The sequence below is a fragment of the Paracoccus luteus genome (assembly GCF_004522155.1).
Lineage (GTDB): Bacteria > Pseudomonadota > Alphaproteobacteria > Rhodobacterales > Rhodobacteraceae > Paracoccus > Paracoccus luteus.
On record NZ_SDEA01000017.1, the window covers coordinates 1 to 53,673 of the forward strand.

The following is a 53,673-nucleotide window of genomic DNA, read 5'->3' on the forward strand; positions in this document are numbered from 1 at the left end:
CCGCGCCACGATGCGCTGGGCGACCTCGCGCTGGAACATCAGCGTCAGCGACTGCCAGAAGGGCGGCCAGGCGGGCGGCGTCAGCCAGCCGACCAGCAGCTCGGTCCCGATGTTATAGGGCAGGTTCGCCGCGATGCGGACCGGCGGCGTCACATGCGCCAGCGGGTCGATCTGCAGCGCGTCGCCGTGGATGATCGTCAGGCGGCCCGGATAGGCGGCGGCGATTTCCTGCAGCGCGGGGATGGCGCGCGCGTCCTTTTCTATCGCCAGCACATGGCGCGCCCCTTCGGCCAGCAGGCCGCGGGTCAGCCCGCCGGGGCCGGGGCCGACCTCGATCACGTCGCATTGCGTCAGGTCGCCCGCCGCCCGCGCGATCCGCGCCGTCAGGTTCAAATCCAGAAGGAAGTTCTGCCCCAGCTGCTTTTTCGCCCGCAGGTCGTGGCGCGCGATGACGTCGCGCAGGGGCGGCAGGCCGTCGATGGCGGTCATGCGGCGGACGCCGGGGGCATTCTGCCCCCGCCTCGCCACTGCCGTGGCCTTCCTCGCTGAAAACAGTCCACCGGACTGTTTTCCGGGCGCTCGGAAGCCCGCGGGATATTTCCGGCCGGAAGATCGCTCATGCCGCCTCGCGTGCGCGGGCCATGTCCCACGCCATCCGCAGCGCGGCGATGGTGCTGGACGGATCGGCCCGCCCTTGGCCCGCGATGTCGAAGGCGGTGCCGTGGTCGGGCGAGGTCCGCACGAACGGCAGGCCCAGCGTCACGTTCACGCCGCCCGCGAAATCCAGCGTCTTGATCGGGATCAGCCCCTGGTCATGATAGGCGCAGACGGCGGCGTCATAGCGCGCGCGGGCAGGCGCGTGGAACATGGTGTCGGCGGGCATCGGGCCGGTCACGTCAAGCCCTTCGGCCCGCAGCCTGTCCAGCAGGGGGGCCATCCACTCGGCTTCCTGCCGTCCCATCGTGCCGCCTTCGCCCGCGTGGGGGTTCAGCCCGGCGACCGCGATGCGCGGCGCCGGAATGGCGAAGTCGCGGATCAGACCGTCGCGGGTGATGCGGATTGCGCGGGCCAGCACCTCGGGCGTCAGCGCGCCGGGCACCTGTTCCAGCGGGATGTGGATCGTCGCGGGCACCACCCGGCAGGGCGGCGCGACGGTGGTCGAGGCGAGCATCATCACCACATCGGCCCCGCCCGCCAGATGCGCCAGATATTCGGTGTGGCCGGGAAAGGCGAAATCCGCGCCCGCCTTCAGCGCATGCTTGCTGATCGGCAGGGTGACAATGCCGCCCGCGACGCCGGTCATGGCCAGATCGACGGCGCTGGCGATGACGTCGATCACGCCGCGGGCGTTGGCGGGGTCGGGCCGGCCCGCGACGGCCGGGGCGGCAAAGCGGTGCGGCAGGACCGCCAGCACCCCGGCGGGCACCGGATCGCCCGGCCGGTCCACCGCCCGCCACGCGGTCTGCGGCGGCAGATGCGCAGGGTCACCCATCCAGACGAACGGCACGCCCGACGCCAGCGCCAGCGGCGCCAGTTCCGGCCCGATGCCCGCGGGTTCGCCGCAGGTCAGGATCAGCGGTGCCGGCATCGCCCCGGTTCCCCCGCGCCGGTCATGGCCGCCGGATGATGGCACCGGCGCGCAGTTCGGCCAGATAGGCGTCGGCGGCCGCGTTGATCTTGCGGTTGAAAAGCGCCTCGCGCATCGCCGCGCGCGAGGTCAGGGGCGGCTCGGCCGGGCGGGCCACGCCCGCGGCGATGGCGGCATCCTCGGCCGCGTTCTGCGCGTTCGGCGCCTCGGCCGCGCCGGGCGGGGGCGAGGGGCGGACCGCGCCCGGCACCAGCGGCTGGGCCAGCGCCTCGTCGGCGATCAGCGAGGGCTGGCGGCCGCACAGCATCACCAGCCGCGCGCCCGCGCCATAGTCGATCACCGCGCCCTCGTTCGGGTCCAGCGAGGCCAGCCGCTGCGCGATGTCGCCGGGAACCGCGCCCAGGGCTTGCGTCTGGCGCGCGATCGGGTCGCCCGCAAAGCGGTTCGCCTCGACGAAGACCTGTTCGCAGCTGTCGGCGCGGGCCAGGATCTGCGCGCCGGTCGCCGCGTCGGGCAGCGCCAGCGTGACGTAATCGACGGTCTGTTCGCCCGCGCCCGCGCGCAGCCGCCCGCGCGTGTCGCGCAGATAGAACAGCACCACCGCGCCCGGCACGGTCAGCGGCTGGCTGACCTGGCCCGGCTGCATCGACAGGATGATCTGCACCAGCGACGGCGGCAGATTGTCCAGCGGCGTCCAGTCCAGCCGACCGCCCCGCTGGGCGCTGGGGGTGGCGGAATACTGGCGGGCGGCGGCGGCGAACTGCGCCTCGGTCGTGATGGTCGCGGCGAGTTCCGCGCCGCGGGCGGCGACGGCGCCTTCGCTGCCCTGCGGGGCGGGCATGACCATTTCCGACAGCAGCACCTGGGTGACGATCGGGGTCTCGATCTCCTTCCTCATGGCCTGGTCGATTTCCGCGTCGCTGACCCGGACGGTGGGCAGGATGCGCTGGCGCACCACCTCGCGCCAGGCGACGCCCGACTTGACGAAATCGCGATACGCCTGCCGTTCGACGCCGTTTTCGGCCAGCTGCCGGGTGAACTGGTCCACGTCCATGTCGGCGCGGCCGGCGAACTCCGCTAGCCCTTCCTCAAGCCCCTTGTCGCTGACCGTGATCCCGATCGAGCGCGCCGCGTCCAGTTTCAGCCGGTCGTCGATCAGCGCCTTCAGCGCCGCCTCACGCTCGGCCCCCGGGGCGCGCAGCAGGGTCATGAAACGCACGCGCTGGTCCAGTTCGTATTGCGTCACGGCCGAGTTGTTGAGGAACACCAGCGGCGTCAGCGGTCCGTCGGCCCGAACCGCGCCGGGCGCGACCGTGCCCGCCAGCAGCGCCGCCACCATCGTTGCCTGTAAGATCCGCCGCATCGCCATCCCCATCCTGGTCTTGCGCGCGACCCTAGCGCAGGCAGGCGCGCCGCGCCACAGTCCGCGCGCCCGCCGTGTCGTTGCCGGGATCGCGCCCGAACCCGCCCAGCCGCACCGACAGGCCGACGTCGGTGTCGGCGCGCACGTCGTCGGAGGCCGTGAACCGGCGCGACACGGCGAAATCGACCGTCACGCATTCGTTGCGGTATTGCAGCCCCAGTTCCGCCGTCTGCGCCCGGTCGGCGTTGAAGTCATAGCGGCCCTCGGCGCTGGCCCACCAGCCGGGCGCCATCTGCCAGCCCGTCGTCGCCGTCACCTCGGACACGTCGGACGCGCGGTCGGGTTCGGTGTCGGCGTCCAGCCACAGATAGCCCGCGGACAGCTGAAAGCCGGGGCGCAGCCAGCCCATGCGCATTTCGCTGCGGTGCATGTCGAAATCGTCGTCGAACAGCGCCCGGCTGGCGACGGCCAGCCCCTGGTTGCCGGTATAGGTCGCGGCCAGCAGCCAGTCGGACCGTCCCCCGCCCAGAAAACCGCCGCGGTCGGCGAACACCGGGGCGTCATGGTCGCGCAGGACGCGGCCGGCGGTGACGCCCACCGACCAGCCGGTCGGGTCGATCCGGGTCCAGGTCAGGCCGAGATTGGCGCGCAGCCCGGTTTCGCGGGCGTCCCAGCCGGGCATCCGGTCCAGCGAGAACAGGTTGCCCTCGTCGAACTCGACAAGGCGGCTGTCCTCGTTCGGGATGTCGTCGGCGTCGTCGCGGTCCGGTGACCAGACCAGCTGCGCGACGGGTTCCAGCACATAGGTCGCGTCGCCCGCATGGGCCATCAGCGGCCAGCGCAGTTCGGCCGCGACCGTGGGATCGGCCCGCGCGGCGGTGCTGTCAAAGCGGCTGTCCTGGCGGATGCGGAACAGGTCGGCGTCCAGCCGGGTCTGCACCGCGCCCAGCACGCCGCCGCCCAGCACCGCCTGCCGGCGCCAGTCCACCCGCGCCGACAGGCGGGCCATGTCGCGGCCCACGATGTCCTCGCCCGCGCTGCGGCGGTGGGCGTGGGTGGACAACGTGACGCCCCCCTCGCCGCCGATGACGGGGGGGCGAAAGCGGCGTTCCCACAGCGCGTTGGCGACCAGGCCGGGCGAGGTTTCGTCGTCCTCCTCGTCGCGCAGGGTCTGATAGTTGCCGATCCGCGCCGACACCAGCCGGTCGCGGCCGACGCGTTCCAGGGTCACGCCGCTCCACAGGCGGTCGGCGTCGGTGATGTCGTAATCCAGCAGATAGGCGCGGTCGGACGCGGTCTGGACCTGCACGCCCAGCCGGTAATCGTGCGGCAGCGCGAACCGGGCCGCGCCGAAGACATAGCCGCGCGTCTCGCCGGGCAGGATGTCGTCGCGGCTGATCGCGCCGTTCAGCTCCATCGCGCCGGCGGCGAAGGCCTGGCGATAGCGCAGCTCCATCGTCGCGGTGCGGCTGGCCGAGACATAGGGCGTCACCGTCACGTCGGCGCTGTCGCCCAGCGTGACGAAATACGGCAGCTTGACCCCGAACCCCAGCCCCGAGGTGGTGCGGAACCGCGGCGTCAGGAACCCGGTCATGCGGTCCACCGTCGGGTCCGGCGCGCTGAGGACGGGCAGCGCCCCCACCGGCAGGCCAAAGGCGCGGAACTGCGCGCCCTCGAACCGCAGGCGGCGCGTCTCGGCGTCGTGGGTGATGCGGCGGGCGCGGATTTCCCACAGCGGCACCGGATCCGAGGCGCAGACCTGGCAGGACGAGGCGACGACATGGGTCAGCGTCGTCATCCGCCCCTCGCCGGTGCGGCGGACCTCGGCGGCGGCCAGCTGCAGCTCGCGCGCAAGGACCAGCCGCGCGCCCACCAGCAGCCCGTCGCGCAGCCCCTCGTCCAGCTGGGCGGCGTCGGCGACCAGCACGGTTTCGTCGGGGGTGCCGGCCTTCTCGGGTTCGGACAGGTGGATCGGCCCCTCGATCGCCATCGTGCCCGCGACGCTGTCATAGACGACGCGTTCCGCGACCAGCCGCGCGCCCTGGAACCAGACGACGACGCCGCCCGAGGCGGTCAGCACCCGGTCGCCCGACAGATCGACGCGGTCGGCCAGCAGGGTGGCTGCGCCCGCGTCCGGCGGCGCGGTGTCGGGCAGGACGATGCGGGCGGGCGGGGGGTCGGCCGCGCGCGGCAGGGTCGCGGGCGCCGTGCCATCGGCCAGCGGCGCGTCGCGGGGGCCGGTTTCGGTCGGGGCCAGCGCCGGCCCCTCGCGGTTGCCCCACAGCGACAGCAGGCCCTGCGCCGTTGCGGGCGGCGCCCCCGCCAGCAGCAGCGCCAGCGCGCCAGCGGCCAGCGCGCAGCAAGGGGCGACGCCCCGCCGGGGCAGGGGGCCGCGCCGGATGCCGGCCAGGCGGGTGCCGGTCAGCCCGCCGGGTCGGGTGCCGGACAGGCCGGCGGGTCGGGTGCCGGGCGGGCCGGCGGGCACAGGGTCGCGCATCATCCGTCCTCAAGCCTCAGCAGCGCGGCCAGCGCCAGCAGGACGGCCGCCGCCGGCGGGGCAAACGCCGCCGCCGCCGCGGGCACCTGCCCGGTTTCACCCATCACCTGCGCCAGGTTGCGCAGAAAGAACAGCCCCACGCCCGCGGCGAATGCGGCCAGCACCAGCACGCCCGTGCGCCGGCCGCGCGGCGGGCGCATGGTGAACACCGCCGCCAGCATCACCATCGCCGCCATCAGCGCCGGGCGGGCCAGTTCCTGCATCAGCCAGACGCGGTGGCGCAGCCCCGAAAACCCGGCCCGCTCCAGCCCGGCGATGAAATCGGGCAGCTGCCAGACCGGCACCGCCTCGGGCGCGCCAAAGCCGTCGCGGATGCGGGCGGCGGTCAGTTCGGTGGGCAGCGTCAGCGTGTCGGCGGTGCGGGCGGTGCGTTCCGGGTTGGGGGCGGTCAGCGGCCATTCCTTGACGTCGCGCAGCGTCCAGCGCCCGGCGTCCAGCCGCGCCTCGCGCGCCTCGATCCGGCGCACGGGACCGGAATTGGCGTCGAAGATCAGGAAGGTCGCGTCGAACAGCGCCGTCGCGTCCGAACTGGCGCGGGCGGCGCGGATGACGATCTGCCCGGGCCGCGACGCATCCGCCCCGGTTCCGGGGCCGGGTGCCGCCTGCGTGCCCTGCCGCAGCCAGACCGCGCCCCGGCCCAGCGACACCGCCTGCCCGTTGCCCGCGCCGGAATTGGCCGAGGCCGCGTCATAGCGTTTCGTGGTCCCCGCGACGATCGGGTTCAGGATCATCACCGCCAGCACGCCCGCCAGCGCCGCCGTGATGGCGGGCGCTGCGACGATGCGCAGTCCCGACCGCCCCGCCGCGCGCATCGCCACCAGTTCCGACGACCGCGACAGCGCGACGAACAGCGCGATCCCGGCCAGCAGCGTGATCAGCGGCAGGATGCCATAGAACCCGCCCGCGATGTTCAGCGCCGCCAGCAACGCGGCGCGGCCGAGGCCCAGCCCCTCGTCGCCAAAGCGGCGGATCTGTTCGATCAGGTCGATCAGGAACAGGATCGCCAGGAACACGCCCGCCACCAGCAGGAACATCCGCAGGAACCGCCGGGCGAGATAGCGGGGCAGGATCATGCCGCGGCCCCCGTCAGGGGCGCGGCGCGGCGGCGCGGGCGGCGGCCGCGCGCCGCCATCCACAGCGCCCCCGCCGCACCCAGCGCGCCCACGACGGGCGGCAGATACAGCATCGGCCACAGCGAGGGGTCGGCCGCGGTGCGGCTGGCCGCCGCCGTCCCCAGCCCCTGGACGGCCAGCAGCGCCACGACGGCCACCACCACCTGCCGCCAGACGCCAAAGCGGGAATAGCCGCCGGTCAGCAGCAGCGCGAAGCCCAGCATCGCCGACACCGGCGCGTTCAGCGGCTGGGCCAGCCGCTCATGCGCCTCGGCCCGGGCGCGGGGGGCGCTGGCGCCGGTGGCGGCCAGCAGATCGGCGTCGGGCGACAGCAGCCGGGCGGTGGCATAGTCGCGCAGGTCGCGGCCCTTGCGCCCCGACGAGGCGAAGGCGTCGCCCACGTCCCAGGTCAGGTCGGCGAAGCGCGTCACCGACAGGCGCGGCGGCCGGCCGTCCTGCGCCCGCAGGTTCTGCGACATGCCGCGGATCATCACCAGCCGCGGGCCGGTGTCGGTGCGCACGACCAGCGCCTCTTCGGCGGTATAGGTCGTCTGGTTGGCGGGGTCGCGCGCGTCTTCCAGAAACAGGTCCAGCAGGCGGCCGTCCGGGGCGATCTGGCGGATATACAGGGTGACGCCCTCGCCCGGATACTGGAAGACGCCGGGGCGCAGAAAGCGCGCGGTGACGTTTTCCGCGATCTCGGCCTGGCGGTCGGCCAGGCGGGCGCGCGCCATCGGCACCATGCCGTGGACCAGCGCGGCCACCATCAGCCCGACGGTCAGGCCGAAGACCAGCACCGGCCGCGCCAGCCGCCACGGCGACAACCCCGCCGCCTGCATCGCCACCAGCTCGGATTCGCCCGCCAGCCGGTTGGTGCCATAAGCCGTCGCCGCGAAGGCCGCGACCGGCAGCACCAGCGAGATCACCAGCGGCAGCGTCAGGGCGGTGAACTCCAGCACCACCAGCGCCGACTGGCCGTCCTGGATCAGCTGCTCGAACAGCTGCACCGCGCGGTTGATCCAGTAGACCGACACAAGCACCAGCGCAAAGAACCCGAACAGCGTCAGGAACTGCGTCAGCATGTAACGGTCGATCCGGGCCATTGGTCACCTTTCGCGGCCCGTCCTGATTAGCCGCACCCGGCCGGTCGGGAAAGCCCCGAGGGCAGGCCGCGCGGCGCAACCGGGGACAACCGGGGGCCAGCCCCCGGGCCCCCGGGATATTTCCGGCCAAGAGATGGGCGAAACAAGGGGCGTGCCGGGGCGGGCGCCTCTGGCAATGGCGGCGGCGGGTCGCTAGGCTTTGCCGTTCAGCGAGGAAAGGCCCCCATGACACACCCCGTCGAGATCCGTTTCCAACCCGCGGCCGACGCCGATCTGTCCGGCCGCGCGGGCCGGCTGGCCCTGATCGTGGGCGAGAACGACCGCCTGCCGCGCGGGCTGCCGCGCCCCGCCCATCAGGCGCTGACGCGGGCGCTGGGGTCCAAGGGCTGGGCCGCGGTCAAGCCCGGCGCGGCGTTCGAGGTGGCGTTCCCCGCGGGCCTTGCCGCCGATGCGGTGCAGCTGGTCCGCCTGCCCGCCCGCGCCACCGTGACCGAGGCGCGCAAGGCGGGCGCCGCCATCGGCGCGCGCATGGGCAAGGGCGCGGTGACGGTGGTCGCGGGCAACCACAGGCTGGCCGCCGAGATCGCCCTGGGAATCGCACTGCGCGGCTATGACTTCGGCGTCTACAAGTCCGCCAGCGAGGCGGAGGCGGCGACGGCCGCCGGGGACGCGCCCGCCGTGCCGCCGCAATCCGTCTCGGCCACGGGTGCCGCCGCCGACGCGCTGCTGGCCGATGCGACCGCGCCCGACGCGCCCGAAGGCCCCGCGAACGGGTCCGGGCCGCCGCAGCCCGACAAGGCCAGCGTCACCATGCTGTGCGCCGACCCCGAATCGGTCGCCCGCGCCGCCCGCGACGGCGCCGCGCTGGCCGAGGGGATATTCTTCACCCGCGACCTGGTGAACGAGCCGGCGAACGTCCTGACCACCACCGATTTCGCCGACCGGCTGCTGGCCATGCGCGAGCTGGGGCTGGAGGTCGAGGTGCTGGACGAGGACGAGCTTGCGCGCCTTGGAATGCGCGCGCTGCTGGCGGTGGGGCAGGGGTCGGAAAGCCCCAGCAAGGTCGTCGTCATGCGCTGGCAGGGCGGCGGCGACGCGCCGCCGTTCGCGCTGGTCGGCAAGGGCGTCGTCTTCGACACCGGCGGGATTTCCATCAAGCCCGCCGCGGGGATGGAGGAGATGACGATGGACATGGGCGGCGCGGGCGTCGTCGCGGGCGTCATGCGGACGCTGGCGCTGCGCCGGGCGAAAGCCAATGTCGTCGGACTGGTGGGGCTGGTCGAGAACATGCCCGACGGGCGCGCCCAGCGTCCCGGCGACATCGTCCGGTCGATGAAGGGCGACACGATCGAGATCATCAACACCGACGCCGAGGGGCGTTTGGTGCTGGCCGACGTGCTTTGGTATGCGCAGGACCGCTTCAACCCGGCCGCGATGGTGAATCTGGCGACGCTGACCGGCGCCATCATCGTCGCGCTGGGCCATGACAAGGCCGGGATGTTCGCCAACGACGACGCGCTGGCCGCCGACCTGCAAAGGGCCGCCGACGCCGAGGGCGAGGGGCTGTGGCGGATGCCGCTGGCGCCCGCCTATGACGAGCTGATCAAGTCGCGGCTGGCGGACGTCAAGAACTCGGGCGGGCGGTCGGCGGGGTCGATCACGGCGGCGCAGTTCCTGCAGCGGTTCGTCCGCAAGGACACGCCCTGGGCGCATCTGGACATCGCGGGCGTGACGCTGCCGCCGGGGGAAACCGCGCTGGCGCCCAAGGGCGCGACCGGCTGGGGCGTGCTGACGCTGGACCGGCTGATCCGCGACCGGTTCGAGCAGGGCTGAGCGGCCCCCGTGGGCGCGGCGCTGTTCTATCACCTGACGCGGTCCCCGGCCGAGGCGCTGGTGCCCTCGCTGATCGGCAAGTCGCGCGCGGCGGGCTGGCGGGTGGAACTGCGCGGCACCGGGGCGGACCGCATGGCGGCGCTGGACGAGCTGCTGTGGCAGGCCGAGGGGTTTTTGCCCCACGGCCTGGCGGGCGGCGCGCATGATGCGCTGCAACCCGTGCTGTTGACGACCGGGGGCGCGGGCGTGGGCGCGGATTGCCTGATCGCGCTGGACGGGGCGGCGGTCGATGCGGCGGAATGCGCGCCGGCGCAGCGGGTCTGCATCGTCTTTGACGGCAACGACCCCGCCGCGGTCGAGGGGGCGCGCGCCCAGTGGCGGGCGCTGACGGGCGCGGGCGTCAGCGCGGAATACTGGTCCGAGGCGGCCGGGAAATGGGAACGCAAGGCCTGACGCGTCAGCGTTCCAGCACCAGCGTATCACCCTGGAAGCCCACGCGGGCAAATCGGCGCAGATAGTCCATGCCCATCAGCGACCGGTGCAGGTCGCCGCGGATGACGACGGCGGGAACGCCGGTGTCCTCGATCTCGCCGATGCTGATGCGGTCCAGGCGGATGGTGGCGGTTTCCACGATGCCGTTCGCCGTTCGGGCCTGCCCGGCGAAGGCCAGCCGGTCCAGGTCGATGCCGATCCGCTGCGCGTCGCGTTCGCGCAGCGCCAGCGACGAGGCGCCGGTGTCCACGACGAATCGCACCGGGACGCCGTTCACCTGCGCGACCAGGTGGAAATGCCCGTCGCGGCCCAGCGGAACGTCGATGCGCGTCGCGCTCACGACCTGTTGATCGGGGGCAATTTCGCGGCGCAGGTCGTCCCACAGGCCCGCCGCCGCGATCAGCGCGACGAAGATCAGCCCCCATGCCAGCACGCCCCGCGCGGTGCTGCCGGGGCTGCGGCGGAACTCGACCACCAGAAAGCCGCCGATGGCCAGCACCAGCAGCGCAAGATAGATCAGCCGCGCCCAGTCATGGCTCATCGAAACAGCCCCGTTCCTGCCAGCCCGTCCACGATGAACTGGACCGACAGCGCCGCCAGCAGCATCCCGAAAAGCCGCGTCACCACCATCGTCCCGGTCCGCCCCAGCGCCCGCGCCAGCGGCCGCGACAGCGCGAACAGCACCAGCACCAGCGCCAGCACGGCCAGCATCACCAGGTTGACCGCCGCCCAATGCGCCCAGCCGGGCCGCTGTTCCACCAGCAGGATCATGCTGGCCAGCGCCCCCGGCCCGGCAAGCAGCGGCGTCGCCAGCGGAAAGACCGACGGGTCGTGGTCCTCGTCGGGGGTCCGCCCCTCGCGACGCTGGGTGCGGCGTTCGAACAGCATGTCCAGCGCGGTCAGGAACAAAAGGATGCCGCCCGCGATACGGAACGCGGGCAGCGAGATGCCGATCCCCGCCAGCAGCTGCGCGCCCCACAGCCCGAACAGCACCATCAGGACCAGCGCGATGCCCACGGCGCGCCAGCCGATGCGGCGCGCGCGCGCAGGCGTCATCCCCGCCGTCAGGGCGATGAACAGCGGCGCCAGCCCGATCGGGTCGATGACCACGAACAGCGTGACGAATGCGGCAAGATAGACCGGGTCCAGCATCGGGGCCTTGGTTCCTTGCGGGCGCGCCGCGGACGGCCGCCGGGGGCTGCGGCGTTCGCGCGCCGTGTTTGGGTCTTTCGGACGGGGCGGCCAGGCCCTATATGCGGGACACGGCCACAGTGCCGCAAGGGGCCGCGCCCCGATGCGCGCCCGCCCCAGGGAACGGAGAGAGAGATGCACGCACCTTCACCCATGGCGCTTTTGCTGATCGCCATCGTGGTCCTGGTCCTGTTCGGCCGGGGCAAGGTCTCGTCCCTGATGGGCGAGGTCGGCAAGGGGATCACCGCCTTCAAGCGCGGCGTCAAGGACGGCGCCGAGGACATCGAACGGGCCGCTGACGCGCCCGCCGCCGACCGCGCCACCATCGCCGCCAGCCGCACCGCCGAGGATCTGGACGCCGCCGCCGCCCGCGCCCGCGCCGAGGCCGATCGCGTGCAGGCCGAGGCCGACCGCGCCCGCGCCCGCGCCGCCGAGGGGCTGCGCGACGTCACCCCCCGCGACGACGCCCGCCTGTAACGCAAGGGCGGACGCGCAATGCTGGACGTCGGCTGGACCGAGCTGCTGCTGATCGGCGTCGTGGCGCTGATCGTGATCGGTCCCAAGGATCTGCCGGTGATGTTCCACACGCTGGGCCGCATCACCGCCCGCGCCCGCGGCATGGCGCGCGAGTTCAGCTCGGCCATGGAGGACGCGGCTAAGGCATCCGGCATGGACGAGGCCCGCAAGGAGCTGCGCGACCTGCAAAAGATGACCAGCACCCGCGCGCTGGGACTGGATGCCCTGGGCCGCGCCGCCGACAAGTTCGAGAAATGGGATCCGCTGCAGCCGATGCGCGACCAGACCGGCGCCGTGCCCGACCCTGACGCGGCCCCCCCGGCGGGCCTGCCCGCCAGGGCGGACGGCGCGCCGGCGGCCGCCGGGCCTGCAGCCGCGCCTGTGACTGCGCCCCTGCCGCCCGCGCAGACCGCACCCGCGATACCCGCAGCGACCGTGGCCCAGGCCTCCGCCGCATCGGGCGCGCCCATCCCGGCCGAGGCGCCGGGCGCGCGCCGCCTGCACGCGGTGCGCCGCAGCGAGCGGGGCTGAGCGGTGGCCAAGACGACCGACGACATCGACGACAGCTCGGCCCCGCTGATCGAGCATCTGGCCGAACTGCGCAACCGCCTGATCTGGTCGGTGCTGGCCTTCGTGATCGCGGCGGTGATGTGCTATTTCGTGTGGCAGCCGGTGTTCAACTTCCTGACCCACCCGATCTGCGGGGCGCTGGCCAAGCGCGGGCAGGAATGCGGGCTGATCATGCTGAAGGTGCAGGAAGGCTTTTTCCTGGCCATGCAGATCGCCATGTTCGGCGGCTTTATCCTGGCCTTTCCGGTGATCGCCTATCAGCTGTGGCGGTTCATGGCGCCGGGCCTCTACCGGTCCGAGAAACAGGCGTTCCTGCCGTTCCTCATCGCCTCGCCGATCATGTTCCTGCTGGGCGCGGCCTTCGCCTATTTCGTCATCCTGCCGTGGGCCTTCGACTTTTTCCTGGGCTTCCAAAGCGGCCCGCTGCAGCTGCCCGACGACCCCAAGGCCCCGGTGACGACCCAGCCCGAGATGGCGGGGATCGTGTTCCAGGGCTCGATCAGCGAATATCTGTCGCTGACGACCAAGTTCATCCTGGCGTTCGGCCTGTCGTTCCAGCTGCCCGTGGCGCTGACGCTGATGGGCAAGGCGGGGCTGGTGTCGGCGGCCGGCCTGTCCTCGATGCGCCGCTATGCCGTCGTCATCATCCTGGTGCTGGCCGCGATGGTGACGCCGCCGGACGTCATCAGCCAGGTCGTGCTGTTCATCGTGATCTATGGCCTTTACGAAATCGCGATCCAGCTGGTGAAACGCATCGAGACCAAGCGCGAGGCGCAGTTGCGCGCCGAAGGCCTGTGGGTCGATGACGACTGATCCGGCACCCGCGGGAACGACCGGCCACGCCCTGACCCGCATCGCCGATGCGCTGGACAGGCTGGCCCCGCCGCCCGCGCCCGCGCCCAGCTTTGCCGAGGCGGACGCCTATGCCTGGCACACCGCGCCCGACCGGCTGGAACCCGTGCCGCGGGTGGCGCGGGTGCCGCTGGCGCAGCTCGTCGGCATCGACCGCGCGCGCGACACGCTGCTGGCCAACACGCTGCAGTTCGCGCGCGGGCACGCCGCCAACAACGCCCTGCTGTGGGGCGCGCGCGGAATGGGGAAATCCAGCCTCGTCAAGGCCGTCCACGCCGAGGCGGTGGCGCGGGGCCTGCCGCTGGTGCTGGTGGAAATCGCCCGCGACGACCTGGACTCGGTGGCGCGGCTGCTGGCGATGCTGGCCGAAAGCGACCGCCGCTTTGTCCTGTTCGCCGACGACCTGTCGTTTTCGCACGACGACACGCAGTATAAATCGCTGAAAGCGGTGCTGGACGGCGGGCTGGCCGGGCGGCCCGGAAACGTGGTGCTGTATGCGACCTCGAACCGCCGCCACCTGATGCCGCGCGACATGATCGACAACGAACGCGCCAGCGCCATCCACCCCGGCGAGGCGGTCGAGGAGAAAGTGTCGCTCTCGGACCGCTTTGGCCTGTGGCTGGGGTTCCACCCGTGCGCGCAGGACGAATATCTGGCGATGATCCGCGGCTATTGCGACGCCTATGGGCTGGACGTGGCCCCCGAGGTTCTGCGGGCCGAGGCGATCGAATGGCAGGCGACGCGCGGCGCGCGGTCGGGCCGGGTCGCGTGGCAGTTCTTCACCGACCTGGCGGGCCGCCACGGCCTGTCGGTCTAGGGGGCGCGGACCCGCCGCCGTAAACCTTTCCGCAAGCATTCGCTGCCAGTCTGCCGGGAACGGACAGGCGATTCGGGCGGAACGGATGCAGGCGGCGGCACCATCTTCGGCAGACGACGGCCGGGCCGGGTCATCGGCCCTGCTGCGCGCGATCCGCCGCACGCGGGCGGCGGCGCCCGCCGCCGTGCCGCCCACGCCGGTGCGGACGCCGGAACGGGCGATCGCGGCGGCGGTGTCGCGCGCCGCCGACCGGGTTCACGCGCTGCCGCTGTTCTTTGACCGCATCGCCACCGGCCATGTGATGGTCGCGGAACTGGCCGAGGTGTTGCCGGACAGGCCGCTGATCCTTCTGGTGCAGGGCCCGGGCGACGCGCTGGGGGTGGTCGCGGTCTGCCCCGGACTGCTCGCCTCGCTGATCGAGATGCAGGCGCTGGGGCGCATCACGGCGCGCCCCGCCCCGGACCGTCGGCCGACCCGCACCGATGCCGTGGTCTGCAACGATTTCGTCGATGCCTGCCTGCTGGAACTTGCGGCGGAACTGGCCGGGGTGGCGGGCTTCGGCGGCGTGGCGGGGTTCCGCGTCGCCAGCTTTCTGGACGATCCCCGCCCGTTGGCGCTGTTGCTGGACGACATCCCCTATCGCCGGGTCGAGGTTCACCTGCGCGCCGGCCCGGCCGGGCAGCGCGACGGCGTGATGTTCCTTGCCCTGCCGCTTGTCCACGCCGCGCCGGAGGGCGCTGCGCCCGTTGTCCCGGCGCTGGTTGCGCATGACGCCGGCGCGGCGGAAAAGCCGGGCCGCGTCGCGGCGGGCATCCTGGCCGACACGGTCCGCGGCGCGCCCCTGACGCTGCAGGCGGTGCTGTGCCGCCGCAGCATCACCTTGGGCGAGCTGCGGGCGCTGGCGCCCGGCGACCGCATCGCGCTGCCCCTGAACGCGCTGGACATGGCGGTGCTGGAAACCCCGGCCGGCCAACCCCTGCTGCGCGGCCGGCTGGGAGAGATGGCGGGCCGCCACGCCCTGCGCCTGTCCGCCCCCGCCGGCCGCGCTGCCACGGGCGCGATGGCCGCGGATTTTGCGGCAACGCCCGGCGACGCGCTGCCGGCGGCAGGTCTTGCGGCAACCAACGCCGCCTTGGCGATGTCCGTGGCCGGGACGCCCGACGCGCACGGTGCGCCCGCGCCGCTGCGCGCGACCGCGGCCGAGCCGCCGATGGACGACATGACCGCCGCCGACCCGTTCCGCGCGATGTTGCCGACCGACCTGTCCGCGTGGGACGATCCGCCGGGGCTGGCCGTTCCGGGCGGGCCGTGACGCGTCCTGCAGTTGGCCGCGTGACGCGGCACCCCCTTTCGCCCCAGCAGGGGCCCGGCGGCCCCTGACACAAAAGCCCCCGACCGGTCAGCCCGCCAGCGCGATCTTGCCGCCGGCCAGCCGGGTGATGCGCCCGTCGAGTTCCAGCGACAGGATCACCGGCGCGACGGCGGCGGCGGCGACGCCGAGGGTGCGGATCAGCACATTCTCGTCCGTGGGCGAGGGGCCGAGCAGCGTCAACAGCCGTTGTTCCAGCGCCACCGGGCCACCCGCATCGCGGCCTTGCAGCCGGTTCGGTCGTGCGGGCGCCGCGACGTGGACCCGACCGCCAGGCGGGGGCGGGGGCGGGACCAGGCCCGGCCGATGCGATTCGCCAGCGCCCGCACGCGGCGCGGCCGGACCCGCATGAACAGCCGCATCACCTTGCCCGCGGACGGCGTCGCCCTGCCCCGCCAGCGGCGAAGCGGCACAACCATGCGCTTGCCCGGCCGCCGCGCCGGGCTGCGCCGCGTGGGGCGGGCGGACCGCGTCGCCCTGCCCCGCCAGCGGCGAAGCGGCACAACCATGCGCTTGTCCCACCGTCGCGCCGGGCTGCGCCGCAGAGGCCACGTCGCTTACCCNTCCCACCGTCGCGCCGGGCTGCGCCGCAGAGGCCACGTCGCTTACCCCTGCAAGCGCCGCACGGGCGCGATGCGCGGTCCCATGCGTTTGCCCGGCCGCGGCGTCCGGCTGCGCTTCGCGGGGGGCGGTTGCCTCGATCCCCAGCGCGGCCAGCACATCCTCGGCGTTGCGGACCAGTGTGGCGCCGTCGCGGATCAGGGCGTTGCAGCCCGCCGCGCGGGCGTCGATGGGGTGGCCGGGAACCGCCAGCACCTCGCGGCCCTGGTCCAGGGCGCAGCGGGCGGTGATGAGGCTGCCGGACCGGTGCGCGGCCTCGACCACGACCACGCCGCGCGACAGGCCCGACACGATGCGGTTGCGGGCGGGAAAGTGGCGCGCGACCGGCTGGGTGCCGGGGGGCTGTTCGGTCGCAAGGCAGCCGCGATCGGCGATGGCGCGCGCCAGACCCGCGTTCTCGGCCGGATAGATCACGTCGATGCCGCCCGCCATCACGGCGACCGTGCCGCGCGCCAGCGACGCGTCATGGGCGGCGGTGTCGATGCCGCGCGCCAGCCCGGCGACGACCGTCACGCCCGCATCGGCCAGCGCGCCCGCCATGCCGCGCGCCATCCGCAGCCCCAGCGCCGACGCGCTGCGCGCCCCGATCACGGCGACCAGCGGCCGTGTCAGGCAGGACAGATCACCCCGCACCCACAGCACCGGCGGCGCGTCGTCGATCATCGCCAGATCGGCCGGATAGCCCGGGTCATCCCAGCGCAGCAGCCGCGCGCCCGCCCGCCTGCCGGCGGCCAGTTCGGCGTGGGCCACGCCCTCGGGGCAGGGGGAATAGTCGCGGATGCCCGCCGCCGCCGCCATCGCGGGCAGCGCGTCCAGCGCGGCGAACAGCGTGCCGTGTTCCGCGACCAGCCGGTGAAACGTCGCCGGCCCGACCCGGCGAGAGCGGATGAGGCGAAGGACGGCCAGATCGTCTTCCCTCGTGGTGGGTGGGGGGTGGGGGGGATCGAAAGAAAACAACCGCTCTTCCATCGCCGCGCCCTGCCTCATCCGCAGGGCCTGTTTGCACCGCGAATGGTTAAGGAGAGGTTACCGGAATCGGTAAAATCGTCGCGGCCCGTGAAGATTCAGGCCGCCGAGCCGCCGACGGTCAGCCCGCCGATCAGCAGCGTGGGCTGGCCCACGCCAACGGGCACCCACTGCCCCTGCTTGCCGCAGTTGCCGATGCCGGGGTCCAGCAACAGGTCGTTGCCGATGGCGCCGATGCGCTGCAGCGCGGTCGCGCCGTCGCCGATCAGCGTGGCGCCGCGAATCGGCTCCTCGACCCGGCCGTTGCGGACGCGGTAGGCCTCGGTGCAGGAAAAGACGAACTTGCCGTTGGTGATGTCCACCTGCCCGCCGCCGAATCCCACGGCGTGGATGCCGTCGCGCAGCCCGGACAGGATCGCGGCGGGATCGTCGGCCCCCGGCTCCATCAGCGTGTTGGTCATCCGCGGCATGGGGGCGTGGGCAAAGCTTTCGCGGCGGCCGTTGCCGGTGGGCGCCACGCCCATCAGCCGGGCGTTCTGCCGGTCCTGCATGTAACCGACCAGCACCCCGTCGCGGATCAGGACGTTGCGGGCAGGGGGCGTGCCCTCGTCATCGACGTTCAGCGACCCGCGGCGGTCGGGCAGGGTGCCGTCGTCCACCACGGTGACGCCCGACGCGGCGACCCGCTGGCCCATCAGCCCGGAAAAGGCCGAGGCCTTCTTGCGGTTGAAGTCGCCTTCAAGCCCGTGGCCCACGGCCTCGTGCAGCAGGATGCCGGGCCAGCCGGGGCCAAGCACGACGTCCATCACGCCGGCGGGCGCGGGGACGGACCGCAAGTTGACCAGCGCGATGCGCAGCGCCTCGGCCACCAGCCCCTGCCAGTGGGCGGGGTCGATCAGCGCCGACAGACTGACGCGCCCGCCGCCGCCCGCGGTGCCGGTTTCGCGCCGCGCGTTCGATTCGACGATCACCGACACGTTCAGCCGCGACATCGGGCGGATGTCGGCGAAGATCCCGCCCTCGGGGCGCAGGATGACGATTTCCTGCAGCGACGACGCCATCGAGGCGGTGACCTGCACCACGCGCGGGTCCAGCGCGCGGGCATGGGCGTCGATCTCGCGCAGAATGGCGATACGGCGGGCCATGTCGATGCCCTCGGCCGGGTCGCCGTCGCCGTAAAGCCGGGGGCGCGGGCCTGCGGGCGGCGCGGCCATGACGCCGCCGCCGTCGCCTACCGCCAGCCGCGCCATCGCCGCGGCGTCGTCCAGCGCCGCGGCCGTGATGCGCGTCGAATGGGCGTATCCGGTGGCCGCGCCGCGCACCGCGCGCAGCCCGAAGCCCTGGCCCGCGTCATAGCTGGCGTTGCGCAGCCGCCCGTCGTCAAAGGCCAGCACCTCGCTGCGGGCGCGTTCCAGGAACAGCTCGCCATCGTCGGCGCCCGCCGTCGCACCGCGCAGCACGGACAGTGCGCGGTCGGGGTCGATCAGGTCGGAAAACGGGTCGAACGGGTCATGCATGGTGGGGCAGCGCAGTAAGGCTTTTTTCCCCACAAGTCGATAGCAGGCTTGTCGCGCCGGGCCAGATGTGGTTCTGCATCAGGAACCGAAAGGGGGGGCGGGAGGACCGTCTGCGGCCGCTTGCGAGGCGCACCCCACGGGCGAGGACAGGAACGGGAAAGCGACGAATGGCAAACTGGGCAAGGCGCGCTGCGGCAGGGCTGATCGGGACGATGGCTGCGGCCCCGGTCGCGGCACAAGAGGTTCTGGGCGATCTGCCCGTCATCGGCCGGCCCGTGAATGGCGGCATGAACTTCCAGCCCGCGGCCAGCCCGCTGGCGGTGGAACAGCAGTGGCTGGACCACTTCGTGCTGTGGATCATCGCCGCGGTGACGGTGTTCGTCTGCCTGCTGCTGCTGTGGTGCATCGTGCGGTTCAACCGCCGCGCCAACCCCGTGCCCGCACGGTTCACGCACAACACCTCGGTCGAGGTGCTGTGGACGGTCGTGCCGGTGCTGATCCTGCTGGCCATCGGCATCTTTTCGCTGCCCGCGCTGTTCCGGTCGCAGGAAATGCCGGAAAACCCCGACCTGGTCATCAAGGCCATCGGGCACCAGTGGTATTGGTCCTATGAATATCCCGACGACGGCATCGCCTTTGACGCGCTGATGCTGGCGAAGGAAGAGCTGGCCGATGCCGGCTATGAAGAGCAGGATTACCTGCTGGCCACCGACAACGCCGTGGTGGTGCCGGTGGGCGCGACGGTGCTGCTGCAGGTGACGGCGACGGACGTGATCCATTCCTGGGCGCTGCCGGCGTTCGCGGTCAAGCAGGACGCCGTGCCGGGCCGGATCGCGCAGCTGTGGTTCCAGGCCACGCAGGAGGGCGTGTATTTCGGCCAGTGCAGCGAGCTGTGCGGCATCAACCACGCCTATATGCCGATCACCGTCAAGGCCGTCAGCCAGGAGAAATACGACGCCTGGCTGGCCGAGGCGCAGACCACGATGGCCGCCGACGCGGGCGACGTGCTGCCGCAGTCGCCGGTGCGGCTGGCGCTGGCGCGCTGACCGGCGTGACGGACATCCGCTCATACGAATCCGGTGCGGCGGCGCAGTCCGCCGCCGCCGAGCCGCAGTTCGGCGACTATGTTGCGCTGCTCAAGCCGCGGGTCATGTCGCTGGTCGTGTTCACGGCCTTTGTCGGGCTGTTCGTGGCGCCGGTGCCGCTGGACCCCTTTGTCGGGTTCTGCGCGATCCTGTTCATCGCCCTGGGCGGTGGCGCGTCGGGCGCGCTGAACATGTGGTATGACGCCGACATCGACGCGGTGATGAACCGCACCCGCCGCCGCCCGATCCCCGCCGGCCGCATCCAGCCCGACGAGGCGCTGGCGATGGGGCTGTTCCTGTCGGGGCTGGCGGTCGTCATGCTGGGGCTGGCGGCGAACTGGTTCGCGGCGGGCTTCCTGGCCTTCACCATCTTTTTCTATGCCGTCGTCTACACGATCTGGCTGAAACGCTCGACGCCCCAGAACATCGTGATCGGCGGCGCGGCGGGCGCGTTCCCCCCGATGATCGGCTGGGCCTGCGCGACCGGCGGCATCGGCATCGAATCGCTGCTGATGTTCGCGCTGGTCTTCTTCTGGACGCCGCCGCATTTCTGGGCGCTGGCGCTGTTCATGAAGGAAGACTATCACAGCGCCGGCGTGCCGATGCTGACCGTGACGCACGGCCGGGCGGTGACGCGACGCCACATCTTTGCCTATACGCTGGTGCTGGCGCCGTTCGCGCTGTGGCTGGGGCTGACCTCGGTCGGCGGGCCGCTGTATCTGGCGGTGGCGGTGGTCCTGAACGCGCTGTTCATCATGGGCGGCTGGCGCATTCTGCGCCGGGACGAGGCGGCGGCGCAGGCCGACGGCTATCGCGTCGAAAAATCGTTCTTCCGGCTGTCGCTGATCTATCTGTTCGCGCATTTCGCGGCGCTTGCCGTGCAGCATGTTCTGGGGGGCTGGTGATGGGCATTGCGCATGAACACGACCTGCACCGCCGCCGTGGCGGCCGCAACGTCGGGCTGGGGCTGGTGCTGGCGGCCTTTGTCGCGCTGGTCTTCGGCCTGTCGGTGGCCAAGATCCGCAACGGCGACCTGATGCAGGCGTTCGACCACCAGCCGCGCGCCTCGGTCCTGCCGCGCGACCCCGCGGCGCCCGTGGCGCAGCCCGCCGCGCCCCAGGCCCCGGCCGGGAGGGCATCGCCATGACCGCCGCGCCCGACCGCAACATGCGGCTGGTCCGCCGGCTGATCGCCCTTGTCGTCTTCATGGGCGCGGCGGCGTGGGCGGCGGTGCCGTTCTATTCCTGGTTCTGCCAGGTCACCGGGTTCGCCGGGACGCCGCAGGTCGCCACCGAAAGCCCGGCCGACGGCGACGTGCTGGACGAAACCGTCCGCGTCCGCTTCGACGCCAACGTCATGCCGAACCTGGGCTGGACCTTCCGCCCGATGCAGCGCGACATGACGCTGCGCATCGGCGAGACCGGCCTTGCGTTCTACGAGGCGGTCAACAACACCGACGAGACGATCACCGGGACCGCCAGCTATAACGTGTCGCCCGACGCCGCCGGGTATTACTTCGACAAGATCGAATGCTTCTGCTTTACCGAGCAGACGCTGAAGCCCGGCGAACGGATCGAGATGCCGCTGACCTTCTTCGTCGATCCCGACATCGTGGACAGCCGCGACGCCGGCCGCATCCGCGACATCACGCTGAGCTATACATTCTTCCGGTCCGAGCCGACGAAATCGGCCGAGGCCACGATCGACGGGGCCGCGCGCCCCGCCGTCAACTGACACGACGACCCCGGGGAGACGCGCCGACATGGCCCACGCCAAGAATCACGACTATCACATCTTGCCGCCCTCGCTGTGGCCGTTCATCTGCGCGGTCAGCACCTTTGCGATGCTGACCGGCGGCGTCATGTGGATGAAGACCGGCACCCCCTGGCTGTTCCTGATCGGCCTGGCGGGCGTGCTGTATGTCATGTGGGGCTGGTGGTCCGACGTCGTCCACGAGGGGCAGACCGGCGATCACACCCCGGTTGTCCAGATCGGCCTGCGCTATGGCGTGATCCTGTTCATCATGTCCGAGGTGATGTTCTTTGCCGCGTGGTTCTGGGCCTTCTTCAAGAACGCCCTCTATCCGATGGGCGAGATGTCCCCGATCAAGGACGGCGTCTGGCCGCCCGAGGGGATCGAGACGTTCGACCCCTGGCACCTGCCGCTGATCAACACGCTGGTCCTGCTGCTGTCGGGCGTCGCCGTGACCTGGGCGCACCACGCGCTGGTCCACGACAACGACCGCAAGACGGTGATCCGCGGGCTGATCGTCGCCGTGATCCTGGGGGTCTGTTTCACCATCCTGCAGGCCTATGAATACAGCCACGCCGCGTTCGGCCTGTCCGACACGGTCTATGGCGGCGTGTTCTTCATGGCGACCGGGTTCCACGGGTTCCACGTCATCATCGGGACGATCTTCCTGCTGGTCTGTCTGGTCCGGTTCTCGCGCGGGCAGATGACCCAGACGCAGCATGTCGGGTTCGAGGCGGCGGCGTGGTACTGGCACTTTGTCGACGTGGTGTGGCTGTTCCTGTTCGCCGCGATCTATATCTGGGGCCGCTGACCGGTCCCGTTCCGGTGCGGCGCGCGGGGGCGACCTCGCGCGCCGTTTCCATTGCGGGCTGCCCGCCCTCCGAAAGCCGCAAGGGGTGACATGCGCCGCTATCTTGGACCCGTGCTGTTCGGCCTGATCGGCTGCGCGATTCTGGTCGCCCTGGGCGTCTGGCAGTTGCAGCGCGCAGAATGGAAAGCGGGACTGCTGGCCCAGATCCAGCGCGGCATCGACGCCGCACCCGGCCCGCTGCCCGCGGCCGTCGATGCGTCGATGAAATACCGCCCCGTGACGGTCGCGGGCACCACCACCGGGGACGAGTTGCTGGTGCTGGGCGGCACGCGCGAATCCGGCGCGGGATACCGCATCGTGTCCGGCTTCGTGACCGACGACGGGCGCCGGATCATGCTGGACCGCGGCTTTGTCCCCGAGGATGCGCGCCACGCCCCCCGCCCCCCGGTATCGCTGCAGGTGGACGGCAATTTGCACTGGCCGAACGAGGCCACCAGCGCCACGCCCGCCCCGAACCTGTCCGAGAACATCTGGTTTGCGCGCGACGTGCCCGGCATGGCCGCTGCGCTGAATACCGAACCCGTGCTGGTCGTGGCCGCCCGGGTCGCGGGCGACGGGCAGGGCGTCACGCCGATCCCCGTCGGCATCGAGGGCATCCCGAACAGCCACATGGGCTATGCGATCCAGTGGTTCGGGCTGGCCCTTGTCTGGGCAGGGATGACAGGCGCGCTGATCTGGCGTATCAGGCAACGCCGGTTCTAGATGGGACCGGCCGAGGATCATCCGATGCAATATATCTCGACCCGCGGGGCCGCCCCCGTCCTGCCTTTTGCCGAAACGATGCTGACGGGCCTTGCGCGGGACGGCGGGCTGTATGTGCCCGAGACCGTGCCGGTGCTGACGCCCGCCGAGATCGCCGCGCTGGAGGGCGCGAGCTATGAGGAGGCCGCGTTCCGCGTGATGCAGCCTTTTGTCGCGGAAAGCTTTTCCGAGACCGAACTGCGCGAGGCGATCCGCCGCGCCTATCAGGGTTTCGGCCACCCCGCCCGCGCGCCTCTGGTGCAGCTGGCGCCGGGGCATCACCTGCTGGAGCTGTTCCACGGCCCGACGCTGGCGTTCAAGGATTTCGCCATGCAGCTGATCGGGCAGCTGTTCCAGATCGCGCTGGCGCGCGAGGGCCGGCGCATCACCATCGTGGGCGCGACCAGCGGCGACACCGGGTCGGCCGCGATCGAGGCGTTCCGCGGCCTGCCCAATGTGGACGTGTTCATCCTGTATCCGCACGGCCGCGTCAGCGAGGTGCAGCGCCGCCAGATGACGACGCCGGACGAGGCCAACGTCCACGCGCTGGCGATCTCGGGCACCTTCGACGACGCGCAGGCGCGGCTGAAGGATCTGTTCAACGACCACGATTTCCGCGACGGCGTGGGGCTGGCGGGCGTGAACTCGATCAACTGGGCGCGGGTGCTGGCGCAGGTGGTCTATTACTTCACCGCCGCCGTCAGCCTGGGCGCGCCGCATCGCGCGGTCAGCTTTACCGTGCCGACCGGCAACTTCGGCGACATCTTCGCGGGGTCCATCGCGCGCCGGATGGGCCTGCCGATCGATCGGCTGGTGGTCGCCACGAACCAGAACGACATCCTGGACCGCGCCCTGCGGACCGGCGAATACAGCGTCGGGCGGGTCGAGCCGTCGATGTCGCCCAGCATGGACATCCAGGTCAGTTCCAACTTTGAACGGGCGCTGTTCGCGGCCTATGGCGGCGACGGCCGCGCCGTGGCGCAGCTGATGGAGGAGCTGAAGTCCGGCGCCTTCACCATCAGCCAGGGCGCGCTGGATCAGTTGCGCGACGAGTTCGCCTCGGGCCGCGTGTCCGAGGCCGAGACGCTGGCGACCATCGCCCGCGTCCGCGCCCAGACCGGCCAGGTCGTCTGCCCCCACACCGCCGTGGGGATCGAGGTCGCCGACCGCAACCGCGTCCCCGGCACGCCGATGATCACGCTGGCGACCGCCCACCCGGCCAAGTTCCCCGATGCCGTCGAACAGGCCATCGGCATCCGCCCGGCGCTGCCGCCGCACATGGCCCGGCTGGGCGAGCTGCCCGAGCGGGTGACGCGGGTTGAAAACGACAGCGCCGCGCTTAAGTCCTTGATCCTTGAACGGAGAACGGCTTGACGGACGTCCAGATCACCACCCTTGCGAACGGCCTGCGGGTCGCCACCCGCCTGATGCCGGGCCTGCATTCCGCGTCGGTAGGCGTCTGGGTCAACGCTGGCGGCCGCGACGAGCGGCTTGAGCAGAACGGCATCGCGCATTTCCTGGAACACATGGCGTTCAAGGGCACCGCCCGGCGCAGCGCCCTGCAGATCGCCGAGGCGATTGAGGACGTGGGCGGATACATCAACGCCTATACCTCGCGCGACGTGACCGCCTATTACGCGCGGGTTCTGGCGGGCGACGTGGCGCTGGCGATGGACGTGATCGGCGACATCGTGCTGAACCCGGTGTTCGACGGGCGCGAGATCGAGGTCGAGCGCGGGGTCATCCTGCAGGAAATCGGGCAGGCGATGGACACGCCCGACGACGTGATCTTCGACTGGCTGCAAGAGGCCGCCTATCCCGACCAGGCGATGGGCCGCACGATCCTTGGCCCGGCGGAACGGGTGTCGGGGTTTTCGCGCGACGATCTGTCGGGGTTCGTGGCCGAGCATTACGGCCCCGGCCAGATGATCGTCGCCGCCGCAGGCGCCGTCGATCACGACGCCATCGTCCGCCAGGCCGAAGCGATGTTCGGCCATCTGTCGCCGGTCATCGGCGCCACCCGCGAGCCCGCCCGCTGGCTGGGCACCGAGCAGCGTCGCGTCAAGCGCCTTGAACAGGCGCATTTCGCGCTGGCGTTCGAGGGGCCGGGCTATCTTGCGCCGGATTTCTATGCCGCCCAGATCTGGACGGCGGCGCTGGGGGGCGGCATGTCGTCCCGGCTGTTCCAGAAGATCCGCGAGGAACGGGGGTTGTGCTATTCGATCTTTGCGCAGTCCGGGTTCCATGACGACACCGGGATGGTGACGATCTATGCCGGCACCGCGGGCGACCAGTTGGCGGACCTTGCGCATCTGACCATCGACGAGATCCGGCGGTCGGCGGACGATCTGACCGGGGCCGAGGTGGCGCGCGCCAAGGCGCAGCTGAAGGCCGGGCTGCTGATGGGGCTGGAAAGCCCGTCCAGCCAGGCCGAACGCATCGCCCGCACGCTGGCGATCTGGGGCCGCGTGCCAGACGCGGCCGAGGTGGCCGCCCGCATCGACGCCGTGACCGCGGCCGAGGTGCGCGACCACGCCGCGGCCCTGATCGCCGCCGCACGGCCCGCGCTGGCGCTGTATGGGCCGGTGAAAAAGGCCCCGGCGCGCGACGCCCTTGCCCAGCGGCTTGCCGCCTGATGTTCGCCCGCCGCCGTTCGCCCCGGTTGGAAACCGAGCGGATGGTGCTGCGCCTGCCCACCCACGGCGATTTCGCCGACTGGACGAGCTTGCGCGCCGAAAGCCGCGCCTTTCTGACGCCGTGGGAGCCCGTCTGGCACGCCGACCATCTGTCGCGGCGCGCCTTCACCAACCGCGTTTATTGGGCCGGGCGCGCCAGCCGGGGCGGCACCGCGCTGCCCCTGTTCCTGATCCGGCGCGACGGCACCTTTCTGGGCGCCGTCACGCTGGACAACATCCGCCGCGGCCCCGCGCAGATGGGCACGCTGGGATACTGGATCGGCGCCCCCTTTGCCCGCCAGGGCTTCATGCGCGAGGCGATCGGCGCGGTCGTGGCCCATGCCTTCGGCCCGATGGACCTGTCCCGGATCGAGGCCGCCTGCCTGCCCGAGAACGCCGCCAGCCGCGGGGTGCTGGAAAAGGCGGGGTTCAAGTATGAGGGCGTCGCGCAAAGCTTTCTGCAGATCAACGGGCGCTGGCGCAACCATGTGCAATATGCCAGCCTGCGCAGCGACCGGCGCGGGCGGACCGATGCGCGCTGACGCGCGCAGGGGGGCTGCGCGCCCCCATCGTCGCAAGCGACGATTCCCCGCGGGATATTTTCGCAAGGAAGAAGGGGCGAGATGCTGAACCCTGCCGACGAACGGCTGGCGGCCGTGCTGCCCCCCGGCGTGCTGCGGCCGGTCGAGGACCGTTACCTGGACGAGCCGCGCGGCCGCTATCGCGGACAGGGCGGGCTGGTCGCCGCGCCGCGCAGCGTGGACGAGGTGGCGGCCGTGGTGCGGGCCTGCGGCCACGCCCGCGTGGCCATCGTGCCGCGCGGCGGCGGGACGGGGCTGGTGGGCGGCTCGGTCATGGGCGCGGGCCCCGCGCCGCTGATCCTGTCGCTGGAACGGATGACCGCCATCCGCGACATCTGGCCGGCCGAGGATGTGCTGGTCGCCGAGGCGGGCGCCACGCTGGAACAGGTCCAGGCCGCCGCCCGCGCCGCCGGGCGGATGTTCCCGCTGGCGCTGGCGAGCCAGGGCACCGCGCAGATCGGCGGCGTGCTGGCCGCGAACGCAGGCGGGACGGCGGTGCTGCGCTGGGGGAACGCCCGCGCCCTGTGCCTGGGGATCGAGGCGGTGCTGCCCGACGGGTCAATCGTCCACGACCTGAAACGGCTGCGCAAGGACAACACCGGCTATGCGATCCGCGACCTGCTGATCGGGGCCGAGGGAACGCTGGGCATCATCACCGCCGCCAGCCTGCGCATGGCCCCGCCGCCCGCGGGCGTGGCGACCGCGATGCTGGCGGTGCCCGACCCCGCCGCGGCGCTGGCGCTGCTGGGGCTGGCGCAGGCGCGGTTCGCCGGATGCGTCACCGCGTTCGAGCTGATCGCGGGGCAGGGGCTGGCGTTCCTGACCGAGGTGCTGCCCGACATCCGCCAGCCGCTGCCCGGCGCGCCGTGGTCGGTGCTGCTGGAACTGTCGCTGCCGCAGGGGCTGGCGCCGGACGAGGCGCTGGCGGGCCTGCTGGAAAGCGCGATGGGGGACGGGCTGGTCACCGACGGGGCGCTGGCGCAGTCGGGCGCGCAGGCGGCGGCGTTCTGGACCCTGCGCGAGCATCTGCCCGAGGCGAACCGGCGCATCGGCGCGATCTCGTCCCACGACATCAGCCTGCCGCTGTCGGAAATCCCGCGCTATATCGCGGACGCGGGCGCGTGGCTGGCGGCGATGGGCGACATGCGGGTCAACTGTTTCGGCCATCTGGGCGACGGCAACCTGCATTACAACGTCTTTCCCGCCCTTGGTCGCAGGCGCGAGGAGTATGACGCCCTGCGCCCCCGGGTCCAGGAAACGCTGCACCAGATGGTGGTGGACCGGGGCGGGTCGTTTTCGGCCGAACACGGGGTCGGCAGGCTCAAGGCCGCCGACCTGGCGCGCTGGGGCGATCCGGCGCGGCTGGCCGCGATGCGGGCGATCAAGGCGGCGCTGGACCCTCTGGGGATCATGAACCCCGGCGCGGTTCTCGGGCCAGGTTGATCGGGGCACGGTTGATCAGGCCGGGTTGATCGCGGCCGAGTTGATCCCCGCCGCCCCCGGACCTATATCGGGGGCCGAAGGACGACCTTCCCCATCATGGGCGGCACGCGGGACGGCCCGGCAAAGGAACCGATCCCATGCGCACCACCCTTGACCGCATCCGCCACGCCATCCTGTTCGAACTGATCGGGCTTGTCCTGCTGATCGGCGGCGGGGCGATCCTGACCGGCTTTGACGTGCACGCGCTGGGGGCGATCGGCGTCGTGTCGTCGCTTGTGGCGACGGCGTGGAACTATGTCTTCAACCTGATCTTTGACCGCGGCATGCTGCGGCTGCGCGGCAGCGTCATCAAGACCCACCGCATCCGCGCCCTGCACGCCCTGCTGTTCGAGGCGGGGCTGCTGGTCCTGCTGCTGCCCTTCGTCGCGTGGATGCTGCAGGTGTCGCTGTGGCAGGCGTTCCTGTTCGACCTGACCATCGCGGTTTTCTACATCCTTTACGGCTATGCCTTCAACTGGGGCTATGACCGCGCCTTCCCGCCGCCCGAGGCCAAGGCCAGGGCGGCTCAGTCCCCGTCGAACGCGCAAAGCGCGTGAACCTCGACGCCTGCGTCCTCGACCACGCGCCGGCCGCCCAGGTCCGGCAGGTCGATGACGAAGGCCGCGCCCATGACCTGCGCGCCCAGCCGCCGGCACAGGCCGATGGCGGCGGCGGCGGTCCCGCCCGTCGCCAGCAGGTCGTCCACGATCAGCACCCGCTCGCCCTCGCGGATGGCGTCGTCGTGGATCTCCATCACCGCCTCGCCGTATTCCAGCGCATAGGCCTGGCTGATGACCGTGCCGGGCAGCTTGCCCTTTTTGCGGATCGGGACAAAGCCGGTGGTCAGCTGATGCGCCACCGCGCCGCCCAGGATAAAGCCCCGCGCCTCGAGCCCCACGACCTTGTCGATGGGGATGCCCGCATAGGGCGACAGCAGCTGGTCGACCGCGATGCGAAAGCCGCGGGCGTCGGCGAACAGCGTCGTTACGTCGCGGAACACGATGCCTTCGTGCGGGAAATCCACGATGCTGCGGATGTAATCCTTGACGGTTTTCTGGGGGCGGCTCATGGGCGGATCATCTCGAACCGGTCGGTGACGATGCAGTAATCGCGGTATCCCATGCGGGCCAGCCAGCCGGTGTGGGACAGGTCGAACCGCCCGTCGCGCACGCAGTCGGGCCGCAGGTGGATGCCGGTGACGACGCCCAGCACGATGTGGTTGGCCTCGCCTGCCTGACGGATGATGCGCGTCATGCGGCATTCGAGCGATGCCGCCGCCTCGGCCACGCGCAGGCAGTCGATGGTTTCGCAGGCGACGCCGGTGACGCCGGCCGCCTCGAACTCGGACGTGCCGGCGGGCAGGGCGGCCGAGCTTGCGTTCGCCGCGTCCTTCAGCGCGCCGTCGGCGATATTGACGCAAAAGACCCGGCTCTCCGCGATCTGGGCCACGCTGTCCTTGGTGCCGGGCCGGTCCGGCTTGGTCCCGGTGGACGCGAACATCACCTGCGGCGGGACATAGGCGGTGGCGTTGAAGAAGGAATAGGGCGCAAGGTTGTCGCCCAGCCGCCCGCGGGTCGAGATCCACCCGATGGGACGGGGCGCGACGATGGCGTTCCAGGGATTGTGGGGCAGGCCGTGGCCGTTTTCGGGGCGATAGAACATGGGGCCTCCTGCAAGTTCGGCGCATCCTGCCCGCGCCCGCGTGCCGCTGCAACCATCGCGGCGGGGGCCGCGGGGCAATCGTCCGGTCACGCGGTTTTGCCGTTCAATCCCGCGGTGCGCGATGCTAACCGGCGGCGTGAGGACGCAGCGAGGCCCGATGTATCAGCTTTGCCCCGAGACCGACGCCGACACCCCCGAGGTCGAGGCGCTGCTGGATACATGCTTTGGCCCGGGGCGCACGGCGCTGTCGTCCTATCGGCTGCGCGACGGGGTGCCGGCCGTGCCGGAACTGTGCCTGACGCTGCGGGGCGACGGCGATGCGATGGTTGCCGCGATCCGTTACTGGCCCGTGCGGGTGGGGGGGCGCACCGTCCTGCTGCTGGGGCCGGTCGCGGTCCACCCGACCGCGCAGGGCGAGGGGCTGGGCGGGCTTTTGATGCGCGAAAGCCTGGCGCGGGCCGCGGCGATGGGCTGGTCGCGGGTCATGCTGGTGGGCGACGCGCCCTATTACGGCCGCTTCGGCTTTGCCCGGCTGGACGGGGTCGAGATGCCGCCGCCCACCAACCCCGACCGGGTGCTGGGGCTGGAACTTAGCCCCGGTGCATGGGTTGGGCTGCGGGGCGCGGTGACGCGCGAGACGCGGCCCGACGTGCTGGCCGGACTGGCCGAGATCGAGGACAGCCCCGACCTGCGCGCGGCCTGCGCCGAGGTCGAGGTGACAAAGGACGATGCCCATGCCCGCACCGCGGATCACCCCACGCCAAGCCGTTCTGCCGCCCATCGCTGACCCCGGCGTCCACGTCCAGATCGACAAGCTGGCCCGGCGCTATGTCGCGGCGGGCGGGCTGGGGATGAACCTGCTGTCCACCGTCGGCGGCAGCGCCGAGGGGCTGATCGCGCGGCTGCCGGCGTTCGTGCGCACCCGGCTGGACGACATCACGCTGGCGGGGCTGGACCGCGCCTTTGGCGCCGCCGCCCGGTCGCGGCGGCTGATGCGCGACCGGGGCGACTGGTTCAACCGGCTGGCGTCCACCGTGTCGGGCGCGGCGGGCGGCATGGCGGGCCTGCCGGGCGCGATGGTCGAGCTGCCGCTGACGATCACCATGCTGCTGCGCGCGATCCTGGACATCGCGGCCGAACACGGGCTGGACCCCGACAGCGACGAGGTGCGGACCGAGGCGCTGCGCGTCTTTGCCGCCGCCGGTCCGATGGCCGACGACGACGGCACCGACCTGGGCCTGCTGGCGGCCAAGCTGTCGATCACCGGCCAGACCGTGCAGGGCCTGATCGCCCGCATCGCGCCGCGCCTGTCGGCGGTGCTGGGCCAGAAACTGGCCGCGCAGGCGACGCCGGTGTTCGGCGCGCTGGCGGGGGCCACGATCAACTATACCTTCGCGCGCTATTACCAGGAAATCGCGCGGGTGCATTTCGGGCTGATGCGGCTGGCGGTGGAAACCGGTCTGCCGCGCGAATCGCTGACCGAGGCGCTGCAGGACCGCATCGGGCAACTGCAGGACGAAAAGGCACAGCGGCGCGCGCGCCGGGCCTGACACGGGCGGGGGGTGGCCGCGCGGCCGGGGCGCGGCGGCGCAACGCGGAGTCAGACGGCGCGGGGGGTGAGATCGCGCCGCATGGCACTGCGGCCCGCTGGAACCGGGGCGGGGGTGCAAGCACGCACCCGACATTACCTGGTTTCTTCTTGGCACAAATACTCAGGACTTCAGGGCTTCCGGTCTTTGCCGGCGCCACACGCTGGACGCAGCCCCCGGCTGGCATCGCCCAGAGGCCGCGCGCGGGCAAGATGGCCCCGCGAAGGGCGAGGGGCGCGCCTAAACCTCCGCCTCGGCCGCCAGCGTCAGGGGCGCCGTCTCTACCGTCAGGTCGTCGGTGCCGAGGCCGCCCTGCGGCCGCGCCAGCCGCGCGCGCGTCACCCACAGCAGCCGTTCCTGGGCGCGGGTGATGGCGACATAGGCCAGGCGTTTCCACAGCGGCAGCCCGGCCTCGACCCGGTTGGCCCAGGCGGCGGCCGAGATGTCGGGCGCGAACACCTGCACGTCGGGCCACTGCGACCCTTGCGCCTTGTGGATCGTGACCGCCGCGCCGTGCAGGAAGGCCGCGCCCATGCGGGCGGCATAGGGGATGAAGGGTTCGTCCACCTCGGGCGTCTCGATCTTGATGATGCTGGCGGCGGACAGGCGCGGTTCCATCGCGCCGATGACGTGCAGGCGCGAGAAGCCGGGCTTTTTCCCCGGTCCCAGATAGATGACCTGCGCGCCCTTGATCAGGCCCCGCGCCTCGAGGTCGATGCGCTTTTTCCGGTGCTTCAGCGGCAGCTCGATCCCGTCGCAGATCAGGGGCTCGCCGGGCAGCAGCGCGTCGCCGGGCGCGCCGTGGGCGGCGCGGAACGCGGTGATCAGCCGCACGCGGGTCGCGTTGCGCCAGACCAGCACCGGGGACCGCGCCATCAGGTCGCTTTCCACCCGTTCCGCCCAGACGACGCGCGGGTCGCGGGCCGCCGCATCGCGGACCAGCCGTTCAAAGGCCGCGAAATCCACCGCCGGGTCCGCCAGCGCATGGGCGAGGTCCAGGATCGGGCTGTCGTCCGCCTGCCGGTGGACGCGGTGCAGCGTCAGTTTCTGGGGGGCGGCGAGGCGGTCGAACACCATCTCGCCCGACTGGCCGACGGGGGCCAGCTGCGCGGGATCGCCGAACAGGACCAGCACCGGGAAGATCTCGCGCAGGTCGTCGAACTGGCGTTCGTCCAGCATCGAGGATTCGTCGATCAGCCCGATGTCCAGCGGATCCTCGCGCCGTTTCCAGCCCTGGATGAAATCCGATCCGCGCAAGCCCGCCGCAGCCAGCGCACCGGGGATCGAGCCGTGCTGGTCATAGAACAGCTTGGCGCGGTCCATCGCGTCGTCGGCCATCCCCTCGATCACCGGGCGGGTGCCGGTGCCGGCCAGCCATTCGGCCAGCTTTTCGTATTGGGGGTCATAGACGGGCGTATACAGGATGCGGTGGATGGTCGTCGCGGGCACGCCGCGCATCCGCAGCACGAACGCCGCCTTGTTCGTCGGCGCCAGCACCGCCAGCGTGCGCGTGTCCTTGCGGCGCTTGCCCTCGTAATCGCCGCTGACGACCTGGACCCCGGCCTCGCGCAGGGCGCGCGTCAGTTCCGCCAGCAGCAGCGTCTTGCCCGACCCGGCCTTGCCCAGAACCGCCATCACGCGGCCCTTGCCGGGCTGGGCGGGGGCAATCTGTTCGGCCACCAGATCGACGCCCGCGGCCGCCAGCGTCTCGGCCAGCGCGTCCCAGGCGTCGGCCTGGTCGGGGGAAAGGGTGGGAAGGGTCATGGCGCCTTCTGCTACACCGGGCGGGCGCGATCAACCGGCGCGCGCGCCGCCCCGCGCGATCAACCCGGGGCGCGCGCCGCGCCGCGCGATCAACCGGGGCGCGCGCCGCCGGCGCGACGGCGGGGAAGCCTTGCGCGCCCTTGCGCCCGGCTGCTACCATCCATGCAACGCAGGATAGAAAGGCCGGACGATGCAGCAGGCCGTGACCGACGCCGCCCCGCGCCGAACCGCGTGGACCCGCCACGATACCGCCTGGATGCTGAGCCTGTTCGGCACCGCCGTCGGCGCGGGCATCCTGTTCCTGCCCATCAATGCGGGGCTGGGCGGGTTCTGGCCGCTGGTCGTGATGGCTGTCGTGATCGGGCCGATGACCTTTCTGTCGCACCGGGCGCTGTCGCGGTTCGTCATGTCGTCGTCGCGCCCCGGCAGCGACATCACCGAGGTCGTGGTCGAACATTTCGGCCCCGGCGCGGGCAAGGCGATCACCGTCCTGTATTTCCTGGCCATCTATCCCATCGTGCTGATCTATGCGGTGGGCATCACCAACACGGTCGGCAGCTTTCTGGTCAACCAGCTCGGCTTTGCGGAAATCCCGCGCTGGCTGCTGTCGGGGGTGCTGATCGCGGCCATGATGGCCGTTATGCTGGCCGGAGAGCGGGTGATGCTGCTGGTCACGCAGTGGCTGGTCTATCCGCTGGTGGCGATCCTGATCTTCATCTCGCTTTACCTGATCCCCGACTGGCGGCTGGCCGCCGTGCAGACCTGGACGCCGGTCGCCCCGGCGCTGAAATCCATCTGGCTGACCATCCCGGTGCTGGTCTTTTCGTTCAACCACTCGCCCGCCATCTCGCAGTTCTCGTGTTCCATCGAACGCGACTATGGCCGCGAGGCGGAGTTCCGCGCCGCGCGCATCCTGCGCAACAACGCGGTGATGCTGGTCGGCTTTGTGATGCTGTTCGTGTTTTCCTGCGTTCTGGCGATGACCCCCGCGCAGCTGGTCGAGGCGAAGGAACAGAACCTGCCGGTGCTGTCCTATCTGGCCAACATCCACGGCAGCCCGTTCATCAGCTATTTCGGCCCGATCGTGGCATTCGTCGCCATCGTGTCGTCGTTCTTCGGCCATTACCTGGGCGCGGCCGAGGGGCTGCGCGGCATCCTGCGCGGCACCATCGCGCCGGACGCGGCCGCGATGCCCGACCGCAGGCTGAACGCGGCCATCGCGCTGTTCATGTTCCTGACCTGCTGGGCGGTGGCGATCCTGAACCCCAGCATCCTGGGCCTGATCGAGACGCTGGGCGGGCCGGTCATCGCGGCGATCCTGTATCTGATGCCGATGTATGCGATCTCTCGGGTGCCGGCGCTGGCGAAATATCGCGGGCAGTTGTCGAACGTCTTTGTCACCATCGCGGGGCTGATCGCGATCAGCGCGATCCTTTACGGGCTGTTCTGACCGGCTGCGCCCCGGCGGGCGCGGCTTCCTTGTCGGGCTGGCCACCCTGCAGCAAGGGAAGCGGCCATGATCGAACTGTTCTTCGTGACGTGCCTCATCTCTGATCCACAGGCCTGCACGCCGCACAGCCTGCTGTTCACGCAGCAGCACGGCACGTTCAACTGCATGCTGCAGGGCCAGTTCGAACTGGCGCGATGGGCCAGCGCCCACCCGGCCGAGGTGGTGACGGAATGGAAATGCCGTCACCCCGGCCAAGGCGAACGCGACGCGTGACGGCGCGGTCCGGGGGACAGGGCGGGAGGCCGGGCGCCGGCCGGATCCATCCGGCGCCGGTGCGCGTTCCGGTGCTGCGCCGCCCGCGTCATGCGGGCGGAACGGGAAACCCACGGCCGAGGAGATGAAACCAGCATGCGATCCCACCGACACCGCCGCCCTCCCTCGATGCTGACGCTTGTCGCGGTTGCCGGCGCGGCGGCGCTGGCCGCCCTGATGATGAGCAGCAGCCGCAGCCGTTGGCTGCACCTTGCGGACTACGGCCGCCACGATGACGATCAGGACGCAGCGCCCGCGCGCGGGGCAGCGATCTCGCCCAAGGTCGCAGCCGACGCGCACGAGCTTTCGGACTGCTTCGTGCGCCCGGCGGGCCCCGACGCCATGCGCGACCCGCCCCGGCGCTGGGACGGGCTGGACGAGCAATCGGACGAATCGTTCCCGGCCAGCGACCCGCCGGGCAATTACTGACCTGCCAGCCGTTCACACAGCACTTCGGGCGGTGCCATGCACCGCCCGTTTCCATGTTTCGCGCAGGCGGCGGGGTCACCCGCGCGGCTGGGCCTCAAGCGCATCCTCGAACGTGCGCAGGCCGGTGGTCGGCGCCTGCACCAGCACGGCCATGTTGCCCGGCTTGTGCTGGTTGCGCAGCATCTTGACGTGGGCGTCGGGAATCTCGGCCCAGGGAAACACCTCGGACATGCAGGGGTCGAGGCGACGCTCCAGCATCAGCCGGTTGGCGGCGGCGGCCTGTTTCAGATGGGCGAAGTGCGACCCCTGCAGGCGTTTCTGGTGCATCCACATATAGCGCACGTCAAAGGTGCAGTTGAACCCGGTCGTGCCCGCGCAGATCACGACCATGCCGCCCTTTTTGCAGACGAAGGTCGAAACCGGGAAGGTCGATTCGCCGGGGTGTTCAAAGACGATATCGACGTTCTGGCCCTTGCCGGTGATGTCCCAGATCGCCTTGCCAAAGCGGCGCACCTCGTTGAACCACTCTTTGTATTCGGGGGTGTTCACGGTGGGCAGTTGGCCCCAGCAGCTGTAATCCTTGCGGTTCAGGACGCCCTTGGCGCCAAGGCCCATGACGAACTCGCGCTTGTCCTCGTCCGAGATCACGCCGATGGCGTTCGCCCCCGCCGCGTTGATCAGCTGGATCGCGTAGGAACCAAGGCCGCCCGACGCGCCCCAGACCAGCACGTTCATGCCCGGCTTCAACTCGTGCGGCTCGTGCCCGAACAGCATCCGATAGGCGGTGGCCAGCGTCAGCGTATAGCAGGCCGATTCCTCCCACGTCAGGTGGCGGGGGCGGGGCATCAGCTGCTGGGCCTGCACGCGGGTGAACTGGGCAAAGGAGCCGTCCGGCGTCTCATAACCCCAGATGCGCTGGGTCGGCGAGAACATCGGGTCGCCGCCGTTGCATTCCTCGTCGTTGCCGTCGTCCTGGTTGCAGTGGATGACGACCTGATCGCCCACCTTCCAGTTGCGGACCTTGTCGCCCACCGCCCAGACGATCCCCGAGGCGTCGGACCCGGCGATGTGATAGGGCTGCTTGTGGACGTCGAACATGCTGATCGGGACGCCAAGCCCGGCCCAGATGCCGTTATAGTTGACGCCCGCGGCCATCACCAGGACCAGCACCTCGTTGCTGTCGATGGTGGGCGTGTCCACCACCTCAAGCTGCATGGCCTTGTCGGGTTCGCCCTGGCGTTCGCGGCGGATGGCCCAGGCATACATCTGCCGCGGCACATGGCCCAAGGGGGGCATCTCGCCGATTTCATACAGATCCTTGATCGGCGCGTCATAGGGGGCGATCGTCTTCGGGGCGTCCAGTGCCATCGTCGAGTTCCTTGCAATCGTGCCGCGGTGCAGAATCGTGGCGGGCTGAGGGCAGGGGTAAATCGCGCCGCGCAACTTTGCAACAGAGGACGGCGGGCGTGGCGCAATAATATGTCCGACACCGTGCCGCAGCGCAGCGAATTGACGGCGCAGCAATCTGTCCGTTAACTGGCGCCAACCGAAAGAATCTTGCGAAGGCCAGCCCGCATGACCCAGACGCCCCCCCAGCCCGGCCGCGACAAACCGTGGCTGTTCCGCACCTATGCCGGCCATTCCACCGCCGCCAAGTCGAACGAGCTTTACCGCACCAACCTGTCCAAGGGGCAGACCGGCCTGTCGGTGGCCTTCGACCTGCCCACCCAGACGGGCTATGACAGCGACCACGTCCTTGCGCGGGGCGAGGTCGGCAAGGTCGGCGTCCCCGTCTGCCACCTGGGCGACATGCGGGCGCTGTTCGACGCGATACCGCTTGATCAGATGAACACCTCGATGACGATCAACGCGACGGCGCCCTGGCTCTTGTCGCTGTATGTCGCGGTGGCCGAGGAACAGGGTGCGGACGTGACGGCCCTGCAAGGCACCGTGCAGAACGACATCATCAAGGAATACCTGTCGCGCGGCACCTATATCTGCCCGCCGAAGCCGTCCTTGCGGATGATCACGGATGTTGCCGCCTACACGGCGCAGGCTCTGCCCAAGTGGAACCCGATGAACGTCTGTTCCTATCATTTGCAGGAAGCCGGGGCGACGCCGGAACAGGAACTCGCCTATGCGCTGGCGACGGGGATCGCGGTGCTGGACGACCTCAAGGGCAAGGTCGCGCCTGAAGATTTTCCCGCGATGGTCGGCCGCATCAGCTTCTTCGTGAACGCGGGCATCCGCTTCGTCACCGAACTCTGCAAGATGCGCGCCTTCACGGAACTCTGGGACGAGATCTGCCGCGACCGCTATGGCATCGAGGACGAGAAATACCGCCGCTTCCGTTACGGCGTGCAGGTGAACTCGCTGGGCTTGACGGAACAGCAGCCGGAAAACAACGTCTACCGCATCCTGATCGAGATGCTGGCCGTGACGCTGTCCAGGAACGCCCGCGCCCGTGCGGTTCAGCTTCCCGCGTGGAACGAGGCGCTGGGCCTGCCGCGTCCCTGGGACCAGCAGTGGTCGCTGCGGATGCAGCAGATCATGGCCTATGAAACCGATTTGCTGGAATACGGCGATCTGTTCGATGGCAACCCGGCCGTCGCGGCCAAGGTCGAGGCGCTGAAGGACGGCGCCCGGGCGGAACTGGCGCTGCTGGACGGGATGGGCGGCGCCATCGCCGCCATCGACTATATGAAATCCCGGCTGGTGGAATCGAACGCCGCCCGGCTGAACCGGGTCGAGGACGGCGAAACCGTCGTCGTCGGCGTGAACCGCTGGCAGCAAGGGGAGCCCTCGCCCCTGACCGCGGGCGACGGCGGCATCATGGTCGTCGATCCGGCGGTGGAACAGGACCAGATCGCCCGGCTGAACGACTGGCGCGCGTCCCGCGACGCGGGCGCCGTCGATGCGGCGCTGGCGCAGTTGCGCGCGGACGCGCAGGCCGGGCGCAACATCATGCCCGCCTCCATCGCCGCGGCAAAGGCGGGCGCGACCACCGGCGAATGGGCGGGCGTCATGCGGCAGGTCCACGGCGAATACCGCGGCCCGACCGGCGTGTCGCCCAGCCCGTCGAACCGGACCGAGGGGCTTGAGCCGATCCGCGAGGCGGTGGATGCGGTCAGCCACCGCCTGGGCCGGCGGATGAAGCTGGTGGTCGGCAAGCCCGGCCTTGACGGCCATTCCAACGGCGCCGAGCAGATCGCCTTTCGCGCGCGGGACTGCGGCATCGACATCACCTATGACGGCATCCGCCTGACCCCCGACGAGATCGTGGCCGCCGCCCGCGATCAGGACGCGCACGTCGTCGGGCTGTCGATCCTGTCGGGCAGCCACCTGCCGCTGGTCGAGGACGTGATGACGCGGATGCGGGCGGCGGGGCTGGGGCACATCCCGGTGGTCGTGGGCGGCATCATCCCCGACGACGACGCCCGGCGGCTGGCCGGGATGGGGGTGACGCGCGTCTATACGCCCAAGGATTTCGAGCTGAACCGGATCATGATGGATCTGGTCGCGCTGGTCGATCCGGCCGACAAGGCCGCGTGAGCGATCCGCTGGCCGAAATGGCGGCCGGAGGTGAGCAGCACCCCGCCGACAGGTCGGCCGGAAGACGGCGCGAGCAGCCCCGCCCCGGAGGGCGCCTGAACAGTCCCTCTGGCGACAGGGCGGCCGAGGCAGCGCGGAGCCTGAGCGATGCTGAAGCAGCCCCCAACCGAACGAGGGCGCCTGGACAGCCCCCCTCGGCGGCAGGGCGGCCGGGGTCGCGCGGAGTCTGAGCGACTCCCGAGCAGCCCCCCGGCCGAACGGGCCGCCTGCAGTTAACCGTGCGGGCCTGAGCCGCCGTGGGGACAACCGGGCCGGACCTCCAAAAGCCCGACACGGCGGCCCGAGCCTTCCAGTGGCGGGCCGGGCGCGGTCCGCCCGGCCCGGCGCTGTCAGGCCAGGAAATCGCCGGTCGTGCGGGCGAACCAGGCGTAATCCTCGGCCAGGTGATCGTCGGTGCGCTCGTTCACGTCGATCAGCGTCTGGATGACCTTGCCGGCCGGGTCCAGGTCATAGGTGAACTTGACCGCGACGGATTCCAGCGGCTCGGCGTTGACCAGCAGAAAGCACAGGTTGTCCGGCAGGACCGGCACCACATCCTCGCCGCGCACCCGCTCGCCGATGTTGCGGGCGACGATCTTGCCCAGTGCGTTCGCCACATGGGCGCTTTTCGGGTAATAGCCGAACTGGTCCGAGATGAAGCCGACCGCGTCGCCCACGACATAGACGTCCTCGTCGTCCAGCGCCGTGAACAGCCGCGGATCGGTGTCGGCCCACCCGCGCGTGGTGCCGTCGCCCGCGACCGGCACAAGGTCGGCCATCCACGCGATGTCGGCGGCCTGGTGCGGCGGCATCAGGATCGCGTCGTCGAACTCGAACTCGCCCGCATAGGTCAGGATGCGCTTGTTGAAGGGGTCCACCTCTTCGACGGCGGCGTTCGGGACATGGGTGATGATGTCGGGGTACAGTTCCTGGAACGCGGCGGTGAACCCGCCGGTGATCGGCGCGATGCCCGGCTTGGGGTCCAGGATCGTGATCTTGCCCGGGATGTTGTTCTTCTTGATGTGCCACGCGATGATGCAGGCCCGTTCATAGGGCGAGGGCGGGCAGCGGTGCGGCGGCGGCGGCAGGGTCATCACCAGATGCCCGCCCTTGAAGTCGCGCAGCTTGCGCTTCAGCGCGAAATGTTCGGCGTTGGGGATATAGGCCGACGGGAAATGCGTGCGCGTGTATTCGGCGGCGCGCAGGTCGTTGCCGAACCACTTGTCATAGGCGTTGCGGATGCCGCCCGCGATCACCAGCAAATCGTAATCGACGGTGCCCACCCCGGTCTGGACGGTCTTGGCGGCGCGGTCGATGCCGCTGATCTCGGTGTGCAGCAGCCGATAGCCATAGGTGCGCGCCGGGATCGTCATGTCCTGGATCAGGAAATCCGTGTCCACCACGTCGATCAGCCATTTGTTGCTGAACGGGCAGGTCCAGAACACCGGGTTGCGCTCGATCAGGATGACCTCGGCGTCGGGCAGTTCGTCGCGCAGGTGCCGGGCGGTGGTCATCCCGCCCCAGCCGCCGCCGGCGACGACGATGCGCGGGCCCTTGCCCTGTCGCGGGATCGCGTTGCGCACGGGGGCCACGGCGGGGGCGGGCTGCGCGGTGGACTGCGCCGGTGTCTGCGCTGCGGCGGCGCCGGCGGTCGTCAGCGCGGCGGCAAGGGCGGCCTGTCCGGCCAGAAAGCTGCGGCGGCCGATCATCTGCGGCCTCGTTGTCGGGTCATGTCGATCATCTCTCCTGGGGCGCGCGGGATGCGCGCCGCGCGCCCTTTTACCCGCTGGGGGATGACCTGTCTGCCCGGCCGGACCCGGCGTCGGTCAGCGCGGCAGGCGGCCCAGCAGATAGAACTCCTCGTTGGGCGGGATGTCGGCGGCGTTCACCAGCCGGTTCGACAGGCCAAAGAACGCGGCGATGGACGCGATGTCCCAGATCTCGTCGTCGGTGAACCCGGCGTCCGTCAGGGCGGCGCGGTCCGCATCCTCGATCCGGTCGGCGGCCAGCGACACCTTTTCGGCGAATCCCAGCATCGCCCGCTGGCGGTCGGTCAGCCGCGCCTTGCGCCAGTTGACCGCGACCTGATCCGCGATCAGCGGGTCGCGCGCCCTGATCCGCAGGATCGCGCCGTGCGCCACGACGCAATACTGGCAGCGGTTCAGCCCGCTGGTGGCGACCACGATCAGCTCGCGGTCGGCCTTGCTCAGCCCCTCGTCCTTGTCCATCAGCGCGTCGTGATAGGCAAAGAACGCCCGGAACTCGGCCGGGCGATGGGCCAGCGCCAGAAAGATGTTCGGGACGAACCCCGATTTTTCCTGCACCGCCGCGATCGTCTCGCGCATGTCGGCGGGCAGGGTGGCAAGGTCGGGGACGGCGAAACGGCTGATCGGCTGGTCGGTCATCGGGGGCTTTCGGGTTTGCGGGACGGCGGAAAGCGTGACGGCATCGGGGACGCTGTGCAATCACGATCTTCTCACCCCGCCCGGCGACGCTGGCGTGGCATGATGTCCCGGCGACTGGCAAAAGGGGCGGCGATGACGCGCGGGGCGAACTGGCGCAGGCCGATGTGGGGCGCGGGCGCGGCGCTGTTGCTGCTGCTGCCGCTTGCGGCGATGGCGGTGACGGAACAGGTGAACTGGGGTGCGGGCGACTTCGTGACCTTCGCCGCGATGCTGGGCGCGCTGGGGCTGGGGGTCGAGGCGGCGATGCGGCTGACTCGCGGCCCCCTGCGGCCGGCCGCGATCCTGTTGCTGGGCGTGGCGTTCGCGCTGGTGTGGGTGGAACTGGCCGTCGGCATCCTGCACTAGCCTTGCGCCGCGCTTGACTCGGACCGGCCCGACGCGCTAGTCACCCCCCGATTCCCGGAAGGCCACTCCTTCCGGTCCCCGGCTGCCGGGGATCGCCCCCCGTCAGCGCGTCGCGCCCACGGGGGCAAAACTGGTTTTGCAGTGGTTCGCTGTCGGAGGGCCCGCGATGTTCGAGAACCTGTCAGACCGCCTTGGCGGTGTCTTCGACCGGCTGACCAAGCAGGGCGCCCTGACCGAGGCCGACGTGACCGCCGCCATGCGCGAGGTGCGCGCCGCGCTGCTGGATGCCGACGTCTCGCTGCCGGTGGTGCGCGATTTCACCCGCAAGGTCACGGCCAAGGCGACGGGCGCGGCCGTCACCAAGTCGATCACCCCCGGCCAGCAGGTCGTCAAGATCGTCCATGACGAGCTGATCCAGATGCTGTCGGGCGAGGGCGAGGCCGACGCGCTGCGCATCGACAACCCGCCCGCCCCGATCCTGATGGTCGGGCTGCAGGGGTCGGGCAAGACCACCACCACCGCCAAGCTGGCCCGGCGCCTGAAGGACCGCGAAAAAAAGCGCGTGCTGATGGCGTCGCTGGACACCAACCGCCCGGCCGCGATGGAGCAGCTGGCGATCCTGGGCAGCCAGATCGGCGTCGACACGCTGCCCATCGTGCCGGGCGAGAGCGCCGTGCAGATCGCGCGGCGCGCGAAACAGCAGGCAAGCCTTGGCGGCTATGACGTCTATATGCTGGACACCGCCGGCCGGCTGCACATCGACCAGGCCCTGATGGACGAGGTGCAGGCCGTCCGCGACGTGGCGAACCCGCGTGAAACCCTGCTGGTCGTCGATGGCCTGACCGGGCAGGACGCGGTGAACGTGGCGACCGAGTTCGACGCCCGGCTGGGCGTGTCGGGCGTCGTGCTGACCCGGATGGACGGCGACGGCCGCGGGGGTGCTGCACTGTCGATGCGCGCCGTCACCGGCAAGCCGATCCGTTTCGTCGGGCTTGGCGAAAAGATGGACGCGCTGGAAAGCTTTGACGCCGAGCGCGTCGCCGGCCGCATCCTGGGCATGGGCGACATCGTGGCGCTGGTCGAAAAAGCGCAACAGACGCTGGAGATCGAGCAGGCCGAGCGCATGATGAAGCGCTTTGCCAAGGGCCTGTTCAACATGAACGACCTGAAGAACCAGCTTGAGCAGATGCAGAAGATGGGCGGGATGCAGTCCATCATGGGCATGATGCCGGGCATGGGCAAGATGGCCAGGCAGGCCGAGGCCGCGGGCATCGACGACGTGATGATCCGCCGCCAGATCGCGCTGGTCAACTCGATGACGAAAAAGGAACGCGCCAACCCCGACCTGCTGCAGGCCAGCCGCAAGAAGCGGATCGCGGCCGGTGCGGGCATGGACGTGGCCGAGCTGAACAAGCTGCTGAAGATGCAGCGCCAGATGGCCGACACGATGAAGAAGGTCAGCAAGATGGGCAAGGGCGCCATGCTGAAACAGGCGATGCGCGCCATGTCCGGCAAGGGCGGCGGGCTGCCCGACCTGGCCGACGTCGATCCGGCCAAGATGGCCGAGGCGACCCGGATGCTGCAGGACCAGAAGGGGCTGGGCGGCCAACTGGGCGGGTTGAACCTGCCCGGCGGGTTGTCGGGGCTGTTCGGCAAGAAATGAGCGCGGGCAGCCAGACCCTGTCGGCCGTCGTGCCGGTGGTCGAGACCGACCGGCTGATCCTGCGCGCGCCGCGGCTGGGGGATCTCGACGCGATCGCCGCCTTCGCGGTTTCGGACCGGTCGCGCTTTGTCGGCGGGCCGGGTCCGGCGTGGCAGGGCTGGTCGTCGCTGACCGGGATGATCGGGCACTGGGTGCTGCGCGGCTTTGGATGGTGGGTGGTCGAGGACCGGGCTACCGGCGCGGTCGCCGGCCGTGTCGGCATGGGCCAGCACGTGGACTGGCCCGAGCCGGAGCTGGGCTGGCATATCTACGAGGGTTTCGAGGGCAGGGGCCTTGCCTTCGAGGCGGCGCTTGCCGCCCGCAGATGCGCGCAGGGACGGCAGGGGCTGGGGCGGATGATCTCGCTCGTCCATCCCGAGAACACCCGTTCGCGCCGGCTGGCCGAGCGCATGGGCGCCGTGCCGGAGCGAGAGTTCACCCTGCGGGGCAACCCCTGCATCGTTTACCGCCACCCGCAGGAGGCCGCATGACCGACGCCACCGCCCGCGCGGCCGCCTTGCTGGCCGAACACCGCGCCAGCATCGACCGGCTGGACGCGATCATCGTCTATACCCTGGCCGAGCGGTTCAAGCACACCCAGTCCGTGGGCCGGCTGAAGGCCGAACACGACCTGCCGCCGTCCGATCCCGCGCGCGAACGCGAGCAGATCGCCCGGCTGGAATCCCTTGCGCATCAGGCGGACCTGGACCCCGCCTTTGCCCGCAAGTTCCTCAATTTCGTGATCTCGGAAGTGATCCGGCACCACGAACAGTTCCAGAAATAAAGCCATATCAAGGAGATGAACTCATGGCCATGAAGATCCGGCTTGCCCGCGGCGGTTCCAACAAGCGCCCGCATTATTCCATCGTCGCATCCGATTCGCGCATGCCGCGCGACGGCCGCTATCTGGAAAAGCTGGGCACCTATAACCCGCTGCTGGCCAAAGACAGCGAAGACCGCATCAAGATGAACGTCGAGCGCGTTCAATACTGGCTGGCGCAGGGCGCGCAGCCGACCGACCGCGTCGCCCGCTTCCTGGAAGCCGCCGGCGTCAAGGAAAAGACCCAGCGGTCGAACCCGAACAAGGGCGAGCCGGGCAAGGCCGCCAAGGACCGCGCCGCCAAGCGCGCCGCCCGCGAGGCCGCCGCGGTCGAGGCCGCCAACGCCCCCGCCGCAGAGCCGGCGACCGAGGCTGCGGCCGAGGAATGAGGGTCCGCAGGCCCGCCCCCTGGTGGGTGGGCCGCCCTGCGAAAAGGTGTGCCATGCGTGTCCTGACGACTTTGTCCGCCGACCCCGCCCGCGCGGTGGCTGTCCATGTCTGACCGGGTCTGCGTCGGGGCCATCGCCGGCGCCTTCGGCGTGCGCGGCGAGGTGCGGCTGAAAAGCTTTTGCACCGTGGCCGAGGACATCGCCAGCTATGGCCCGCTTGTGTCCGAGGACGGCGCGCGGCGGTTCACCGTCACCCTGACCCGCCCGGTGACGGGCGGGTTGGGGGCGCGGCTGTCGGGGATCGACACCAAGGAACAGGCCGATGCGCTGAAAGGCGCGACGCTGTGGGCCGACCGCGCGGCGCTGCCGTCGCTGCCCGACGACGAATATTATCACGCCGACCTGATCGGGCTGGCGGTCGCCGACACCGGCGGCGCACCGCTGGGCCAGGTCCGCGCCATCCACGACCACGGCGCGGGCGACATCATCGAGGTGGCCGGTCCCCGCGGCGTGCTGCTGATCCCGTTCACGCGCGCGGCGGTGCCCACGGTCGATCTGGCCGCCCGGCGCATCGTCGCCGACCCGCCGGAGAGCGACGAATGACCCCCCTGACGATCCTGGCGCTGGTGGTGATGTTCGCCGGGCCGCTGCTGCAGGGCCTGTCGGGCGCGACCGACCCCAACGCCTATCTGTTCGCGCCGATCATCGCCGTCGCCAGCCTGCCGATCGGGGGACGGCGCGACGTCGCGGATGCGGCGCGGCTGGCGGCGCTGTTCCTGGCGATCGGCTTTGGCGCGCTGGCGCTGTGGTGGGTTGGCGGACGGCTTGGTCCCGCGGCGATGCCCGGCTGGCTGCCGCTGGCGGTGTCGGTCGCGGGCGCGCTGCTCGCCCTGCTGCCGGGCTTTCTGCGCCGGTGACCGGGGACACGCCAGCGGGTTCCCCCGACCCCGCCGACGATCCTGCGGCCCCGCCCGCGCGGTCGCACGGGCGGCTGCGCGCGGCGCCCACGGCGGTGCCGCGCGACCTGATGGCCGAACCGCAGGCGGCGGGCGCGTGGACCGCGCAGATCGTGACCCTGTTCCCCGAGGCGTTCCCCGGCACGCTGGGCCTGTCGCTGACCGGCCGGGCGCTGGCCGACGGCCTGTGGAACCTGCGCACCATCCCGCTGCGCCCGTTCGGCATCGGGCGCCACCGCAACGTGGACGACACGCCCGCGGGCGGCGGCGCCGGCATGGTGATCCGGCCCGACGTCATGGCCGCGGCGCTGCGCGAGGCGGCGGCGGCGGTCCCCGGCCTGCCGGTGGTCTATCTGTCGCCGCGCGGCCGTCCGCTGACGCAGGCGATGGCGCGCAGGCTGGCGCAGGGGCCGGGCGTCACCCTGATCTGCGGCCGCTTCGAGGGGGTGGACCAGCGCGCGCTGGACGCCTTCGACGTGACGGAAATCAGCATCGGCGATTACGTCCTGACCGGCGGAGAGATCGCCGCTCAGGTCTTGATCGACGCGACGGTGCGGCTTATACCGCGCGTGCTGGGGAATCAGGCCTCTCTGGCCGAGGAATCCTTTTCCGTCGGCAACCGGGGCCTGCTGGAACATCCGCAGTATACGAAGCCTGCCGAATGGGAAGGCCGCGCGATCCCCGACGTTCTGTTGTCGGGAAACCACGCGGCCGTTTCGCAATGGCGCGGCGACATGGCCGAAAGGCTGACAAAGGAACGCCGCCCCGACCTGTGGCGGGCACACCGCGACAGCGGCGTGGACCCGGCAAAGGACCGACAGCTCTCGGGCGCATCAGACCAAGCGCGGGACCACCGCGCGCATGAAAAGGATGAACCGCGATGAACCTGATCGCACAGATCGAGGCCGAGCAGATCGACGCTCTCGGCAAGACGATCCCGGACTTCAAGGCCGGGGATACCGTCCGCGTCGGCTATAAAGTGACCGAAGGCACGCGCACCCGCGTGCAGATGTACGAAGGCGTCGTGATCAGCCGCAAGGGCGGCGGGATCGGGGCCTCGTTCACGGTCCGCAAGATTTCCTTCGGCGAGGGGGTCGAGCGCGTCTTCCCGCTGTATTCGACCAACATCGATTCGATCGAGGTCGTGCGCCGCGGCCGCGTCCGCCGCGCCAAGCTGTATTACCTGCGCGACCGTCGCGGCAAATCCGCCCGCATCGCCGAAGTCTCCAACTACAAGCCGAAGGCCGCCAAGGCCCCCGTTTCGGCTGACGCCAACGTCAACGCCTGAGGTCGCGCGCCATGAAAGCCGATACCCATCCCGAATACCACGTGATCTCTGTCAAGATGACGGACGGCACGACCTATCAGACCCGCTCGACCTGGGGCAAAGAGGGCGACACGATGTCGCTGGACATCGACCCCACCTCGCACCCGGCATGGACCGGCGGGTCGGCCAAGCTGATGGACACCGGCGGCCGCGTGTCCCGGTTCAAGAACAAATACGCGGGCCTGGGTTTCTGATCCACCGCACCGCAACGACGCACGACGCCGCCCCACGGGGCGGCGTTTGCCGTTCCGCCGGTTCCCGCCCGTCCGGGCGCGGGGCGCAGTGGTCCACAGCTTTGTTCGGGGCCGCGCCTGACTTTGCGCCGCGCCGCCGCTAGGCTCGCCCGGCCGCAGGGAGGATGATTCGTGGCCCACATCATCGTCGTCGGCAACGAAAAGGGCGGGTCGGGCAAGTCCACGACCTCGATGCATGTGGCGACTGCGCTGGCCCGCGGCGGCCTGCGCGTGGGTGCGCTGGACCTTGACGTCCGGCAGCGCAGCTTTGCCCGCTATCTGGAAAACCGCAGCGCCTTTCTGGCGCGCGAGGGGCTGGACCTGCCGACCCCGATCCTGGCCGAACTGCCGCGCGACGCGGCCGAGGGCGGCGACCCGCTGTCGGCGGCTGTCGCCGCGCTGGACGCGCAGGCCGATTTCATCGTGATCGACTGCCCCGGATCGCACACGAAACTGTCGCAGATGGCGCATGCGCTGGCCGACACGCTGGTCACGCCGATGAACGACAGCTTCATCGACTTTGACCTGCTGGCGCGTCTGACGCCCGAAGGGAAGGTGCTTGGCCCGTCGATCTATGCCGAGATGGTCTGGGCGGCGCGGCAGATGCGCGGGCAGGCGGGCGCCGGGCCGATCGACTGGATCGTGCTGCGCAACCGCCTGGGCACGACCGAGATGCACAACAAGCGCAAGGTCGGCGCCGCGCTGGATTCGCTGTCGAAGCGCATCGGGTTCCGTGTCGCCGCCGGGTTTGCCGAGCGGGTGATCTTTCGCGAGCTGTTCCCGCGCGGGCTGACGCTGCTGGACCTGCGCGACGTGGGCACGACGCAGCTGTCCATGTCCAACATCGCCGCCCGTCAGGAACTGCGCGACCTGATGGCGGAGCTGCGCCTGCCGGGGGTGCCGGGGGCGGTCTGATGGCGGGCGGTTTTTTCGATGTCGTGATGGCCGCGCCCGCCGCCGGCATTGTTGCGTGGCCCTGCGTGCCCTAGGTTCAGCCTGAACCCATCGGAAGATTGAGATGTCACTGTTCCTGCGTCTGGCTGCCGCGGTCTTGACCCTTGCCGTCGCAACCGGTCCCGCGCCGGCTGCGGAACCCGCGCCCGCTGCGGCGGCGGCGGTCGCCCCCACCGTCACCGTCGCCCCCGCCGCCCGGTCCGAGGTGCAGGCCCGCGTGCCGCTGTCGGGCACGCTGGTCGCCCGGTCCGAGGTGCAGGTCTATCCCGAGGTCGCCGGTTTCCAGATCACCGCGCTGGGGGCCGAGGCGGGCGACCGCGTCGAAAAGGGGCAGGAACTCGCCCGTCTGTCCGCCGACACGCTGCGCGCGCAACTGGCCCAGGCCGAGGCCGAACACCAGCGAGCGCAGGCGGGCGTCAGCCAGGCGCAAAGCCAGATCGCCAGCGCCGAGGCCGCGCTGACGCAAGCGGTGACGGCGCTGGAGCGCGCCCAGCAGCTGCGCCGCGGGGGCAACACCTCGCAGGCGGCGCTGGACCAGGCGGTCGCGGCCGAGGCGGCGGCGCAGGCGGCTGCGGCGTCGGCCACCGACGGGCTGGCGGTCGCGCAGGCCGCCCGGGCGCAGGCGGCGGCGGCGCGCGACGTGGCGCAGCTGAACATGGACCGCACCGTGATCCGCGCGCCGGTGGACGGCCGCGTCACCGCGCGCGCGGCGCAGCTTGGCGCGCTGTCGGCGGCGGGGGGCGATCCGCTGTTCACCCTGATCGCCGACGGCACGCTTGAGATGCAGGGCGAGGTGATCGAGACCGCGCTGCTGGACCTGCGCATCGGCCAGCGCGCCGATCTGGACGTGGCGGGCGTCGGCGCGGTGGTGGGCGAGGTGCGGCAACTGCCCGCATCCGTCGATCCGACGACGCGGCTGGGCGAGGTGCGGATCGCGCTGCCCGCCGACGACCGGCTGCGACCGGGGCTGTTCGCCAGCGGCACGATCACGACCGCCCGGCGCATCGCCGTGACCGTGCCCGCCACCGCCGTCCTTGCCGATGCCGCGGGCGAGCGGGTGCAGATCGTCCGCGACGGAACGATCGACAGCCGTCCGGTCCGCGCTGGCCTGCTGTGGCAGGGCCTGCGCGAGATCGCGGGCGGCGTGGCCGAGGGCGAGATGGTGGTGGTGCGCGCCGGCGCGTTCTTCCGCAGCGGCGACCCGGTGATCGCGGTCCAGGCAGACGCCGCCACCGCCGCCCCCGCAGATGGACCCGGCGCCGAAACGCTCGCCGGGGATCAGGTCGGCGCGGCCGCCCCGGGGGGCGACGCGGCCCGCGCAGCCCCGCCCGCAGCGGCCGCCCCCGAGAAGCGCCCCGCCGCCACGACGCGCCCCGCCGCCAAGACGCGGCCCGCCAGCGCGCCCGCGATGCAGTCCGCCCCCAACGCGCCCGCGCCTGCGCCTGCCGCCGAGGCTCCGGCGATGTCGGCCTCCGCCAACGCTCCCGCCGTATCGGCCTCTGCCGACTCGCCCGCCATGTCGGCCTCCGCCGACGCGCCCGCCATGTCGGCCTCCGCCGACGGGCCGCCGTCCGAACGGGGCGCGCCATGAACCTGTCCACCTGGTCGATCCGCCATCCGGTCCCGCCCATCGCCATCTTCGTGGTGCTGGTGATCATGGGCATGGTCAGCTTCATGCGGCTGCCGGTCACGGCGATGCCCAACATCGACCTGCCCATCGTGTCGGTGACCATCGGCCAGCCGGGCGCGGCCCCGTCCGAGCTGATCACCCAGGTCGTCCGCCCGGTCGAGGACAGCATCGCCAGCATCGTGGGCGTGCGCCACATCAGTTCCACCGCGCAGGACGGCGCCGCCAGCATCACGGTCGAGTTCGAACTGGAAACCGACAGCGACCGCGCGCTGAACGACGTCAAGGACGCCGTCGCCGCCGTCCGCGCCGACCTGCCGCAGTCGATCACCGAACCGCTGGTCCGGCGGGTGGACGTGACCGGCATGCCGATCCTGACCTATGCGGTCAGCGATCCGACCATGTCGATCGAGGCGCTGTCCAAGTTCGTGGACGACGTCATCGCCCGCGAGCTGTCCATCGTCGACGGCGTCGGCCAGACCAGCCGGATCGGCGGCGCCGACCGCGAGATCAAGGTCGAGCTGGACCCCGACCGTCTGCTGGCCCACGGGCTGACGGCGGCCGAAATCTCGACCGAGCTGCGCGCCAAGAACATCGACATGGGCGGCGGCCGCGGCGACCTGGCGGGGACCGAATATTCCATCCGCACGCTGGGGTCGGCCGACACCGTGGCCCAGCTGGCCGCGACGCCGATCGGCATCGGGCAGGGCCGCACCCTGCGGCTGGACCAGCTGGGCGAGGTGATCGACGGCCCCAGCGAGGAACGCAGCTTTGCCCTGCTGGGCGGGCGGCCGGTCGTGGCCTTCGGCATCTATCGCGCGACGGGGGCGTCCGACCTTGCGGCGGGCGACGGGGCCAAGGAACGGCTGGCGGGGATCGCCGCCGCCTATCCGAACCTCGCCATCACGCTGATCGACGATTCGACGACCTATACCGAACAGTCCTATCACTCGGCGATGGAGACGCTGTACGAGGGGGCGGCGCTGGCGGTCATCGTCGTGCTGCTGTTCCTGCGCAACTGGCGCGCGACGCTGATCGCCGCCGTCGCGCTGCCGCTGTCGATCATCCCCACGTTCTTTGTCATGGACTGGCTGGGGTTCACGCTGAACGGCATCAGCCTGCTGGGCATCACGCTGGTCACCGGCATCCTGGTGGACGACGCCATCGTGGAAATCGAGAACATCGTCCGCCACATCCACATGGGCGCCCCCGCCTATGAGGCGTCCGAGGAGGCCGCGACCGAGATCGGCACGACCGTCATCGCGATCAGCTTTTCCATCGTCGCGGTATTCGCGCCGGTCAGCTTCATGGGCGGGATCGCGGGACAGTATTTCAAGCAGTTCGGCCTGACCGTCGCGGTGTCGGTGCTGTTCTCGCTGCTGGTGGCGCGGATCATCACGCCGATGATGGCGGCCTATCTGCTGCGCAGCCACGGCCACGCGCAGGAAAGGCCCGACGGATGGGCGATGCGGCGGCTGATGGGGGTGCTGCGCTGGACGATGCGGCACCGCGCGATGACGCTGCTGATCGGGCTGATGGTGTTCGCCGGCTCGATCTATTCCGCGACCCTGCTGCCGACCGAGTTCATCGCGCCATCCGACGTGGGCCGCAGCCAGATCGAGGCCGAGCTGCCCCCGGGATCGACCGTGGACCAGACCGAGGAAGTGTCGCGCCGCCTGACCGAACGCATCGCGCAGGTGCCCGAGGTGCAGTCCGTCTTCGTCATGGGCGGCACGTCCGAGGTGACCAAGACGCGGCTGATCATCAATTCCGGCAAGACGGACACCCGCGACCGGACGCAATTCGAGATCGAGGAACAGTTCAAGCGCGATCTGGCCGACATGCCGGACGTGCGGCTGAACTTTCAGAACGAACAGGGCGCCAACGACCTGACGATCAGCGTGCTGGCCGACAGCGAGGAGGCCGCCGCGCACGGGGCCGAGCTGCTGGCGGCGCGGATGCGCGGCATGGCGTCGCTGGAGGGGGTGACGTCGTCGTCGGCGCTGAAGCGCCCCGAAATCCAGATCCGCCCCCGCCCCGAGGTGGCGGCGCAGCTGGGCGTGTCCGCAAGCTCGCTGGCGCAGACGCTGCTGGTGGCGACGCTGGGGGACAATGAATCGAACCTGGCCAAGTTCAACGCGGGCGACGAGCAGATACCCATCGTGGTGCGGCTGAACGCGGCCTCGCGCCAGGACATGATGCGGGTGCAGGCGCTGCGGGTGCCGTCATCCGCGGGGCAGGTGCCGCTGGCGGCGGTCGCCGACATCACGCTGTCCGCCGGGGCCACGCAGATTTCGCGCTATGACCGGCGGTTCCGCACGACGGTGTCGGCCAATCTGGTGGACGGTGCGGTCCTTGGGCCAGTGTCGGCCGAGGTGCAGGCGCTGCAGGACACCATCGACCTGCCGCCGGGGACCGAGTTCCAGACCTCGGGCGATGCCGAGATCATGGGCGAGGTGTTCGGCGCCTTCGGCATCGCGATGGCGTCGGGCGTGCTGCTGGTCTATGTCGTGCTGGTGCTGCTGTTTCACAACTTTGTCGTGCCGATCAGCATCCTGCTGTCGCTGCCGCTGGCCATCGGGGGGGCGATGCTGGCGCTGTATGTGACCGGCTATGCGATCGGGATGCCGGTGGTGATCGGGTTCCTGATGCTGATGGGGATCGTGACCAAGAACGCCATCATGCTGGTCGAGTTCGCGCTGTCGGCGATGGACGGGGGCGTGCCCAAGCGCGACGCGATCCTGGACGCCGTCCACAAGCGCGCGCGCCCCATCGTGATGACCACCATCGCGATGGCGGCGGGCATGATGCCGTCGGCGCTGGGCACCGGCGAGGGGTCCGAGTTCCGGTCCCCGATGGCGGTCGCCGTGATCGGCGGGCTGCTCTTGTCCACGGCCCTGTCGCTGCTGTTCGTGCCGTCGCTGTTCTCGGTCATCCACGGCGCGCAGGGCCGCGTGGGCGCGTGGGTGCAGCGCCGGATCGGGCTGAACCGGCCGGCGGCGCCCGCCGAACAGGGGGCGCCCGCGGAATAGGGGGCGCTGCCCCCACGGCCTGCGGCCGTTCCCCCGGAGTATTTGGCCCAAGAAGAAGGGGCGCCCGCAAAGGCGCCCCCCCCTGTCCGTCCGGTGTCCCGTGTCAGGCCAGCATGGCGACCGGGTTTTCCAGATTCTCGACGATGGCGGCCAGCAGCTGCGCCCCCAGCGCGCCGTCGATGACGCGGTGGTCGACGGACAGCGTCATCGACATGACGTTGCGGATGACGACTTGTCCATCCTCGACCACGGGCGTCTGGATGCCGGTGCCCACGGCCAGAATCGCGCCATGCGGCGGGTTGATGACCGCGTCGAAGTTCTCGATCCCGAACATGCCGAGGTTCGAGATCGCGAAGCTGCCGCCCTGGTATTCGTGGGGGGCGAGCTTCTTGGTCTTGGCCCGGCTGGCCAGATCCTTCATCTCGGCCGACAGCGCCGACAGGGTCTTCTTGTCGGCGTCCTTGAGGACCGGGGTGAACAGCCCGCCCTCGATGGCCACCGCCACCGCCACGTCCGAGGGTTTCAGCTTGATGATCCGGTCGCCCGCCCAGACGGCATTGGCATCCGGCACCTGCTGCAGGGCCAGCGCGCAGGCCTTGATGATGAAGTCGTTGACCGACAGTTTGACCCCGCGCCCCTGCAGTTGCTTGTTCAGCGTGCCCCGGAACTCCATCAGCGCGTCCAGCCTGGCCGAGCGGCGCAGATAGAAATGCGGGATGGTCTGCTTGGCCTCGGACAGGCGCGCGGCGATGGTGCGGCGCATGCCGTCCAGCGCGACCTCCTCGGTCTCGCGTCCGTCCAGCATTTTCTTGACCGTCTCATAGCCCATGCCCTGCGGGGCAGCCGTTGCTGCCGCGGGGGCTGCGGCTTTCGGCGCGGCGGGGGCTTCGGCGGCCTGCGCCGGGGCGGCGGCGGCGGCAGGCCTGGCCGCGCCGGGCCGGGCGGCCTCGACGTCGGTCTTGACGATCCGGCCGCGCGGGCCGGTGCCGGTGATCCCGGCAAGGTCGATCCCCCGTTCGGCGGCGAGGCGGCGGGCGAGCGGCGAGGCGAAGACCCGGTCCCCCTTGCCGCGCGACGATGCGGGGGCCGCCGCGGACTTGCCGGACTCCGCGCCGGTGGGCGATCCCGCATCGGACTGACCATCGGCGGACAGCGGTCCGTCGTTCGGTCCGCCATAGCCCTTGTCGGGGGCCGCATCGGCCGTGGCCGCGCCGGACGGGGCGGCGACGCTGGATGCGTCCTCGCCTTCCTCGACCAGCAGGGCGATGGGGGTGTTCACCCTCACCCCTTGGGTGCCCTCGGCCACCATGATCTTGCCGATGGTGCCCTCGTCCACTGCCTCGAACTCCATCGTGGCCTTGTCGGTCTCGAT

At 70.9% G+C, this 53,673-nt stretch carries 53 protein-coding genes and 2 pseudogenes; 37 read left to right on the plus strand and 18 right to left on the minus strand.

Going from position 1 to position 53,673, the window contains the following annotated elements:
• The 6 genes from EPA64_RS14900 to lptF all read right to left on the minus strand — a co-directional run.
• The coding region (locus EPA64_RS14900) for a ribosomal RNA small subunit methyltransferase A (RefSeq protein WP_281278589.1) at window positions 1-489 on the minus strand (489 nt) is incomplete at its 3' end.
• Between the two features lie 127 nt (window positions 490-616).
• Window positions 617-1,588 carry a 4-hydroxythreonine-4-phosphate dehydrogenase PdxA gene (gene pdxA / locus EPA64_RS14905; RefSeq protein WP_134727101.1) on the minus strand — a complete coding sequence of 324 codons (972 nt, stop codon included), beginning with the start codon at window positions 1,586-1,588 and terminating at the stop codon, window positions 617-619.
• Between the two features lie 22 nt (window positions 1,589-1,610).
• Window positions 1,611-2,951: a peptidylprolyl isomerase gene (locus EPA64_RS14910; RefSeq protein WP_134727102.1), complete on the minus strand. Its 1,341-nt coding sequence runs from the start codon at window positions 2,949-2,951 to the stop codon at window positions 1,611-1,613.
• Between the two features lie 31 nt (window positions 2,952-2,982).
• The gene (locus EPA64_RS14915; RefSeq protein WP_134727103.1) at window positions 2,983-5,448 is read right to left on the minus strand and encodes an LPS-assembly protein LptD; all 2,466 of its coding nucleotides are present in this window, start codon (window positions 5,446-5,448) and stop codon (window positions 2,983-2,985) included.
• The gene (gene lptG / locus EPA64_RS14920) at window positions 5,448-6,581 is read right to left on the minus strand and encodes an LPS export ABC transporter permease LptG (protein WP_134727104.1); all 1,134 of its coding nucleotides are present in this window, start codon (window positions 6,579-6,581) and stop codon (window positions 5,448-5,450) included. Before lptG ends, EPA64_RS14915 begins: the two co-directional genes overlap by 1 nt.
• Complete coding sequence (lptF, locus tag EPA64_RS14925) at window positions 6,578-7,723, minus strand: LPS export ABC transporter permease LptF (RefSeq protein WP_134727105.1); 1,146 nt, start codon at window positions 7,721-7,723, stop codon at window positions 6,578-6,580. Before lptF ends, lptG begins: the two co-directional genes overlap by 4 nt.
• Window positions 7,724-7,948: 225 nt before the next feature.
• On the opposite strand from lptF, the gene EPA64_RS14930 reads away from it, so the two are divergent.
• Window positions 7,949-9,556 carry a leucyl aminopeptidase gene (locus EPA64_RS14930; RefSeq protein ID WP_134727106.1) on the plus strand — a complete coding sequence of 536 codons (1,608 nt, stop codon included), beginning with the start codon at window positions 7,949-7,951 and terminating at the stop codon, window positions 9,554-9,556.
• Window positions 9,557-9,565: 9 nt separating this feature from the next.
• Window positions 9,566-10,009, plus strand: a complete 444-nt coding sequence (locus EPA64_RS14935) for a DNA polymerase III subunit chi (RefSeq protein ID WP_134727107.1) — start codon at window positions 9,566-9,568, stop codon at window positions 10,007-10,009.
• A gap of 4 nt (window positions 10,010-10,013) precedes the next feature.
• On the opposite strand, the gene EPA64_RS14940 is transcribed toward EPA64_RS14935, so the two are convergent.
• Together EPA64_RS14940 and EPA64_RS14945 are read right to left on the minus strand one after the other, a co-directional pair.
• On the minus strand, window positions 10,014-10,589 hold the full coding sequence (locus tag EPA64_RS14940) for a retropepsin-like aspartic protease family protein (RefSeq protein ID WP_134727108.1): 576 nt from the start codon (window positions 10,587-10,589) through the stop codon (window positions 10,014-10,016).
• The gene (locus EPA64_RS14945) at window positions 10,586-11,200 is read right to left on the minus strand and encodes a MarC family protein (RefSeq protein ID WP_134727109.1); all 615 of its coding nucleotides are present in this window, start codon (window positions 11,198-11,200) and stop codon (window positions 10,586-10,588) included. Before EPA64_RS14945 ends, EPA64_RS14940 begins: the two co-directional genes overlap by 4 nt.
• A 174-nt stretch (window positions 11,201-11,374) precedes the next feature.
• Here EPA64_RS14945 and EPA64_RS16835 point away from each other — a divergent pair.
• The 5 genes and pseudogenes from EPA64_RS16835 to EPA64_RS14970 form a co-directional block, all read left to right on the plus strand.
• Window positions 11,375-11,554, plus strand: a pseudogene (locus EPA64_RS16835) (twin-arginine translocase TatA/TatE family subunit); the annotation flags it as partial.
• Between the two features lie 180 nt (window positions 11,555-11,734).
• A complete protein-coding gene (gene tatB, locus EPA64_RS14955; RefSeq protein ID WP_134727111.1) occupies window positions 11,735-12,286 on the plus strand; it encodes a Sec-independent protein translocase protein TatB in 552 nt (183 codons plus the stop codon).
• A gap of 3 nt (window positions 12,287-12,289) precedes the next feature.
• A complete protein-coding gene (gene tatC / locus EPA64_RS14960; RefSeq protein ID WP_134727112.1) occupies window positions 12,290-13,138 on the plus strand; it encodes a twin-arginine translocase subunit TatC in 849 nt (282 codons plus the stop codon).
• Window positions 13,128-13,994 (plus strand): ATP-binding protein, encoded by an 867-nt coding sequence (locus tag EPA64_RS14965; protein ID WP_134727113.1) that lies wholly within the window; start codon window positions 13,128-13,130, stop codon window positions 13,992-13,994. The genes tatC and EPA64_RS14965 overlap by 11 nt, the downstream gene beginning before the upstream one ends.
• Window positions 13,995-14,079: 85 nt before the next feature.
• Window positions 14,080-15,306 carry a FliM/FliN family flagellar motor switch protein gene (locus tag EPA64_RS14970; RefSeq protein WP_134727114.1) on the plus strand — a complete coding sequence of 409 codons (1,227 nt, stop codon included), beginning with the start codon at window positions 14,080-14,082 and terminating at the stop codon, window positions 15,304-15,306.
• A gap of 87 nt (window positions 15,307-15,393) precedes the next feature.
• On the opposite strand, the gene EPA64_RS16840 is transcribed toward EPA64_RS14970, so the two are convergent.
• The 3 genes and pseudogenes from EPA64_RS16840 to tldD form a co-directional block, all read right to left on the minus strand.
• Window positions 15,394-15,963, minus strand: coding sequence for a DprA-like winged helix domain-containing protein (locus EPA64_RS16840; protein WP_425467051.1), 570 nt, complete (start codon window positions 15,961-15,963; stop codon window positions 15,394-15,396).
• A gap of 66 nt (window positions 15,964-16,029) precedes the next feature.
• Window positions 16,030-16,953, minus strand: a pseudogene (gene dprA, locus EPA64_RS14975) (DNA-processing protein DprA); the annotation flags it as partial.
• A 95-nt stretch (window positions 16,954-17,048) separates the two neighbouring features.
• Window positions 17,049-18,467, minus strand: a complete 1,419-nt coding sequence (gene tldD, locus EPA64_RS14980; protein ID WP_134727115.1) for a metalloprotease TldD — start codon at window positions 18,465-18,467, stop codon at window positions 17,049-17,051.
• 167 nt (window positions 18,468-18,634) lie between these two features.
• Here tldD and coxB point away from each other — a divergent pair, with 167 nt between their 5' ends.
• The 11 genes from coxB to EPA64_RS15035 all read left to right on the plus strand — a co-directional run bounded on the left by coxB (window position 18,635) and on the right by EPA64_RS15035 (window position 28,211).
• Window positions 18,635-19,513, plus strand: a complete 879-nt coding sequence (coxB, locus tag EPA64_RS14985; RefSeq protein ID WP_134727116.1) for a cytochrome c oxidase subunit II — start codon at window positions 18,635-18,637, stop codon at window positions 19,511-19,513.
• A gap of 5 nt (window positions 19,514-19,518) precedes the next feature.
• Window positions 19,519-20,457 (plus strand): heme o synthase, encoded by a 939-nt coding sequence (cyoE, locus tag EPA64_RS14990; RefSeq protein WP_134727117.1) that lies wholly within the window; start codon window positions 19,519-19,521, stop codon window positions 20,455-20,457.
• On the plus strand, window positions 20,457-20,699 hold the full coding sequence (locus EPA64_RS14995; protein ID WP_134727118.1) for a hypothetical protein: 243 nt from the start codon (window positions 20,457-20,459) through the stop codon (window positions 20,697-20,699). Before cyoE ends, EPA64_RS14995 begins: the two co-directional genes overlap by 1 nt.
• The gene (locus tag EPA64_RS15000) at window positions 20,696-21,286 is read left to right on the plus strand and encodes a cytochrome c oxidase assembly protein (RefSeq protein WP_134727119.1); all 591 of its coding nucleotides are present in this window, start codon (window positions 20,696-20,698) and stop codon (window positions 21,284-21,286) included. The genes EPA64_RS14995 and EPA64_RS15000 overlap by 4 nt, the downstream gene beginning before the upstream one ends.
• Before the next feature lie 28 nt (window positions 21,287-21,314).
• Window positions 21,315-22,115 (plus strand): cytochrome c oxidase subunit 3, encoded by an 801-nt coding sequence (locus EPA64_RS15005; protein ID WP_134727120.1) that lies wholly within the window; start codon window positions 21,315-21,317, stop codon window positions 22,113-22,115.
• A 90-nt stretch (window positions 22,116-22,205) separates the two neighbouring features.
• A complete protein-coding gene (locus EPA64_RS15010; protein WP_134727121.1) occupies window positions 22,206-22,877 on the plus strand; it encodes an SURF1 family protein in 672 nt (223 codons plus the stop codon).
• Between the two features lie 24 nt (window positions 22,878-22,901).
• Window positions 22,902-24,290 (plus strand): threonine synthase, encoded by a 1,389-nt coding sequence (thrC, locus tag EPA64_RS15015; RefSeq protein WP_134727122.1) that lies wholly within the window; start codon window positions 22,902-22,904, stop codon window positions 24,288-24,290.
• Window positions 24,287-25,552: a M16 family metallopeptidase gene (locus EPA64_RS15020; RefSeq protein WP_134727123.1), complete on the plus strand. Its 1,266-nt coding sequence runs from the start codon at window positions 24,287-24,289 to the stop codon at window positions 25,550-25,552. Before thrC ends, EPA64_RS15020 begins: the two co-directional genes overlap by 4 nt.
• Window positions 25,552-26,133 (plus strand): GNAT family N-acetyltransferase, encoded by a 582-nt coding sequence (locus EPA64_RS15025; RefSeq protein ID WP_134727124.1) that lies wholly within the window; start codon window positions 25,552-25,554, stop codon window positions 26,131-26,133. The genes EPA64_RS15020 and EPA64_RS15025 overlap by 1 nt, the downstream gene beginning before the upstream one ends.
• An 81-nt stretch (window positions 26,134-26,214) precedes the next feature.
• A complete protein-coding gene (locus tag EPA64_RS15030) occupies window positions 26,215-27,615 on the plus strand; it encodes an FAD-binding oxidoreductase (RefSeq protein WP_134727125.1) in 1,401 nt (466 codons plus the stop codon).
• 137 nt (window positions 27,616-27,752) lie between these two features.
• Window positions 27,753-28,211 (plus strand): PACE efflux transporter, encoded by a 459-nt coding sequence (locus EPA64_RS15035; protein ID WP_134727126.1) that lies wholly within the window; start codon window positions 27,753-27,755, stop codon window positions 28,209-28,211.
• On the opposite strand, the gene EPA64_RS15040 is transcribed toward EPA64_RS15035, so the two are convergent.
• Both EPA64_RS15040 and EPA64_RS15045 read right to left on the minus strand, forming a co-directional pair.
• The gene (locus EPA64_RS15040; RefSeq protein WP_134727127.1) at window positions 28,181-28,723 is read right to left on the minus strand and encodes an adenine phosphoribosyltransferase; all 543 of its coding nucleotides are present in this window, start codon (window positions 28,721-28,723) and stop codon (window positions 28,181-28,183) included. The genes EPA64_RS15035 and EPA64_RS15040 overlap by 31 nt on opposite strands.
• Window positions 28,720-29,316: a flavin reductase family protein gene (locus EPA64_RS15045; protein ID WP_134727128.1), complete on the minus strand. Its 597-nt coding sequence runs from the start codon at window positions 29,314-29,316 to the stop codon at window positions 28,720-28,722. Before EPA64_RS15045 ends, EPA64_RS15040 begins: the two co-directional genes overlap by 4 nt.
• 136 nt (window positions 29,317-29,452) lie before the next feature.
• Here EPA64_RS15045 and EPA64_RS15050 point away from each other — a divergent pair, with 136 nt between their 5' ends.
• On the plus strand, window positions 29,453-30,103 hold the full coding sequence (locus tag EPA64_RS15050; protein WP_425467050.1) for a GNAT family N-acetyltransferase: 651 nt from the start codon (window positions 29,453-29,455) through the stop codon (window positions 30,101-30,103).
• On the plus strand, window positions 30,051-30,866 hold the full coding sequence (locus EPA64_RS15055) for an EcsC family protein (RefSeq protein WP_134727129.1): 816 nt from the start codon (window positions 30,051-30,053) through the stop codon (window positions 30,864-30,866). Before EPA64_RS15050 ends, EPA64_RS15055 begins: the two co-directional genes overlap by 53 nt.
• Window positions 30,867-31,145: 279 nt before the next feature.
• Here the strand turns inward: EPA64_RS15055 and EPA64_RS15060 are convergent, their stop codons facing one another.
• Window positions 31,146-32,669 carry an ATP-dependent DNA helicase gene (locus EPA64_RS15060; RefSeq protein WP_134727130.1) on the minus strand — a complete coding sequence of 508 codons (1,524 nt, stop codon included), beginning with the start codon at window positions 32,667-32,669 and terminating at the stop codon, window positions 31,146-31,148.
• Between the two features lie 190 nt (window positions 32,670-32,859).
• Between EPA64_RS15060 and EPA64_RS15065 the strand changes: the two genes are divergently transcribed.
• The 3 genes from EPA64_RS15065 (at window position 32,860) to EPA64_RS15075 (ending at window position 34,860) form a co-directional block, all read left to right on the plus strand.
• Window positions 32,860-34,119, plus strand: a complete 1,260-nt coding sequence (locus EPA64_RS15065; RefSeq protein WP_134727131.1) for an aromatic amino acid transport family protein — start codon at window positions 32,860-32,862, stop codon at window positions 34,117-34,119.
• Between the two features lie 66 nt (window positions 34,120-34,185).
• A complete protein-coding gene (locus EPA64_RS15070) occupies window positions 34,186-34,392 on the plus strand; it encodes a hypothetical protein (RefSeq protein ID WP_134727132.1) in 207 nt (68 codons plus the stop codon).
• A gap of 135 nt (window positions 34,393-34,527) precedes the next feature.
• Entirely contained in the window at window positions 34,528-34,860 is a 333-nt protein-coding gene (locus tag EPA64_RS15075; RefSeq protein WP_134727133.1) for a hypothetical protein, read from the plus strand.
• Between the two features lie 75 nt (window positions 34,861-34,935).
• Here EPA64_RS15075 and ccrA read toward each other — a convergent pair whose 3' ends face one another.
• Window positions 34,936-36,228, minus strand: coding sequence for a crotonyl-CoA carboxylase/reductase (gene ccrA, locus EPA64_RS15080; protein ID WP_134727134.1), 1,293 nt, complete (start codon window positions 36,226-36,228; stop codon window positions 34,936-34,938).
• A 207-nt stretch (window positions 36,229-36,435) separates the two neighbouring features.
• On the opposite strand from ccrA, the gene EPA64_RS15085 reads away from it, so the two are divergent.
• On the plus strand, window positions 36,436-38,412 hold the full coding sequence (locus EPA64_RS15085) for a protein meaA (protein ID WP_134727135.1): 1,977 nt from the start codon (window positions 36,436-36,438) through the stop codon (window positions 38,410-38,412).
• A 389-nt stretch (window positions 38,413-38,801) separates the two neighbouring features.
• On the opposite strand, the gene EPA64_RS15090 is transcribed toward EPA64_RS15085, so the two are convergent.
• A complete protein-coding gene (locus EPA64_RS15090) occupies window positions 38,802-40,160 on the minus strand; it encodes an FAD-dependent oxidoreductase (RefSeq protein ID WP_134727136.1) in 1,359 nt (452 codons plus the stop codon).
• Window positions 40,161-40,277: 117 nt separating this feature from the next.
• Window positions 40,278-40,856, minus strand: a complete 579-nt coding sequence (locus EPA64_RS15095) for a peroxidase-related enzyme (RefSeq protein ID WP_134727137.1) — start codon at window positions 40,854-40,856, stop codon at window positions 40,278-40,280.
• Window positions 40,857-40,988: 132 nt separating this feature from the next.
• Between EPA64_RS15095 and EPA64_RS15100 the strand changes: the two genes are divergently transcribed.
• The 13 genes from EPA64_RS15100 to EPA64_RS15160 all read left to right on the plus strand — a co-directional run bounded on the left by EPA64_RS15100 (window position 40,989) and on the right by EPA64_RS15160 (window position 52,301).
• Complete coding sequence (locus EPA64_RS15100) at window positions 40,989-41,261, plus strand: hypothetical protein (protein WP_134727138.1); 273 nt, start codon at window positions 40,989-40,991, stop codon at window positions 41,259-41,261.
• Between the two features lie 166 nt (window positions 41,262-41,427).
• On the plus strand, window positions 41,428-42,924 hold the full coding sequence (gene ffh / locus EPA64_RS15105) for a signal recognition particle protein (RefSeq protein WP_134727139.1): 1,497 nt from the start codon (window positions 41,428-41,430) through the stop codon (window positions 42,922-42,924).
• A complete protein-coding gene (locus EPA64_RS15110) occupies window positions 42,921-43,454 on the plus strand; it encodes a GNAT family N-acetyltransferase (protein WP_134727140.1) in 534 nt (177 codons plus the stop codon). The genes ffh and EPA64_RS15110 overlap by 4 nt, the downstream gene beginning before the upstream one ends.
• A complete protein-coding gene (locus EPA64_RS15115) occupies window positions 43,451-43,747 on the plus strand; it encodes a chorismate mutase (protein ID WP_134727141.1) in 297 nt (98 codons plus the stop codon). The genes EPA64_RS15110 and EPA64_RS15115 overlap by 4 nt, the downstream gene beginning before the upstream one ends.
• Before the next feature lie 23 nt (window positions 43,748-43,770).
• Window positions 43,771-44,172 carry a 30S ribosomal protein S16 gene (rpsP, locus tag EPA64_RS15120; protein ID WP_134727142.1) on the plus strand — a complete coding sequence of 134 codons (402 nt, stop codon included), beginning with the start codon at window positions 43,771-43,773 and terminating at the stop codon, window positions 44,170-44,172.
• A 99-nt stretch (window positions 44,173-44,271) separates the two neighbouring features.
• The gene (rimM, locus tag EPA64_RS15125) at window positions 44,272-44,775 is read left to right on the plus strand and encodes a ribosome maturation factor RimM (RefSeq protein WP_167626681.1); all 504 of its coding nucleotides are present in this window, start codon (window positions 44,272-44,274) and stop codon (window positions 44,773-44,775) included.
• Window positions 44,772-45,089, plus strand: coding sequence for a hypothetical protein (locus EPA64_RS15130; RefSeq protein WP_134727144.1), 318 nt, complete (start codon window positions 44,772-44,774; stop codon window positions 45,087-45,089). The genes rimM and EPA64_RS15130 overlap by 4 nt, the downstream gene beginning before the upstream one ends.
• A 110-nt stretch (window positions 45,090-45,199) precedes the next feature.
• Window positions 45,200-46,012 carry a tRNA (guanosine(37)-N1)-methyltransferase TrmD gene (gene trmD / locus EPA64_RS15135; RefSeq protein WP_134727151.1) on the plus strand — a complete coding sequence of 271 codons (813 nt, stop codon included), beginning with the start codon at window positions 45,200-45,202 and terminating at the stop codon, window positions 46,010-46,012.
• A complete protein-coding gene (rplS, locus tag EPA64_RS15140; RefSeq protein ID WP_134727145.1) occupies window positions 46,009-46,416 on the plus strand; it encodes a 50S ribosomal protein L19 in 408 nt (135 codons plus the stop codon). The genes trmD and rplS overlap by 4 nt, the downstream gene beginning before the upstream one ends.
• An 11-nt stretch (window positions 46,417-46,427) precedes the next feature.
• On the plus strand, window positions 46,428-46,649 hold the full coding sequence (gene rpmE / locus EPA64_RS15145) for a 50S ribosomal protein L31 (RefSeq protein ID WP_134727146.1): 222 nt from the start codon (window positions 46,428-46,430) through the stop codon (window positions 46,647-46,649).
• A 171-nt stretch (window positions 46,650-46,820) separates the two neighbouring features.
• Window positions 46,821-47,603, plus strand: a complete 783-nt coding sequence (locus EPA64_RS15150) for a division plane positioning ATPase MipZ (RefSeq protein WP_134727147.1) — start codon at window positions 46,821-46,823, stop codon at window positions 47,601-47,603.
• 103 nt (window positions 47,604-47,706) lie between these two features.
• Complete coding sequence (locus EPA64_RS15155; protein ID WP_220443768.1) at window positions 47,707-49,233, plus strand: efflux RND transporter periplasmic adaptor subunit; 1,527 nt, start codon at window positions 47,707-47,709, stop codon at window positions 49,231-49,233.
• On the plus strand, window positions 49,230-52,301 hold the full coding sequence (locus EPA64_RS15160) for an efflux RND transporter permease subunit (protein ID WP_134727148.1): 3,072 nt from the start codon (window positions 49,230-49,232) through the stop codon (window positions 52,299-52,301). Before EPA64_RS15155 ends, EPA64_RS15160 begins: the two co-directional genes overlap by 4 nt.
• A 103-nt stretch (window positions 52,302-52,404) precedes the next feature.
• Here EPA64_RS15160 and EPA64_RS15165 read toward each other — a convergent pair.
• The coding region (locus tag EPA64_RS15165) for a pyruvate dehydrogenase complex dihydrolipoamide acetyltransferase (RefSeq protein ID WP_134727149.1) at window positions 52,405-53,673 on the minus strand (1,269 nt) is incomplete at its 5' end.

Coding starts and splice junctions, on each gene's coding strand:
- pdxA (WP_134727101.1), bottom strand. CDS start 1,588: ATGCCGGCACCGCTGATCCTGACCTGCGGCGAACCCGCGGGCATCGGG.
- EPA64_RS14910 (WP_134727102.1), bottom strand. CDS start 2,951: ATGCGGCGGATCTTACAGGCAACGATGGTGGCGGCGCTGCTGGCGGGC.
- EPA64_RS14915 (WP_134727103.1), bottom strand. CDS start 5,448: ATGCGCGACCCTGTGCCCGCCGGCCCGCCCGGCACCCGACCCGCCGGC.
- lptG (WP_134727104.1), bottom strand. CDS start 6,581: ATGATCCTGCCCCGCTATCTCGCCCGGCGGTTCCTGCGGATGTTCCTG.
- lptF (WP_134727105.1), bottom strand. CDS start 7,723: ATGGCCCGGATCGACCGTTACATGCTGACGCAGTTCCTGACGCTGTTC.
- EPA64_RS14930 (WP_134727106.1), top strand. CDS start 7,949: ATGACACACCCCGTCGAGATCCGTTTCCAACCCGCGGCCGACGCCGAT.
- EPA64_RS14940 (WP_134727108.1), bottom strand. CDS start 10,589: ATGAGCCATGACTGGGCGCGGCTGATCTATCTTGCGCTGCTGGTGCTG.
- EPA64_RS14945 (WP_134727109.1), bottom strand. CDS start 11,200: ATGCTGGACCCGGTCTATCTTGCCGCATTCGTCACGCTGTTCGTGGTC.
- tatB (WP_134727111.1), top strand. CDS start 11,735: ATGCTGGACGTCGGCTGGACCGAGCTGCTGCTGATCGGCGTCGTGGCG.
- EPA64_RS14965 (WP_134727113.1), top strand. CDS start 13,128: ATGACGACTGATCCGGCACCCGCGGGAACGACCGGCCACGCCCTGACC.
- EPA64_RS14970 (WP_134727114.1), top strand. CDS start 14,080: ATGCAGGCGGCGGCACCATCTTCGGCAGACGACGGCCGGGCCGGGTCA.
- tldD (WP_134727115.1), bottom strand. CDS start 18,467: ATGCATGACCCGTTCGACCCGTTTTCCGACCTGATCGACCCCGACCGC.
- coxB (WP_134727116.1), top strand. CDS start 18,635: ATGGCAAACTGGGCAAGGCGCGCTGCGGCAGGGCTGATCGGGACGATG.
- EPA64_RS14995 (WP_134727118.1), top strand. CDS start 20,457: ATGGGCATTGCGCATGAACACGACCTGCACCGCCGCCGTGGCGGCCGC.
- EPA64_RS15000 (WP_134727119.1), top strand. CDS start 20,696: ATGACCGCCGCGCCCGACCGCAACATGCGGCTGGTCCGCCGGCTGATC.
- EPA64_RS15005 (WP_134727120.1), top strand. CDS start 21,315: ATGGCCCACGCCAAGAATCACGACTATCACATCTTGCCGCCCTCGCTG.
- EPA64_RS15010 (WP_134727121.1), top strand. CDS start 22,206: ATGCGCCGCTATCTTGGACCCGTGCTGTTCGGCCTGATCGGCTGCGCG.
- thrC (WP_134727122.1), top strand. CDS start 22,902: ATGCAATATATCTCGACCCGCGGGGCCGCCCCCGTCCTGCCTTTTGCC.
- EPA64_RS15025 (WP_134727124.1), top strand. CDS start 25,552: ATGTTCGCCCGCCGCCGTTCGCCCCGGTTGGAAACCGAGCGGATGGTG.
- EPA64_RS15030 (WP_134727125.1), top strand. CDS start 26,215: ATGCTGAACCCTGCCGACGAACGGCTGGCGGCCGTGCTGCCCCCCGGC.
- EPA64_RS15035 (WP_134727126.1), top strand. CDS start 27,753: ATGCGCACCACCCTTGACCGCATCCGCCACGCCATCCTGTTCGAACTG.
- EPA64_RS15040 (WP_134727127.1), bottom strand. CDS start 28,723: ATGAGCCGCCCCCAGAAAACCGTCAAGGATTACATCCGCAGCATCGTG.
- EPA64_RS15045 (WP_134727128.1), bottom strand. CDS start 29,316: ATGTTCTATCGCCCCGAAAACGGCCACGGCCTGCCCCACAATCCCTGG.
- EPA64_RS15055 (WP_134727129.1), top strand. CDS start 30,051: ATGCCCGCACCGCGGATCACCCCACGCCAAGCCGTTCTGCCGCCCATC.
- EPA64_RS15060 (WP_134727130.1), bottom strand. CDS start 32,669: ATGACCCTTCCCACCCTTTCCCCCGACCAGGCCGACGCCTGGGACGCG.
- EPA64_RS15065 (WP_134727131.1), top strand. CDS start 32,860: ATGCAGCAGGCCGTGACCGACGCCGCCCCGCGCCGAACCGCGTGGACC.
- EPA64_RS15070 (WP_134727132.1), top strand. CDS start 34,186: ATGATCGAACTGTTCTTCGTGACGTGCCTCATCTCTGATCCACAGGCC.
- EPA64_RS15075 (WP_134727133.1), top strand. CDS start 34,528: ATGCGATCCCACCGACACCGCCGCCCTCCCTCGATGCTGACGCTTGTC.
- ccrA (WP_134727134.1), bottom strand. CDS start 36,228: ATGGCACTGGACGCCCCGAAGACGATCGCCCCCTATGACGCGCCGATC.
- EPA64_RS15085 (WP_134727135.1), top strand. CDS start 36,436: ATGACCCAGACGCCCCCCCAGCCCGGCCGCGACAAACCGTGGCTGTTC.
- EPA64_RS15090 (WP_134727136.1), bottom strand. CDS start 40,160: ATGATCGGCCGCCGCAGCTTTCTGGCCGGACAGGCCGCCCTTGCCGCC.
- EPA64_RS15095 (WP_134727137.1), bottom strand. CDS start 40,856: ATGACCGACCAGCCGATCAGCCGTTTCGCCGTCCCCGACCTTGCCACC.
- EPA64_RS15100 (WP_134727138.1), top strand. CDS start 40,989: ATGACGCGCGGGGCGAACTGGCGCAGGCCGATGTGGGGCGCGGGCGCG.
- ffh (WP_134727139.1), top strand. CDS start 41,428: ATGTTCGAGAACCTGTCAGACCGCCTTGGCGGTGTCTTCGACCGGCTG.
- EPA64_RS15110 (WP_134727140.1), top strand. CDS start 42,921: ATGAGCGCGGGCAGCCAGACCCTGTCGGCCGTCGTGCCGGTGGTCGAG.
- EPA64_RS15115 (WP_134727141.1), top strand. CDS start 43,451: ATGACCGACGCCACCGCCCGCGCGGCCGCCTTGCTGGCCGAACACCGC.
- rpsP (WP_134727142.1), top strand. CDS start 43,771: ATGGCCATGAAGATCCGGCTTGCCCGCGGCGGTTCCAACAAGCGCCCG.
- EPA64_RS15130 (WP_134727144.1), top strand. CDS start 44,772: ATGACCCCCCTGACGATCCTGGCGCTGGTGGTGATGTTCGCCGGGCCG.
- trmD (WP_134727151.1), top strand. CDS start 45,200: ATGGCCGAACCGCAGGCGGCGGGCGCGTGGACCGCGCAGATCGTGACC.
- rplS (WP_134727145.1), top strand. CDS start 46,009: ATGAACCTGATCGCACAGATCGAGGCCGAGCAGATCGACGCTCTCGGC.
- rpmE (WP_134727146.1), top strand. CDS start 46,428: ATGAAAGCCGATACCCATCCCGAATACCACGTGATCTCTGTCAAGATG.
- EPA64_RS15155 (WP_220443768.1), top strand. CDS start 47,707: ATGTCACTGTTCCTGCGTCTGGCTGCCGCGGTCTTGACCCTTGCCGTC.
- EPA64_RS15160 (WP_134727148.1), top strand. CDS start 49,230: ATGAACCTGTCCACCTGGTCGATCCGCCATCCGGTCCCGCCCATCGCC.